This window comes from Acinetobacter sp. UBA3461 (assembly GCF_002381195.1).
In the GTDB taxonomy this organism is placed as follows: Bacteria; Pseudomonadota; Gammaproteobacteria; order Pseudomonadales; family Moraxellaceae; genus Acinetobacter; species Acinetobacter schindleri.
Genome location: NZ_DFRO01000027.1, coordinates 57672 through 115342, shown reverse-complemented (window position 1 = coordinate 115342; position 57671 = coordinate 57672). Strand labels below are relative to the sequence as shown.

The 57671-nt window shown below is 43.5% G+C and carries 51 protein-coding genes and 8 tRNA genes (2 of these 59 cut by a window edge); 21 read left to right on the top strand and 38 right to left on the bottom strand.

Annotated features, from left to right (window positions below):
* The 4 genes from B3D47_RS07930 to B3D47_RS07915 all read left to right on the top strand — a co-directional run.
* Positions 1 to 840: the final stretch of an efflux RND transporter permease subunit gene (locus B3D47_RS07930; RefSeq protein ID WP_163171003.1), read on the top strand. It extends 2340 nt beyond the left edge of the window; only the last 840 of its 3180 coding nucleotides appear in the window; its start codon lies beyond the left edge, outside the window; its stop codon occupies positions 838 to 840.
* Complete coding sequence (gene adeK, locus B3D47_RS07925) at positions 840 to 2300, top strand: multidrug efflux RND transporter AdeIJK outer membrane channel subunit AdeK (RefSeq protein WP_286861580.1); 1461 nt, start codon at positions 840 to 842, stop codon at positions 2298 to 2300. The genes B3D47_RS07930 and adeK overlap by 1 nt, the downstream gene beginning before the upstream one ends.
* Before the next feature lie 110 nt (positions 2301 to 2410).
* Entirely contained in the window at positions 2411 to 2767 is a 357-nt protein-coding gene (locus B3D47_RS07920) for a YbjQ family protein (RefSeq protein ID WP_048882385.1), read from the top strand.
* A gap of 3 nt (positions 2768 to 2770) precedes the next feature.
* Positions 2771 to 3208 carry a YbjQ family protein gene (locus tag B3D47_RS07915; RefSeq protein ID WP_004814845.1) on the top strand — a complete coding sequence of 146 codons (438 nt, stop codon included), beginning with the start codon at positions 2771 to 2773 and terminating at the stop codon, positions 3206 to 3208.
* 9 nt (positions 3209 to 3217) lie between these two features.
* Here the strand turns inward: B3D47_RS07915 and def are convergent, their stop codons facing one another.
* Positions 3218 to 3694, bottom strand: coding sequence for a peptide deformylase (def, locus tag B3D47_RS07910; protein ID WP_004814843.1), 477 nt, complete (start codon positions 3692 to 3694; stop codon positions 3218 to 3220).
* A gap of 335 nt (positions 3695 to 4029) precedes the next feature.
* Between def and B3D47_RS07905 the strand changes: the two genes are divergently transcribed.
* Entirely contained in the window at positions 4030 to 5310 is a 1281-nt protein-coding gene (locus tag B3D47_RS07905) for an MFS transporter (protein ID WP_004814840.1), read from the top strand.
* A 63-nt stretch (positions 5311 to 5373) separates the two neighbouring features.
* On the opposite strand, the gene B3D47_RS07900 is transcribed toward B3D47_RS07905, so the two are convergent.
* The 3 genes from B3D47_RS07900 to B3D47_RS07890 all read right to left on the bottom strand — a co-directional run bounded on the left by B3D47_RS07900 (position 5374) and on the right by B3D47_RS07890 (position 7030).
* Positions 5374 to 5871 carry a DUF2505 family protein gene (locus B3D47_RS07900; RefSeq protein ID WP_004814839.1) on the bottom strand — a complete coding sequence of 166 codons (498 nt, stop codon included), beginning with the start codon at positions 5869 to 5871 and terminating at the stop codon, positions 5374 to 5376.
* 166 nt (positions 5872 to 6037) lie between these two features.
* On the bottom strand, positions 6038 to 6310 hold the full coding sequence (locus tag B3D47_RS07895) for a hypothetical protein (protein WP_108619379.1): 273 nt from the start codon (positions 6308 to 6310) through the stop codon (positions 6038 to 6040).
* Between the two features lie 228 nt (positions 6311 to 6538).
* Complete coding sequence (locus B3D47_RS07890; protein ID WP_180184742.1) at positions 6539 to 7030, bottom strand: hypothetical protein; 492 nt, start codon at positions 7028 to 7030, stop codon at positions 6539 to 6541.
* Positions 7031 to 7438: 408 nt separating this feature from the next.
* Between B3D47_RS07890 and B3D47_RS07885 the strand changes: the two genes are divergently transcribed.
* Positions 7439 to 7906, top strand: a complete 468-nt coding sequence (locus B3D47_RS07885) for a GNAT family N-acetyltransferase (protein ID WP_004891863.1) — start codon at positions 7439 to 7441, stop codon at positions 7904 to 7906.
* On the opposite strand, the gene B3D47_RS07880 is transcribed toward B3D47_RS07885, so the two are convergent.
* The 5 genes from B3D47_RS07880 to B3D47_RS07860 form a co-directional block, all read right to left on the bottom strand.
* Entirely contained in the window at positions 7907 to 9754 is a 1848-nt protein-coding gene (locus tag B3D47_RS07880) for a sensor domain-containing diguanylate cyclase (protein WP_286861191.1), read from the bottom strand.
* A 173-nt stretch (positions 9755 to 9927) separates the two neighbouring features.
* Positions 9928 to 10266: an FKBP-type peptidyl-prolyl cis-trans isomerase gene (locus tag B3D47_RS07875; RefSeq protein WP_004814829.1), complete on the bottom strand. Its 339-nt coding sequence runs from the start codon at positions 10264 to 10266 to the stop codon at positions 9928 to 9930.
* 79 nt (positions 10267 to 10345) lie between these two features.
* Positions 10346 to 10969, bottom strand: a complete 624-nt coding sequence (locus B3D47_RS07870; RefSeq protein ID WP_004814826.1) for an MgtC/SapB family protein — start codon at positions 10967 to 10969, stop codon at positions 10346 to 10348.
* 87 nt (positions 10970 to 11056) lie between these two features.
* Positions 11057 to 11587 (bottom strand): YaeQ family protein, encoded by a 531-nt coding sequence (locus B3D47_RS07865; RefSeq protein ID WP_286861189.1) that lies wholly within the window; start codon positions 11585 to 11587, stop codon positions 11057 to 11059.
* An 81-nt stretch (positions 11588 to 11668) separates the two neighbouring features.
* Positions 11669 to 12691, bottom strand: coding sequence for a CobW family GTP-binding protein (locus B3D47_RS07860; protein ID WP_286861186.1), 1023 nt, complete (start codon positions 12689 to 12691; stop codon positions 11669 to 11671).
* 398 nt (positions 12692 to 13089) lie between these two features.
* On the opposite strand from B3D47_RS07860, the gene B3D47_RS07855 reads away from it, so the two are divergent.
* Positions 13090 to 13326, top strand: coding sequence for a hypothetical protein (locus B3D47_RS07855; protein WP_004891850.1), 237 nt, complete (start codon positions 13090 to 13092; stop codon positions 13324 to 13326).
* Between the two features lie 366 nt (positions 13327 to 13692).
* Positions 13693 to 15297, top strand: coding sequence for a bifunctional 3-(3-hydroxy-phenyl)propionate/3-hydroxycinnamic acid hydroxylase (locus tag B3D47_RS07850; protein WP_163169319.1), 1605 nt, complete (start codon positions 13693 to 13695; stop codon positions 15295 to 15297).
* 73 nt (positions 15298 to 15370) lie between these two features.
* On the opposite strand, the gene B3D47_RS07845 is transcribed toward B3D47_RS07850, so the two are convergent.
* The 7 genes from B3D47_RS07845 to B3D47_RS07815 all read right to left on the bottom strand — a co-directional run bounded on the left by B3D47_RS07845 (position 15371) and on the right by B3D47_RS07815 (position 21277).
* A complete protein-coding gene (locus B3D47_RS07845) occupies positions 15371 to 15988 on the bottom strand; it encodes a glutathione S-transferase family protein (protein WP_286861181.1) in 618 nt (205 codons plus the stop codon).
* A 129-nt stretch (positions 15989 to 16117) separates the two neighbouring features.
* Entirely contained in the window at positions 16118 to 17011 is an 894-nt protein-coding gene (locus tag B3D47_RS07840; RefSeq protein WP_004814813.1) for a LysR substrate-binding domain-containing protein, read from the bottom strand.
* A 13-nt stretch (positions 17012 to 17024) separates the two neighbouring features.
* Positions 17025 to 18212 (bottom strand): MFS transporter, encoded by a 1188-nt coding sequence (locus tag B3D47_RS07835; RefSeq protein WP_163169317.1) that lies wholly within the window; start codon positions 18210 to 18212, stop codon positions 17025 to 17027.
* A gap of 31 nt (positions 18213 to 18243) precedes the next feature.
* On the bottom strand, positions 18244 to 18807 hold the full coding sequence (locus B3D47_RS07830; RefSeq protein ID WP_286861173.1) for a TetR/AcrR family transcriptional regulator: 564 nt from the start codon (positions 18805 to 18807) through the stop codon (positions 18244 to 18246).
* 132 nt (positions 18808 to 18939) lie between these two features.
* Positions 18940 to 19461: an acyl-CoA thioesterase gene (locus tag B3D47_RS07825; protein ID WP_004814807.1), complete on the bottom strand. Its 522-nt coding sequence runs from the start codon at positions 19459 to 19461 to the stop codon at positions 18940 to 18942.
* Between the two features lie 296 nt (positions 19462 to 19757).
* Positions 19758 to 19934 carry a hypothetical protein gene (locus B3D47_RS07820; protein WP_004814805.1) on the bottom strand — a complete coding sequence of 59 codons (177 nt, stop codon included), beginning with the start codon at positions 19932 to 19934 and terminating at the stop codon, positions 19758 to 19760.
* A 344-nt stretch (positions 19935 to 20278) separates the two neighbouring features.
* Positions 20279 to 21277, bottom strand: coding sequence for a patatin-like phospholipase family protein (locus B3D47_RS07815; protein ID WP_163169315.1), 999 nt, complete (start codon positions 21275 to 21277; stop codon positions 20279 to 20281).
* Positions 21278 to 21399: 122 nt separating this feature from the next.
* Between B3D47_RS07815 and chrA the strand changes: the two genes are divergently transcribed.
* The gene (gene chrA, locus B3D47_RS07810; RefSeq protein ID WP_286861166.1) at positions 21400 to 22608 is read left to right on the top strand and encodes a chromate efflux transporter; all 1209 of its coding nucleotides are present in this window, start codon (positions 21400 to 21402) and stop codon (positions 22606 to 22608) included.
* Between the two features lie 51 nt (positions 22609 to 22659).
* On the opposite strand, the gene B3D47_RS07805 is transcribed toward chrA, so the two are convergent.
* A complete protein-coding gene (locus tag B3D47_RS07805; RefSeq protein ID WP_163165254.1) occupies positions 22660 to 24135 on the bottom strand; it encodes an alanine/glycine:cation symporter family protein in 1476 nt (491 codons plus the stop codon).
* Between the two features lie 55 nt (positions 24136 to 24190).
* Entirely contained in the window at positions 24191 to 25429 is a 1239-nt protein-coding gene (gltS, locus tag B3D47_RS07800; protein WP_004814795.1) for a sodium/glutamate symporter, read from the bottom strand.
* An 889-nt stretch (positions 25430 to 26318) separates the two neighbouring features.
* Here gltS and B3D47_RS07795 point away from each other — a divergent pair.
* The gene (locus B3D47_RS07795; RefSeq protein ID WP_286861163.1) at positions 26319 to 27026 is read left to right on the top strand and encodes a nitroreductase; all 708 of its coding nucleotides are present in this window, start codon (positions 26319 to 26321) and stop codon (positions 27024 to 27026) included.
* 48 nt (positions 27027 to 27074) lie between these two features.
* Here the strand turns inward: B3D47_RS07795 and B3D47_RS07790 are convergent, their stop codons facing one another.
* Entirely contained in the window at positions 27075 to 28283 is a 1209-nt protein-coding gene (locus tag B3D47_RS07790; protein ID WP_278363218.1) for a multidrug effflux MFS transporter, read from the bottom strand.
* A 150-nt stretch (positions 28284 to 28433) separates the two neighbouring features.
* On the opposite strand from B3D47_RS07790, the gene yccS reads away from it, so the two are divergent.
* From yccS to B3D47_RS07770, 4 genes are all read left to right on the top strand, one after another.
* Positions 28434 to 30608, top strand: a complete 2175-nt coding sequence (gene yccS, locus B3D47_RS07785) for a YccS family putative transporter (RefSeq protein ID WP_273798578.1) — start codon at positions 28434 to 28436, stop codon at positions 30606 to 30608.
* A gap of 85 nt (positions 30609 to 30693) precedes the next feature.
* A complete protein-coding gene (locus tag B3D47_RS07780) occupies positions 30694 to 31254 on the top strand; it encodes a YcxB family protein (protein ID WP_004814787.1) in 561 nt (186 codons plus the stop codon).
* 167 nt (positions 31255 to 31421) lie between these two features.
* Entirely contained in the window at positions 31422 to 34058 is a 2637-nt protein-coding gene (locus tag B3D47_RS07775; protein WP_286861157.1) for a sulfite reductase flavoprotein subunit alpha, read from the top strand.
* Positions 34059 to 34156: 98 nt separating this feature from the next.
* Positions 34157 to 34939: a YdcF family protein gene (locus B3D47_RS07770; RefSeq protein ID WP_180184756.1), complete on the top strand. Its 783-nt coding sequence runs from the start codon at positions 34157 to 34159 to the stop codon at positions 34937 to 34939.
* A gap of 24 nt (positions 34940 to 34963) precedes the next feature.
* Here B3D47_RS07770 and B3D47_RS07765 read toward each other — a convergent pair whose 3' ends face one another.
* The 11 genes from B3D47_RS07765 to B3D47_RS07715 form a co-directional block, all read right to left on the bottom strand.
* On the bottom strand, positions 34964 to 35425 hold the full coding sequence (locus B3D47_RS07765; protein ID WP_008307522.1) for a DUF2750 domain-containing protein: 462 nt from the start codon (positions 35423 to 35425) through the stop codon (positions 34964 to 34966).
* A gap of 73 nt (positions 35426 to 35498) precedes the next feature.
* Positions 35499 to 35574 (bottom strand) — tRNA-Val (locus B3D47_RS07760).
* Positions 35575 to 35676: 102 nt separating this feature from the next.
* Positions 35677 to 35753 (bottom strand) — tRNA-Asp (locus tag B3D47_RS07755).
* Between the two features lie 23 nt (positions 35754 to 35776).
* A tRNA-Val gene (locus B3D47_RS07750) sits at positions 35777 to 35852 on the bottom strand.
* 31 nt (positions 35853 to 35883) lie between these two features.
* Positions 35884 to 35960, bottom strand: a tRNA-Asp gene (locus B3D47_RS07745).
* A gap of 13 nt (positions 35961 to 35973) precedes the next feature.
* A tRNA-Val gene (locus tag B3D47_RS07740) sits at positions 35974 to 36049 on the bottom strand.
* 21 nt (positions 36050 to 36070) lie between these two features.
* Positions 36071 to 36147: transfer RNA gene (locus tag B3D47_RS07735), tRNA-Asp, on the bottom strand.
* Between the two features lie 49 nt (positions 36148 to 36196).
* Positions 36197 to 36273, bottom strand: a tRNA-Asp gene (locus tag B3D47_RS07730).
* 29 nt (positions 36274 to 36302) lie between these two features.
* Positions 36303 to 36378 (bottom strand) — tRNA-Val (locus tag B3D47_RS07725).
* 542 nt (positions 36379 to 36920) lie between these two features.
* Positions 36921 to 37427, bottom strand: coding sequence for a cell wall-recycling L,D-carboxypeptidase ElsL (elsL, locus tag B3D47_RS07720; RefSeq protein WP_286861152.1), 507 nt, complete (start codon positions 37425 to 37427; stop codon positions 36921 to 36923).
* 4 nt (positions 37428 to 37431) lie between these two features.
* The gene (locus B3D47_RS07715; RefSeq protein WP_008307518.1) at positions 37432 to 37827 is read right to left on the bottom strand and encodes a YbaN family protein; all 396 of its coding nucleotides are present in this window, start codon (positions 37825 to 37827) and stop codon (positions 37432 to 37434) included.
* Between the two features lie 88 nt (positions 37828 to 37915).
* On the opposite strand from B3D47_RS07715, the gene B3D47_RS07710 reads away from it, so the two are divergent.
* From B3D47_RS07710 to dapE, 3 genes are all read left to right on the top strand, one after another.
* Complete coding sequence (locus B3D47_RS07710; RefSeq protein WP_286861150.1) at positions 37916 to 38764, top strand: DUF1853 family protein; 849 nt, start codon at positions 37916 to 37918, stop codon at positions 38762 to 38764.
* 137 nt (positions 38765 to 38901) lie between these two features.
* Positions 38902 to 39051: an entericidin A/B family lipoprotein gene (locus B3D47_RS07705; RefSeq protein ID WP_004891790.1), complete on the top strand. Its 150-nt coding sequence runs from the start codon at positions 38902 to 38904 to the stop codon at positions 39049 to 39051.
* A 124-nt stretch (positions 39052 to 39175) separates the two neighbouring features.
* Positions 39176 to 40312 carry a succinyl-diaminopimelate desuccinylase gene (dapE, locus tag B3D47_RS07700; protein ID WP_286861146.1) on the top strand — a complete coding sequence of 379 codons (1137 nt, stop codon included), beginning with the start codon at positions 39176 to 39178 and terminating at the stop codon, positions 40310 to 40312.
* Positions 40313 to 40385: 73 nt separating this feature from the next.
* On the opposite strand, the gene B3D47_RS07695 is transcribed toward dapE, so the two are convergent.
* From B3D47_RS07695 to pilG, 6 genes are all read right to left on the bottom strand, one after another.
* Positions 40386 to 40847, bottom strand: a complete 462-nt coding sequence (locus B3D47_RS07695; protein ID WP_008307514.1) for a hypothetical protein — start codon at positions 40845 to 40847, stop codon at positions 40386 to 40388.
* 3 nt (positions 40848 to 40850) lie between these two features.
* A complete protein-coding gene (locus B3D47_RS07690) occupies positions 40851 to 45350 on the bottom strand; it encodes an Hpt domain-containing protein (RefSeq protein ID WP_286861143.1) in 4500 nt (1499 codons plus the stop codon).
* A gap of 168 nt (positions 45351 to 45518) precedes the next feature.
* Positions 45519 to 47591: a methyl-accepting chemotaxis protein gene (locus tag B3D47_RS07685; protein ID WP_163165237.1), complete on the bottom strand. Its 2073-nt coding sequence runs from the start codon at positions 47589 to 47591 to the stop codon at positions 45519 to 45521.
* Between the two features lie 44 nt (positions 47592 to 47635).
* A complete protein-coding gene (locus B3D47_RS07680; protein ID WP_004814765.1) occupies positions 47636 to 48172 on the bottom strand; it encodes a chemotaxis protein CheW in 537 nt (178 codons plus the stop codon).
* A gap of 5 nt (positions 48173 to 48177) precedes the next feature.
* On the bottom strand, positions 48178 to 48546 hold the full coding sequence (locus B3D47_RS07675; protein WP_004814764.1) for a response regulator: 369 nt from the start codon (positions 48544 to 48546) through the stop codon (positions 48178 to 48180).
* Between the two features lie 30 nt (positions 48547 to 48576).
* Positions 48577 to 48960 carry a twitching motility response regulator PilG gene (gene pilG / locus B3D47_RS07670; RefSeq protein ID WP_004814763.1) on the bottom strand — a complete coding sequence of 128 codons (384 nt, stop codon included), beginning with the start codon at positions 48958 to 48960 and terminating at the stop codon, positions 48577 to 48579.
* 308 nt (positions 48961 to 49268) lie between these two features.
* Here pilG and B3D47_RS07665 point away from each other — a divergent pair, with 308 nt between their 5' ends.
* The 4 genes from B3D47_RS07665 (at position 49269) to B3D47_RS07650 (ending at position 56058) form a co-directional block, all read left to right on the top strand.
* On the top strand, positions 49269 to 49928 hold the full coding sequence (locus B3D47_RS07665; RefSeq protein ID WP_286861139.1) for a hypothetical protein: 660 nt from the start codon (positions 49269 to 49271) through the stop codon (positions 49926 to 49928).
* 51 nt (positions 49929 to 49979) lie between these two features.
* Positions 49980 to 51113: an efflux RND transporter periplasmic adaptor subunit gene (locus B3D47_RS07660; protein WP_004814761.1), complete on the top strand. Its 1134-nt coding sequence runs from the start codon at positions 49980 to 49982 to the stop codon at positions 51111 to 51113.
* A gap of 21 nt (positions 51114 to 51134) precedes the next feature.
* Complete coding sequence (locus B3D47_RS07655) at positions 51135 to 54242, top strand: efflux RND transporter permease subunit (protein ID WP_004814760.1); 3108 nt, start codon at positions 51135 to 51137, stop codon at positions 54240 to 54242.
* Between the two features lie 97 nt (positions 54243 to 54339).
* Positions 54340 to 56058, top strand: coding sequence for a proline--tRNA ligase (locus B3D47_RS07650; protein ID WP_004814759.1), 1719 nt, complete (start codon positions 54340 to 54342; stop codon positions 56056 to 56058).
* Between the two features lie 55 nt (positions 56059 to 56113).
* Here the strand turns inward: B3D47_RS07650 and B3D47_RS07645 are convergent, their stop codons facing one another.
* Both B3D47_RS07645 and B3D47_RS07640 read right to left on the bottom strand, forming a co-directional pair.
* Positions 56114 to 57517: a hypothetical protein gene (locus B3D47_RS07645; RefSeq protein WP_004814758.1), complete on the bottom strand. Its 1404-nt coding sequence runs from the start codon at positions 57515 to 57517 to the stop codon at positions 56114 to 56116.
* 112 nt (positions 57518 to 57629) lie between these two features.
* Positions 57630 to 57671, bottom strand: the end of a protein-coding gene (locus B3D47_RS07640) for a DUF6160 family protein (RefSeq protein ID WP_004814757.1). It continues 2199 nt past the right edge of the window; 42 of the gene's 2241 nt are visible here — the last part of the coding sequence; the start codon falls outside the window, past its right edge; the stop codon is at positions 57630 to 57632.

The window sequence follows — 57671 nt, the reverse complement described above, 5'->3', positions numbered from 1 at the left end:
TCGCGTATGATGCCGGAAGATCTGGACCAATGGTATGTACGTAATAACCGCGGTGAAATGGTGCCATTCTCAGCATTTGCCACGGGCGAATGGGTGTATGGTTCACCACGTCTTGAACGTTATAACGGCGTATCGTCGATGAACATTCAGGGTACTCCTGCTCCGGGTATCAGCTCGGGTGATGCAATGGTGGCCATGGAAGAGATCATAGCGAAGTTACCAGAAATGGGCTTGCAAGGTTTCGACTTCGAATGGACAGGTCTGTCTTTAGAAGAGCGTGAATCTGGTGCTCAAGCACCGTTCCTGTATGCCCTTTCATTACTGATCGTGTTCCTGTGTCTTGCTGCATTGTATGAAAGCTGGTCTATTCCATTCTCGGTACTTCTGGTGGTGCCATTGGGTATTGTCGGCGCATTGCTCATGACCTATGGAGGAATGGTGCTGCTGCAAAATCCGAACCTGTCGAATAACATTTACTTCCAGGTGGCGATTATTGCCGTGATTGGTCTGGCTGCGAAGAATGCGATCTTGATCGTAGAGTTCGCAAAAGAACTTCAGGAACAAGGTGAAGAGCTGTTTGACGCGACAATGCATGCTGCGAAAATGCGTTTGCGTCCAATCATCATGACAACTCTAGCCTTCGGTTTTGGTGTACTTCCACTGGCTCTGTCTTCAGGTGCAGGTGCAGGTAGCCAGCACTCGGTAGGTTATGGTGTACTCGGTGGTGTAATCAGTTCAACACTGTTGGGTATCTTCTTTATTCCAGTCTTCTATGTCTGGATCCGGACGGTGTTCAAGTACAAACCAAAACAACAAAATAAACAGGAGCAAACCTCGTGATGCATAAAGTATGGTCTGTTTCAGGTCGTGGCATTGCGGTTTCTGCACTTGCGCTTGCTTTGACAGCTTGTCAAAGCATGCGTGGCCCAGAGCCCGTGGCACAAGCCGACATTCCGCAAAGCTATATCGGTTCTGCCTCAGGCACTTCCGTTGCTGAGCAAGGTTATAAAGATTTTTTTGCTGATCAACGCTTGGTTCAAGTTATTGATTTAGCTTTAAACAATAACCGCGATTTACGTACTGCAGCGCTGAATATTCAGCGTGCGCAGCAAGCGTACCAGATCACTGAAAATAATCAGCTTCCAACGATTGGTGCCAGTGGCAGCGTATTGCGTCAGGACACCATGAGTACACAAAGCCGTGGTGCAACGACAACCTATAATGTTGGTCTAGGTGTGACTGCCTACGAACTTGACTTCTGGGGGCGTGTACGCAGTTTGAAAGACAATGCTTTAGATACTTATCTGGCCACTGCGAGTGCGCGTGATGCAACACAAATCTCGCTGATCAGTCAGGTAGCACAGGCATGGTTAAATTATTCATTTGCTAATGCTAACTTGAAGCTTGCCAATCAAACCCTGCAAACCCAGCTTGAGTCTTTTAACCTCAACAAGAAACGTTTTGATGTGGGCATCGACAGTGAAGTTCCTGTTCGTCAGGCACAGATTTCTGTAGAAACTGCACGTAATGATGTAGCGAACTACAAGACTCAGGTAGCACAGGCACAAAACCTGCTAAATCTACTTGTCGGCCAGTCTGTACCAGCAAATTTACTGCCAGCTGATCGAGTGACCCGCATTACCACAGCATCCGCTTTGGGTTCAGGCCTTCCAAGTGATCTGCTGGTAAACCGCCCGGACATTCGTACTGCGGAATATCAACTGTCTGCTGCAGGTGCCAACATTGCTGCTGCACGCGCCCGTTTATTCCCTACCATCAGTCTGACCGGTTCAGCAGGTTATGCTTCAGCTGACTTAAGCGATCTGTTTAAATCAGGAAGTTTCGTCTGGTCGCTGGGTCCTAGTCTGGATATTCCGATCTTCGATTGGGGTACACGTAGAGCAAATATCAGAATTTCAGAAACAGACCAGCAAATCGCGCTGTCTGATTATGAAAGATCGATTCAGTCTGCTTTCCGTGAAGTCAACGATGCACTAGCAGTGCGTCAGAACATTGGCGACCGTTTAGCTGCACAACGTCGTCTGGTGGATGCAACCAATAAGACGTATCGTCTGTCCAATGCCCGCTTCCGTGCCGGAATCGACAGCTATTTAACTGTCTTGGATGCACAGCGTACTTCGTATGCAGCCGAACAAGGCTTGTTATTGCTGGAACAGGCGAACCTGAACAACCAGGTAGAATTGTACAAATCTCTGGGTGGTGGTTTAAAAACCAATACCTCAGATACGATTCAATACCCGCCATCTACAGCTGAACGTAAACAGGCAAATCAGCAGTAAGTCTCGGTTTTCGATCTTATTGAAAAAGCTCACTTCGGTGGGCTTTTTTATTGCTTTTTATCGTGGAGTTTCTTATCTTCAAAGAAACAGAATCAGGTTCTCTATCCCTTATGCTACTCAGTAATCTGGAATCCGTCCCGGGACATGTTATTAGCCGTCAAATCGATGTGGTCTATGGCAGTACGGTACGTAGTAAACACGTTGGCCGTGATTTGCTCGCAGGTTTGAAAAATATTGTTGGCGGTGAGCTGACTGCCTATACTGAACTTCTGGAAGAATCGCGCCAAGAAGCGATGAACCGGATGATTGAAAAAGCTCGTCAGATGGGTGCCAATGCAATTGTCGGCATTCGTTTCTCAACGTCTAACATCGCCCAAGGTGCATCTGAACTGTTTGTATATGGTACAGCGGTGGTAGTGGAGCCGAATGTTCCAAAGCTTCCAGATCCCTTCCCGTCAGCAGGTTAAGCTATGGATAACCTGATTTTTCAGTTTGTCGTTTTTGCCCTGCTGTTTTCGGTAGGTTTTGGCTTTGGTCGTTATTATGAACAAAAACATCTAAAAGAGCTGGCGGAACAGGAAGTACGGCTTGCTCATATTGTGCTGGATACTCACCGTTTTACAACTTCAGAATTTGAAGGTCAGCTGATTAGCTCCAATGTAGTGATTTCCCATGATTATTTTAAATATGTGATTGCCAATATTCAGAACATTTTGGGTGGACGTCTGGTCAGCTATGAAAGTATTGTGGAACGTGCACGCCGGGAAGCTGTTGTTCGCCTGAAGCGTGAAGCCGAGAAAATCGGTGCTACTCAGATCATGGGATTACGCTTGAGTACTACAGAACTGGGCATGCAAGGTGGAATGGTGGAAGTCTTTGCTTATGGCACTGCCATTAAAAAGCCTTAAGTCTTAGATTCAAAGTCGCTCAGTGAATAATATTCCATTCAGATGATCGATTTCATGCTGCACAATCCGTGCAGCAAAGCCACTAAATTCAGCATCAACCTGCACACCTTCCATGGTGTAATAACGCACCCGGATATCTTGTGCCCGAGCAACTTTGCCTCTTTGATCCGGTACACTCAAGCAGCCCTCTTCACCCAGAACTTGTGCTTCAGAAACATGTACAATTTCCGGATTGAGCATTGTCACTGCTTCCATATACGGTGCCTCGGGATAACGCAGGTTTGGACGTGAAGCGACAATAATGATCCGCTTGGAAATATACACTTGCGGGGCAGCAATACCTACCCCCTGACGGTCAATCATGGTATCCATCATGGCTTTATTGAGCTGATACAGCCACTCACTACCGAATTCAGAATCTGCCACAGCAGTTGCAACGAGTCCTAAAATTGCCTCACCTTGCCTGGCCACGGTTAACACAGTCATGTCAAATCTCTCTTTATTTAAGGCAGTTCCTCTACTCTTTATAGACCAGTTTTAGCGCGTTCCAAAGCAGATTTTTTTGTAATCTGTATCACTGAAAACTGTTTAAACGAATAGCCTTATCAGGAAAGAACATCAATACGAACTAAAAAATCAGTCATCTCTATTTTTTAGTTCAGTTCTTTGCTCAATTTTAACTTTTATTATTCCAAAGCATTTTATAAATATCTTTTTTTATAACTTTTAGTTTATTTTGAGCAAAGAAAGATTGATTATTCAATAAAAAATGTTTCTTTTAAAATCAAACAAATACTCAGCAATAGATTAAGGATTTCAGCATGGATGCACCTCCGCGCCTGTCACAAGCAGATAAACGCACTCTTGGACTTTCATCACTGGGTGGCGCGCTCGAGTTTTATGATTTTGTCATCTATGTGTTTTATGCCAAGCTCATTTCAGAGCTATTCTTCCCCAGCACACTCAGTCCTTTCTGGGCCATGTTGAATACCTACGGCATTTTTGCTGCGGGTTATTTCTTCCGTCCATTGGGCGGTGTAGTGATGGCACATTTTGGTGATCTAATTGGACGTAAACGACTGTTTAGCCTGTCAATTCTGTTAATGGCACTCCCTACTCTGATGATCGGGGTCATGCCGACCTTTGAAAGCATTGGTTATGCAGCGCCAATTCTGTTGCTGTTAATGCGTGTGCTACAAGGAATTGCCATTGGTGGTGAAATTCCTGCTGCCTGGACTTTTGTTTCTGAACATGTCCCTGAACGTCGTATTGGGATTGCCAATGGTGTGCTTACCGCAGGCCTGTCACTGGGGATTCTGCTGGGCGCCTTGATGTCACTCTTTATTTCCTTACAGTTCTCTGAAGCAGAAATTAAAGACTGGGCATGGCGTATTCCCTTTATCCTCGGCGGTATTTTTGGTTTTGTAGCGTTATACCTGCGGAGTTACCTGAAAGAAACACCGGTATTTAAAGCCATGCAGGCGAAAAAAGAACTGGCTAAAGAATTGCCGGTGAAACAGGTTCTGGCAAAGCATAAAACCGGTGTCGTGATTGGAATGCTTTTTACCTGGTTCTTGACGGGCTGTGTAGTGGTACTGATTCTGGCGATGCCAAACCTGCTGGTCGGTGCTTTTGGTTTTGAACGTGCCGATGCTTTCAAAATGCAAAGTGCGGCGATTGTGATGCAAATGGTGGGCTGTGTACTGGCAGGTGTATTGGCCGATCGTTTTGGTGCTGGGCGTGTCATTCTGTTTGGTTCTCTTCTAGTTGCGACTATGGCGGGCATTTTCTATAACAGTCTAGGCCATGTTGCACCGTCAACCGTGTTCATGCTGTATATGTTGTTAGGTTTAAGCTCCGGTACAGTCGGGATGGTGTCTTACAGCATGGTAAAAATGTTCCCGGCACAGATCCGCTTTACCGGGATTTCTTTCTCTTACAATCTGGCGTATGCCATTGCCGGCGGAATTACCTTGCCACTCGTACAATGGCTTAGCCTGTATAGCAATATTGGTGCAATGTACTATGTCTGGACTGTATGTCTGGTGACCCTGTTCACTACCCTGATTTACAGAAGTAAATTTGAAAAATCGGTAGTCTGATCAATAAAATATTGTGATAAAAAAGAGCCCAAATATGGGCTCTTTCTTTGACCTTCTTGCCATTTAGGCAGTCAGGCTTTTACGGATTTCATCTTCAATGATACTGATTTCAATCTGGCTAAATTTGCGGATTTCGCCTTCCGCATGTTTTTCCAGCATGCCGCCGACCAATGGCACCTTTACTTTTACGGTCCAGTCCAGTTGAAACTCAATCTGACGTTCATCACCTTTTACTGCGCGTTGGCAAGTCGCTTCGATTGGCAGGTTCGCACCAAGTTCCACTGTAGAAGTTAAATGTTCCAGATTACTGATGTCGGTACGTTGCAGACGAAAAGCATCACGTAACAGTTTTTTTGCGATATCTGGAATATTCACGTCCAAGTTATATGCACGTTTCAAGGTATAGATTTCACCCTGTTTCTCAGAAACCAGAATCTCCATGTTCTGCGCCGGAATACGACGACAGACCGCTTCGTGCATGCTGATATCACTGACCAGACGTTTAAATTCATCAATAGAAACACCATTGATGTTTGCCTTTACAGTAAATTGATGTGCCATGTGGTTTTCCTTTTTATTTTTTAAATTGTGGATGTGGCTTGTATTGGGGAAGCTTATTATAAAGCCAAATTCAGAATCAGATAACTTTGCTGTATATCGACAGTATTAAACTGAATTTCTGATCCAGAGTCATTATGCAGTGTTTAGGTAAATTAAGGCACATAAGTCAATCATCCACCTTTAACCACACTTGAGTTTTCACGCCACTACTGATGATCAGCTTGGCTCCGGGATAGTAAATGACAGCTTCAAACTCATCTGCACCATCATCCAGCCCAGAGGTATACCAGGTCGTACCTTTCGGAAAATCATTCAGCCAGGTAGCCTTATAAAAATCTGATACCGAATCAAACTGGAGATACTGCTGCGGCTGTGCCTGAATTTTCCATGCCAATTCGATAAAAAGACCCAGTTGGGCCTGCCGGAAGTCAATCAGCATTGTCGTGCGCCTGACAAAAGCAGATTTTAACATGCTGACTGCTTACGAATAACAGACAGGGATATTTGCAAAGTGACATATGGCTGAGGACCTTGATCCTATAGAATATATGCACTGGCTTCATCAATAGACAAAAAACAAGAATGAGGGCTATTAATGGTTAAGAAAATTATAGACCAAACAGATTGCATCAACCTGAACAGTTATCCGTATTCATTCAAAACTTTATTAGGCACAATGTGCATGGTCTGACTCAAAACGATGTTCATATCGATGTTCTTCTCCATGCCGGTCCACATGCGTATAGAAAACTCCATAACGTCCCACATAATACTCGATAGATTGACCATAAAAATTCCAGTAAATAGACCACTCTCCCAAGTCCATTTTTCGGATCACACTATTGGTCTGCAACGGCATTCGATTCAACCATTTCTGCTGCAAACCTTCAGCCTGAGTACGCTCGGTAATAATCGCGGGCTGCTTGAATAACATTTTAGCGATATCATCGAACAGTTCTAGCTCATAAGCATCTACCGTCATAGCCAGTTCATGTGGCTTTTGTGCGCTAGAAATAGACGTTTGATCTTGGGAAGACGGCGGCACTGCTTCAGGCTTTAAGCGCTGACCATGATAGCGGGCTTTATAGATTTTGAAGGCGATTATCCAGGCAACATACATCACCAACACACTACAGATAACAAGCATTACTTTGACCATAAGCTAAGTCTCTTATTCATTTTTCTTATGTTCAATCTGTAACCACAGATCTACTCAATTACCGTTCATTTACAAACCATAACATATTGATTGAAAAATACCCAACTTTAGTCATTTCAAGATATTTCAAAAACTTTATATTTCCCACTCCAGTATGATTTCTTTAATTACCTCTAAAATATTTTTATACTGACTAAAGAATTTAGCTCTAATGGAAATGCGAATAAAAATCAATACACACTGTCTGACAATTTAAACAAGCCACACAAATGCGCCACAGAAACGCTGCATAAAGGGTTTTTTTGCCGGAAAATTCCCTAAAAATATAACAATCCTAGGCTTTCATTCATACTTTAGATACTGCTAAATGAAACACTCGTTATTATTTAGTTTAGTTAAATTTGCCTTATGATTCGTGAAGGAAAGGTTCAGGATATTCCTCAAATTGTACATGTTGTTCATGACAGTATTCGCTCCTGTGTCATGGATCATCAACGTGAGGAAACCCGTATACAAACCTGGCTTGAAGCATTTACCCATTCCACCCTGATTGTGGAAATGCTGTATAACGATTGCTGGGTGTATACTGTACATGACAGAGTGGTCGGTTTTCTGATGGTGAGTGATCAGGGAGAAATCCGCATGCATTATGTAAGTAGCGGTATGCAGCGTATGGGATATGGAACACAGTTATTTTATTACATGCTGGATTTTATGACGCCTAAAAAAATTGACCGTCTAGAAATTGAAACCACACGAACTGCATTGCCCTACTATACTAAACTTGGTTTTCAGAATACTTCTCCCCACATGCAGGATGAACCTGCGTTGCACCTGTTCAAAGCTTTATCTTCCAGCACCTATCCTCAGTTCTGATCAGGCTGCAACAGCCTTGCTTTTGATTTGGTCTCTACCTGCAAGTTTGGCTTCATACAGATGCTGGTCTGCTGTTTTCATTAGTGTATGAATATCTGCATAAGGATGATGAGCATCCATATAGGCAACCCCTATACTCACAGTGACATAATCTTTATCATCCCCGCGGTTATCATGCTCTAACTGCTCTGCCCGCACTGCAAGCAGGACAATTTCAAGAATTTCCCGGGCTTCCGCAATCGGCATATCATGTAACAGAATTGCGAATTCTTCCCCTCCGTAACGCGCTAGATATCCCTGTTTAGGCAGAACCTGCTGAATCACCTGAACCAGCCGTTGCAATACTTCATCACCTTTTAAGTGACCATAGTAATCATTATATTTTTTAAAGTAGTCCACATCGATCATGGCAAAGGACAAGGTCTGTTCAGGATGTTGAATGGTCTGATTAAACAGGCGCTGGATTTCTTCATTTAAGGCACGCCGGTTATAGGCGCCAGTCAAGGCATCGACATTAATCTGATATTGCAGTTTAGTATTCAGTTCATGTAGCTGTGCTGTTCTTTCTCGAACCTTCTGATCCAGTGAACTGTTCAAGACCATTAATTTATTATTCAGTCGCTCGGTATAGTAGGTTTGATGGGCATAATTACGAGATTGTTGAAACATAATGATCAAGGCATACAGACTGGTCGAAATAAATGACAGATGTACGCTCTCAATTACATTCAGTAATACCAGATAATCATTAAGAAAAGTCACACACAGAAAGATGATGGCAAACAGGTTAGTGGACGAATATTCATCCCCTTGAGAAAGTGTCACATAAAACCCGTAAATAAAATTACCCAGTATCACCAGACCATAGATAACACTATACAAAGCCAGACGCTCAAAAACTTCCGGTGTGCTGAACAATGTTACTGCGATATTAAAAATCAGTAATCCCGCACCTACGTAATAAATTGAACGTCGGATATAACGCGGCTTAAACAGGTACATGTAGCTCAGGAAGAATAAGATTGCCAGAAAAGTAAACAGATATTCTAGACGAGCGCCCCATAACCAACTGATTTTACTCACAATGGCATATGGATGCGGCGCAGAAAACAGATTATGCAGTGCCAAAAAAATAATAAATAAGCCAAAAATAAATACACTGCGGCTATTTCGCTCCACAGATCCACGAAACAGGGAAAATAAAATGGTAAATAGCCCTACACCCAGCACTGTGCCACAGACCACGGCGATACTCATCATTTGCAGCATAAACTGTCGGTTAATGGTCGCAGAGGGGCCAATTTTCAGAGGCTTTTCTAGTCCGCCATGCAAATTAGTATAGTTGGAAACCTGAATACTTAAGGTGAAATATTCATTCTGTGGCACAAAAGATGCGATCTTAGGTGCCTTTTCAGTCACCTGCCCGGTCGGGGTTTTACTGATTTTACCAAGACGCAGCAAGATATCCCCATTTAAATAAATGCTATAAGCACCATACTGACTCGGAATCTGAATCGCTAAACGTTGTCCGATAAATTTTTTGGGAATTTTAAAATGGCTAATAAAAGTGCCATAGGTGGCATTAGTTCCGGTAAGACTCTTGAATGAAGCTGGAAGTTCAACTACTTGTGATTCGAGTTCAGGATCTGGTTGCTCAATGAACTGACGTGGATAGAACTGCCATTTGCCTTGCAACAAGGTGGTACTATCTTCATCAAATTTTAGTTCGGTGACCTCTTTTTGATGAGCAAGGAAATAAGATTCTGGAGCAGCATCATATTGAGCCCACACGATCCGTGTAGTCCCCATCAAAAATATCAGCATCAACCACGATGCCAATATCAGCATAATCCCCCTAAACCTGAGCAAAAAGACCATCCTGTAGCTACTGTTATTAATTCTAATGTACGTGGAATGTTGGATATTGCCAATGATTTTTCATATAAAAAAGCAGGATAACCGACGAGCTATCCTGCTGCTGAATTCCTGACATATTGTACTGTTTAGAAAGTCACATAATATCAGTCACGTGTTTTAACGTCATACAGTTCGATTTCAAAAATCAGGTTGGAATTTGCCGGGATAATGTTCCCCATTTTACGTTCACCATAAGCCAGATGAGCAGGTACGATCAGCTTACGTTTGCCCCCCACTTTCATACCGATGATGCCTTGATCCCACCCTTTAATCACACGACCAGTGCCGATGACCGTCTCAAAATAGTTGCCACGATCCAGCGATGAATCAAACTTGGTTCCATCTTCCAGCCAGCCAGTGTAATGCGTGGTAATCAGTGCACCTTTTACCGCTTCTTTACCTTCACCCACCACCAGGTCAATAATTTCTAGTTCTTTGGTCATCGCCAATATCCTTCATTTTGCAAATAGCCCTAGTATAAACACGATTGAGCCAAATTCCTCAGCCTTTAATTCCAATGGATCAAAAGCTGAGTTCCTGAATCTTCTTATCCTGTAATAAATACTGGGTTAATTTCTGGTGATTTTTAGCCGAACCCATCAGGATCCAGCGGCCTGTGATCCGCCGGTCGATTTTTTGCTGGCTGGAATGAATGACTTTTAATTTGTATTGTTTAAACAGTTTTTCATAATGATCCGGCTCATGCTGCTCAAAAGGACAGACAATTTCGTAGTTACGTTCTTGATTCAGATGCTCAATCCCACGTTGTACATAGACCAGTAGAACCAGTACGATCAGCACGATCACCGTTGCCCAGACACTTAACAGTTCATAGCCAGCACCAACTGCCATGCCCAGTGCAGCTGTCATCCAGATTGTGGTTGCAGTGGTAATACCAGAAATCCGGTTATCATCTTTTAAAATCACTCCGGCTCCCAGAAAACCCAGGCCAGTTAAGACATTGGCTGCCAGACGGTCGGGGTTGGCGACGCCGATTTTCAAGGAAATGATAGTAAATAGACAGGAACTCAGACTGACCATGATCATGGTGCGCAGTCCGGCAGATTTACTATGATATTCCCGTTCTGCTCCAATAACCGCACCAATCACGACTGCTAACAGCAAATCATAAAGTTCATGATACATGCTTCGTCCCTGGAACTTATTATTCTTTCCAGATATACGAAATATTGGGGCGAGGACACAAGTCGAAACTTGCATCCTTGTGAGTTGTTATTGTAACTGTTCCCACTCAATCACAGCCTGTGCCTGATCGCCAATCAAAGTCCATTCACTATCCATGATGTTTAGCTGCAACTGCATAGTGCGTTCACACAGTTGTTGTACCGCTTCGGTACTGGCCGGAGACAGCTTCCACACTTCCACATTGGATAGGGCCTTCAGTTTAGAACTGCGCTTGTACCATTCATCAACAGAAGTACCATAAGCCACGACTGCAACTTTCTTGCAACGGGCACTTGCCTTTTTGACCTTATCTTCATCGGGCAAGCCGACTTCGATCCACTGTATCAGTTGACCGGTCAGGTCTTTCTCCCAGAGAGCAGGTTCATCAGTTTCAAACAGGTCTTTAGTAAATTCAAGCGCTTCACCAGCAAAACGTGCATAAGCCAAAACACGCACCATTAGACGTTCAATGGTTTCCGAAGGATGCAATGCCATCGTTAACTGATAGTCTTCATAACGATGGTTATCCATATCGGCAATATTCAGGTCAGCCTTGTAAATCGTTGCTTTAAGCGCCATAACACAATCCTCAAATTTGGCGCCTAGCATATAAGATTTATATCGATTTTGCTGAACAGATTTATCGCCATTCCAGAAAATTTAGCCAGCAGAATGTCCTGCTTCCGCATCAATCCGGCATTGCATCAGCGCAGTTTCAAAATTCAGCCAGTCACGTTCAGTCTGGTAAATAATCTCGACCCGGTTATCAATACCCTCTTCTGCTGACTGATAGTTAAACTGCTCCGGATTAAAGTTAAAGCTTTTCCAGCCCTGATTGGTATTAAAAATCCCTTTGATACGTAGCCAGTCCTGCTGTTCACAGAGCAAATCAAGCAGATCATAAAAATCAAACTGCCAGCGTTTTGGCAACTTCCAGCCAGCCACTGCATAACCTTGTGCGGATTCCACATAATGATAAGGTAGCTGCTGGATTTTCACTGCAACCACATCTGCGCCAAGGGAACGCTGCTGTTTTAACAAGGGCTGAATCTGACGAACAGAACCGATATAGTCCTGCTTGAGCTGTTCAATATCAATCTGGCCATTTGCACTAAATAACCAGACCTGGTTATAAGCCTGGTACTCCTGCTGTAGCTGTTTCAAACTTTCCTGATCTTCTGCAGTCATTAAATCGGTATGCGACACAATGACAATATGGGCAGCCTTGAGCTGATCGGCATACAGGTTCTGGGTTGTCCAGGACTGATCATGCAAACGCGAACCATCGACGACAGTCATTAATGCCTGCATCTTCAGATGAGTCTGCCAGTGCGGTTCTGTGAGCTGTTCCAATAACTGCGCTGGATGCCCCAACCCGGTCGGCTCAATAAACAGTCGATCTGGCTTGGATTCGGATAATAATCGCGACAATGCCACCTGCATTGGCAACTGACTGCTACAGCATAAACAGCCACCCAATAGTTCTTTGACTGCGTAGCCTTCATCTTGTGGTAATAAGGCTTGATCCACGCCAATCTGACCAAACTCATTCATCAATACTGCCCAGACTTCATTTTCCGGCTTTTGACTGAGCAAATGCTTCAGTAGTGTGGTTTTTCCTGCCCCTAAAAAACCGGAAATAATATGCACGGGCACTGCAGATGAAGGAGAAAGGAGTTTCAAGGCGAGCTCACATAGCAATGAAAATGAGGAAATTGATACATTATAACAATGCCATTTGGCTTGCAGGGAGTTAATTTACTGACGTAACTAGTAAGTTCCTCAAAACTTCAATTCTGTCAGTTTTTACCAATTTTCAGCGTAGGCAACCACTGACATAAGATTAAAATTTAGTCAATTATGAAATGTTTTAAAACATTTTAATTGATTTTTTGGGGTTAAATTTAACAAAAATAAAACATAACCCTGAGTTTTGTATACCGGACGTACACATTGTTCTACAGCTTCTGTTAAATCAATTGCGGTACGAATTTTCAGCCCCTAGCATAAGTCCCTGTTGTGTTGATGTGATGGTCAACACAATAAATGACTTGTGAATAAAACCTATAAGGATGCCAAACATGAACTATGCTCAAATTCTACTTGCAACTACACTAAGCGCAGCAGCGGCAACTAGCTTCGCAGCAACTAAAACCACAGATAGCAAAACAACATCTGAAGAAGAAAAAGTTGTCGTGAGCACTCAGGAGCTTCCTGAAACTCAAGCTGCAACTGCTCCGGCGACTGCAGAACAACCAGCTTCAGAAGCAGCTGCAGAACCTGCAACTAAAACACCAAAAGCATCATCTGCTCAATAAGGCAATTTTGCTTTTACCGATAATGAGTAGCCGTTCATTCGGGTACTCATAGCTCCTGTTGGGTAACTCTCCAGTGGATTTATACTCCATACTCTACAGGAACTTTAAATGGCTGATTGCAGACCTCTGCATTCAGCCATTTTTCTAAGCTCTTTTTACTTTCTATCATAATAAATGATGATTATTAAATCACTCCAGACTATGAGATATATTAATAAATTTTGTTATTTATCAATAATATGAATATTAAAATTGTTTTTTAACCATGCATTATAACTATGTAGCACCGACTATGGCATAGCTTGTTTAGACTTTGGATTTAGCCCTTAATCCACTTCATTGTGGACAGATTTAAGGAACCTTGCGATGAGCAATGTAAATTACACAACTGAAGTAGCCATTTTGGGTGCAGGTCCGGTAGGTCTGACGATTGCTAACTACCTGAGTAAACAGGGCGTACAGGTCACTGTAGTTGAACAGCTGGACAGCCTGATTGATTACCCTCGTGCAATTGGCATTGATGATGAATCATTGCGTACGATTCAATCATTAGGTCTGGTGGATCAGGTTCTTCCACATACCACACCCAACCATGCGATGCGTTTCCTGACTCCGAAAGGTCGCTGTTTTGCGGATATTCAACCACTGACACGTGAGTTTGGCTTCTCTCGCCGTAATGCATTTATTCAGCCACAAGTAGACAATGTTCTACTGCAAGGTCTAAAAAAGTATAAGAAAACTGAAGTACTGTTCTCTCGTCACCTGACTCATTTCAGCCAGGATGCTGACGGCGTAACACTAAATGTTCAGAGCAAAGATGGTGGCTCAGAAGTTGTACGTGCGCAATACCTGATCGCATGCGATGGCGGTAACTCTTATGTGCGTCGTACTTTAAATATTCCATTTGAGGGTGAAACTGCACCAAACCAGTGGATTGTGATCGATATCGACAATGACCCATTGGCAACCCCGCATATTTACCTGTGCTGTGACCCGGTGCGTCCTTATGTATCTGCTGCCCTGCCTCACGGTATCCGTCGTTTCGAATTCATGGTCATGCCAGGTGAAACGCAGGAAGAATTGAGCAAGCCAGAAAATATTGCCAAACTCTTGTCTAAAGTCCTGCCAAATACTGATGGTATTGAAGTGATCCGTCAGCGTGTTTATACCCATAATGCGCGTATTGCGGACAAATTCCGTGCCGACCGTATTCTGCTTGCCGGTGATGCTGCGCACATTATGCCTGTATGGCAAGGTCAAGGCTATAACAGCGGTATGCGTGATGCCTTTAACCTGGCCTGGAAAGTAGCACTAGTGGTACAAGGCAAAGCAGGCCCAGACTTACTGGACTCTTACCAGGTAGAACGTAAGGACCATGCCAAAGCGATGATCGATCTTTCGGTCATGGCAGGCCATGTGCTTGCGCCACCGAAAAAATGGCAAGGTTTTGTACGTGACGGTATTGCCTATGCATTGAACTATATTAAGCCAATCAAACAGTACCTGCTGGAAATGCGCTTTAAACCAATGCCGAAATATCATGATGGTGCGTTACTGGCAAATACTCAGAAAGATTCTCCAGTTGGCAAAATGTTCATTCAGCCACAGGTCAAACTGGAATCTGGTGAAACTGTATTACTGGATGAAGTCATTGGCAATGACTTTGCCATCATTGCCTGGGGTGTAGATCCGAAATGGGGCTTAAGCAAGGAATCAATGCAGCAATGGAAAAAACTTGGTGTGAAGTTCATTCAGGTTATTCCTGCGGTTCAGCTGTCTAATCAACAGCGTAAGCAATATGAAGATGTTATTACCATTGGTGATATCGGCACTGATATCCGTACATGGTTTGGCAAGACCCAAGATTCTATCGTCATCCTGCGTCCAGACCGCTTCGTAGCAGCTCTTGCCATTCCTCAATCTATGGAAAGCACAAGCAAGGCGCTGTTCAACAAGCTCCATGTTAAATAATAATTGACCTGACTTAAAAAACCACGCTACGGCGTGGTTTTTTATTTATGGATGACACTAAATAAGGTTTCAGCTAAGTACGGTATCGCTGAAACCATGGAATATCTTTGAGTGAATCACGGTACGCCATCTGCTGTAGAAAAGGCTTGAACTCATCAAAAGGTGGTAATATTTCGGAGGAAATAGCAAAGATTAAACAATAAGCCACATATAAATCTGCAGCCGAACATTCTTCACCAAGTAAATACGGATTCGCTTTCTGTATTCCCTGCTTAAGGAAATTAAACACAGAATCTTCGTGACCAAAGCTCAGGCTTCTACGATTCTTTTCGATCTCTGTCTGAAGTACCTTGAGGTTTTTGATATCAATATATTCAGTCAAAGGACCATGGCAGAAGAACATCCATTTCAGATAAGCCCCGCGTTTAGGATCATCTAGTGCAGACGCCAGACCTTTCTCCCGATATTTATCTGCCAGATAGACATAAATTGCTGCCATTTCTGAAATGACAATACCGTTATCCACCAGATATGGAACCTTACCCATGGGATTAATCTGCTCATAAGCTGGCTGGTGCATCTCAGTATAAGGAATTTCAATCTGCTCAAGCTGATTCTCAATTTCCAGCTCTTTCAGCAAGGGCAGCAAAGTCAGGCCGCGAGACTGCGGATTATTATATAAGGTCATCATAATCGTGAACCTATGCTTTATTTTATTTCCTGACTATAGCGTTATTTTAGAGCGTAATGAGTGAGGATATGCTACTAATCATTTCATCCTCATCTGTGTCGGTTTCCCTAGCCGATCTTTCTCCCTAAATTAAAATAAATCCAGGCAGAATTTTTCTTTTAACACTTTCAGGATCAGGTTAATCACTTCATGTTTCTGGTCCTTGCGATAAGTCGCATACAAACCAATCATCGGGAGCGGCTCGATGGTCTTTTTCACCATAATATTTTCACCTAACAACGGAATGACATAAGCCGGTACTAAACTCCAGCCTACTCCCATACCAACCAGATTCACATTCAGCAAAATATTGGTGGAATGCTGTACCACATTGACCTTAATACCGGACTTGTTCAAAAATTCATGGATGATATTAAACAGCTGAGGTGAAGCCTGTTCATCACTGATCACGAAGTTACGTCCTGCAAAATTCTTGATACTTAAGGCAGGTATATCTCTTACATCGGAGTCGCGCGGTACGATCAAGGTTAATGGCTCATCAAAAATCTTGATCGATTCAAATTCTGCTGAAGGATCTGGATAGCGGGTAAAAGCAATATCAATCGTCCCCTGACGGAGCCATGAAAACTGTTCAGCATCGGTCAGGCTATGAAACTGGGCTTTTAAATCCGGAAAATGCGCACGGATATTCGGCATGATGTAAGGGAAAATTTTCATTTCCGCCACAGGTACAAAGCCAATATCCAGATGCTCTTTTTCCACTTCTGCGACTTGGCGAGCCAATTGGATCGCCCGTTCAGCATGTTCCAGACTCTGCAAAGCTTCTTTGAGAAATACCTCTCCTGCTTCGGTCAGCTCAACTTTACGGTTAGAACGTTCTAATAGCTTGACCCCAACTTCCTGTTCCAGATCTTTGATCTGCTGGCTAAGAGAAGGCTGCACTGTATTTAGCTTTTCCGCAGCACGAGTAAAGTTGAGTTCGCGTGCAACCATACAAAAATAACGTAAATGTCTAAGTTCCATGTTCTTATTCCTGTTATATCGCTACTTTTGTTCGTTTTTTGGATATGGTGTATCGATAGACCAGCAGAGTCAATATCACGATCATCGCACATAACATATATGTGGTTTCATACCCCCAATGCGCTATAAAAATACCCATCATTACAGACCCGACTGCCAAACCAAGATCGAACAAGGTAAAGAAGGTTGAGATGGCATGCCCCATACGTTGTTTCTCCACAGCCTGAATCGCCAGAGTTTGCAGGCATGGGAAAAGTGAACCATAGCCAATCCCAATAAAAACAGCAGAGAGCCACAACATCCATTGATTATTGACTAAAGTCACCAGCACCAGACCTAAGGCAAAAAAGATTAATGATGGATAGATCACGGCGTCCGGACCTTTATTGTCATAAAACTTACCGACCCAAGGACGTACCAGCAACATGGAGAACGCGAAGACAATAAAGAACAGGCTGACATAGGCCAGCAGTTGCTTGGTTTCTGCAAAGACCGTAATAAAGCTGGTAATACTGGAATAAGCAAATGCAGTAAGTAGCGCTACAAAACTCACAGCCAGGACTTTCGTTTCGATAATATCCTGCAAGCTTAATCGCGATTTTTCTGCAGTTTTTACTTTCGCTTGAGGCAGCTCTCGAATATTCAAGATTAAACTGAAGATCAATCCCAGACTGATCAGGACGGCGAGAATGCCAAACAGCATCTGAAAGCTGGTGAACTGAATCGTAGTTAAGGCAATCAGCGGACCAAATACTACGCCCAGATTGGTCGACATGACGAAATAGCCCATACCTTCCCCTTTACGCTGATCCGGAATAAAGTCATTGGCTACCGGTACGGTCACCGTAGTCAAAATACTGAACCAGATGCCATGCAGAAAACGCACGATCAGTAGTGAACTCATGCTATCAATCAGCAGATAACTAAAGGCAAACAGCGCAAATAGGAGTCCTGCCCCACGCATCGCCAGTTTCTTGCCCAATTTCTCAATAATCAAACCTGAAAAAGGGCGAATGGCAATAGAAGATACCAAAAATAAGGTCAGTGCCAAGCCCGCTTCTTTGACCGTTCCCCCCAGATCTGTGGTGATATAGATCGGTAAAATCGCGATCAGGGCAAAATAATAGGTAAACAGAAATAAATTATTCAGTACGCACAAAATAAATGAGCGATTCCATAAGGGAGCTGTCGTGCTAGACATAAAAACCAACTATATACAGAAAATTCTAAAATCAGGCCTGAGGTCTTGCAGGCTGTAGGTTCAGTGCAACCAGCGCGCGGATATAGTTTTCATCCGGCATTTTGTTAAAAAAGATAATCTGGTAGTGAATCGGCCCGTACAAACAGTCCAGCATCAATTCAAAATTATAGTCCGCACAGATTTCTCCACGCTCAATCGCTTGCTGGATCAAGCCGCGCATTTGTTCTCGACGCGGTAGCAGATACTGGGTGAAAAATTCCCCTGCAAGTTCACGATGATTAGCCATCACCACCAGTAATGCCCGTCCTACCGGATGATCCAGTGCCTGAGATAACCGTATTAATTGCTGTACCAAGTTATCTTCCAAAGACCTGGAAAAATCCAGATCAAAAATAGACGCGGTATGTGCTCTGAAGGTATCCAGAACCAGTTCAGACTTATGTTTCCACCAGCGGTAAATGGTGGACTTACCCACCCCCGCCCGTGCAGCGACATCCTCAATGGTGAGCTGATGATATTCATATTCAGTCAGTGCTTCTGCCACCGCCTGCAAAATACATTTCTGGCGACGTGAGCTTTTTTCTTCCAGTGTCATATAATCTGTCAAAAAACGAAACGATACGTATCGTTTCATATTAGATGATTCATAAGGTTATGACCAGTCCGTATGAAAAGCACAGGCCAAAAAAAGACCTCTAATTTGAGGTCTTTTTTCACTTTATAGAAATTAGCTGTGGGCTGTTTTCTTATAAATACTGCAAGAAGGATGATGATTTTCTTGCAGTCTAGCAATCTTACGCTGTTCAGCTGCTTCAAAACGGCAACGTTTCCAGTCATTATCCAGATTCAGTGGTGGAATATGTTGCGGTTTACCATTTTCATCGACTGCCACCATAGTAAAGTAGCAGCTGTTGGTATGACGCACAGTACGTTTCTGGATATTCTGCGCCTCTACACGGATCCCGATTTCCATCGAAGTACGGCCCACATGGTTCACACTCGCCAGGAAAGTCACCAATTCACCCACGTGAATAGGTTCTTTAAAATTCACTTTATCCACGGACAGCGTAACCACATAACTGCCTGAATAGCGGCTCGCACAGGCATAAGCAACCTGATCCAGCAATTTCAGAATGGTACCACCGTGGACATTTCCTGAAAAATTCGCCATGTCTGGCGTCATAAGAACAGTCATTGTTAATTCTGACTGATCGTCTGAAGCTGGTGCAATTTGATCTAATGGGGCCATCGCTTTCTTTGAACTCTTTGAATGACAATGATATAAGCACATTATTATATCGTTTTTACTACTAATTAAATGTTCTATTCGGCAAAAAATCCATCATTATTATTTATATGAAAAATGATTTCATACAGAAATAAATATAATAGAAGCCGCTTGAATGATATTCCATCGAACCTGTATTTCAGAAAATCATTATTCATTTATTATTTTCATGATGAATAATCTGTATATAGATTGAATTAAGAATTTATCCAGACTGTTTTCATAACCTCTCATAGATAAATTCTTCTACTCATCCTTTAGTCAGCACTGAGTCTTAACATTTCCTGAGCGACATTTTGATAACTCAATACTTGCTGACCGTCGAGCTGTGTTTCTACGGTATAAGTGCCATCCTGATGTGTAGCAGTTACTTTAAAGATGTATTGCTCAAACTGAGCCAGTTTGACCTGCTGCCCGACTTCAAGATTATTCATATGTCATCCTAGATTTGATCTTATCTGTTTTCATCAATTGCATTCTGACATGACTGATTGAATTTTCAAACAATTGATAAACTTAAGTATATAAATGACCATATAAAATTCTAAAAATATATACTTTAATAATATATTAATTCTAGTAATTTATTTAAATTTCAGCAGCTTATATTTTTAAGGCTGATTGTTTTTTATTAATATATACTTAATAACACTTAGCTCATATTTTCTATAGATTGATATTTTCTTATAAGTAATTCTTATTATTTTTTTGAATATATGAATTAAAAAACCCTCATTTATTACAAATAAGGGTTTTAATTGAATAGCTGCTTTAGAGATTATTTTTCACGGGCCAGTAACTGTGGAATCTGATGTCCCTTTGCATAATCATATTTCTGATATACCTGTTCAATTTCAAGCAATTTCCCCCGTGCCGCTTCAATACCCGCTTCCATAGTCATGGTTCTGCCACGCACATCAAAAATATGTCCTTTCTCACGCAAGTCTGGCTGGATCACTACATCCGCATGTTTTAATTCTTCAAAGGCAAGCCGCTTCTGCATGATGTTGATGTTCTGATTAAACAAGCCCCAGACATTGGTCGTTTCGGTATGAATCGGCTGCGCCAGAATATCGATGGCGATGACAATATCTGCACCCAGTTCACGAGCGACATCTACGGGTACGGGACTAACCAAACCACCATCCACATATTCCTTTTCTTCAATCATGGTGGGAATGAACATACTTGGAATCGCGACCGATGCACGTACCGCCTGACCGGTATTACCATAATTAAATACGACTTTCTTGCCTTCTTTCAGGTCTGTCGCCACCACAAACATGGGGATCTTCAGGTCCTGTAAAGGAACATTATCTACCTGCAAGTTGACATAGTCTTCGACTTTTTTGCCATCAAAGAAGCCTTTTAGATCGATTCTGAAATCACGAACATCATTGGCTTTCATGCTCAGCGCAATATTGCGCAGCTCAATCGCAGGTTTGCCACTGGCATAAATAGAACCAACAATACTGCCAGCACTGGTTCCCACAATCATGTCCGGCTGAATGCCTGCCTGCTCCAGTACCTCAATCGCGCCAATATGCGCATAACCACGAGCACCACCACTGCCTAAAACCAGCGCAACCACAGGACGCTGCTCGGTCGTTTTAATCTTCAGAAAATCGATTTGATTCGGACGTGCTTGTGCTGTGCTGTACTGCATTTGCTTGGATTGAATACCTGTCTTCACTGCCATCACTCGCTGATCAGGCATGCTCTGACAGCCGTTCAAAAACAGCCCCAGCATGATGAAGCTCAACCCATAGTTCCGCATACAGCACTTATCCTCATTTTAATAGCTGCATAGTGTATAAACACCATGTTAAATTAACTGTTGAATTTCGTAAATTTGTCATACAGTTTGAATAACTTATAGCTATTTAAACCTGTATTACCATGCAGTCACCTACCCTTTATCAGATTTTCCTGACTTTCTTCAAGCTTGGATGTACCGCATTTGGCGGACCTGCTGCACATCTGGTATTTTTTCACCATAAGATGGTCGGTCAATTGAACTGGTTGAATGATGCCCAATATCAACAACTGGTGGCATTGGCCCAATTACTGCCAGGACCCAGTAGCAGTCAGGTCGGCATCGGCATCGGCTATATGCAACGAGGTTATAGCGGTGCCTTAATGGCCTGGCTAGGTTTTACTTTGCCATCTGCACTGTTAATGACTTTAGTTGCCCTGCTCGGACAACGCTACTTTCATATTTTAAACTCACATAGCTTTCATGTGATCCAGCTTATTGTGTTTGCAGTGGTCAGCTGGGCATTCTGGCAAATGTTGCGTAGCTTCTGTAAATCCTGGTGGCAATATAGTCTAATGATCGCTGCCACAATCTTTCTGGCTGTCGTCCCACTCAGCTTTAACCAGATCCTGGTGATTCTACTGGCTGGCTTGATCAGTATTGCGATGAGCAAGTTTCAAAGTCAAGCACTGTTACAATCGACACCAGTGAAAAATGCCACTATAGACACCCCCTATATTCAGAAAAATCATGCAATTTACTGGTTTATCGCCTTTTTACTGTCCTTTATAAGTATCCCCTTTCTGGTTCAGTACCTGCACTGGTCTGAACTCGGTTTCTTTGCCGATTTCTATCGAACAGGTTCTTTGGTCTTTGGTGGTGGACATGTCATTTTGCCCCTGCTTCATCAGGACTTTGTCAGCACCCAGCTGGTCAGTGCACAGGCTTTTGACCTAGGTTATGCTTTTGCCCAGTTGATGCCTGGTCCGCTGTTCAGTTTTGCTAGTTATCTTGGTGCTTTATTGGACTGGACGGATCAGCTCTGGCTCAATGCCCTACTGGCGACTATTGCTATCTTCCTGCCCTCATTCTTGCTGATTTTTGCAAGCTTACCTTACTGGTCCTGGCTGATGCAGCAAGCTGTGATCCGTCATGCAGTGGCAGGGATTAATGCAGCAGTGGTCGGACTGTTACTTTATCTGGTCCTGCAACTTGGACAAAGTTACCTGAAAGACTGGGAAGATGTGGTATTTGTAATCGTGATGATTTACCTGCTACGGTCAAAACTTCCACTCTGGTTCAGCCTGATCGCAGGCTTCGCAGTCTATTATAGCTATCTCAGTTTTTTATAAACTGGAGCCATAAAAAAGCCCCGAATGATTCGGGGCTTTTTCAACAGGGTTTTACCAGATATCGGATTTGACCTTGTCTTTAAACTTCGGATGTTGATCCAGTTTAAACACTGGCTCTTTCACCCCACGCTTTAACTGACCGGTATAGTCTTTCAGAAGCATCAGGATAAATGGCATCAATAATAGAATCGCAATCAGGTTAATACTTGCCATCACGCCCATGAACAGATCTGCCATGTTCCAGATCAGTGGTACGCTCGCAATCGAACCGAAATACACCATGAATAGCACCAGAATACGGAAGATCATCATCACACCTGGATTGTTATTGATGAACTGTACATTCCCTTCTGCATAGGCATAGTTCCCGATAATGGAGGAGTATGCAAACAGGAATAGAATCAATGCCAGGAAGTCATCCCCCCAGGCACCGATCTGGCTTTCTAGTGCCATCTGGGTCAGGGTTACGCCTTCAAATCCGGCATTTTCATACAGTCCAGACACCAGAATAATGATCGCAGTACATGAACACACCACAAAGGTATCTACAAATACACCGAGCATCTGTACCAGGCCCTGATTCACCGGATGTTTTACATCCGATGCAGCAGCAGCATTCGGCGCAGAACCCATCCCTGCTTCATTGGAAAACAGGCCACGCTTGATACCCATCATCATCGCCATAGAAATCATGGCCCCGAAGAAACCGCCTGCAGCAGCTTCAAACTCAAACGCTTTAGTGAAGATCAGCTGGAAGATAGATGGCAGCATATCGTAATTGATCACAGCAATATAAAGCGCCACAATCAGATAGAGAAGTGCCATAAATGGCACAAAGCTTTCAGCAACTTTTGCAATCCGCTTGATGCCACCGAAAATGATCACCGCAGTAATCAAGACCAGAAATAGACCTAACCATGAAACCTCAAGCTCAAAACCACCCAATGGTAAGTTCAGATTCGCCTGATCCCAGCCCCAGGCATGTGAAGTTGCCCCAATAATTGCATTGGCCTGCACCGCATTAAAGACAAAGCCGTACGTCAAAATCAGCGCGATAGCAAAGAGGATACCCAGCCATTTCTGTTTCAGACCTTGCGTAATGTAATACGCTGGTCCACCACGGAACTGCTTGTTCTGAGTATCACGAATCTTGAACAGCTGTGCCAATGAAGATTCAACAAATGCCGAACTCATCCCCAGAAAAGCGGTAAACCACATCCAGAACACGGCACCTGGACCACCAATGGCAATGGCAATCGCAACACCAGCAACGTTACCTACACCTACACGACTGGCCAAACCCGTTACAAAAGCCTGAAATGGTGTGATCCCATGCTCATCCTTGGTTTCATTCCGGCTGCGTTTCATGACTTTCATACTGTGCCAGAACAGACGAATCTGTACGGCCCCAGTCATGATGGTATACAGAATACCCACTGCCACTAGGAAGACGACCAGAAAATCCCAAAGTGGACCATTTAGGGCATTGACCCAACCCAGCAGGGTTTCATTGAGCTGTTCATTCATATTCAATCCTTTCTATCCGTCTTAGATTTATTGTTATGACTCTGCATATCTATCCTTATACAAAGAATTTCAGAATTACCTGAATCACAGTGGCATTGATCAAGTCTACGAAGAACGCACCACAGAGCGGTACAATCAGGAAAGCTTTATGTGATGCGCCGTACATATTGGTAATGGCCTGCATGTTTGCAACCGCCGTCGGTGTTGCCCCCATACCGAAACCACAGTGACCCGCAGCCAGGACAGCCGCATCATAGTTTTTACCCATAACACGGAAGGTTATGAATGCTGCGTACAGTGCCATGGTAATAGTCTGTGCACCGAGGATCACCATCAGTGGGCCCGCAAGGTCGGCTAATTGCCATAATTTCAGAGATAACAATGCCATCGCCAGGTAAAGTGATAATGAAGCATTACCAAATACATCAATCGCGCGGTCAAAGACCTTAACCTTAAACACACCTTCAAGCACGTTACGCAGGATCACACCACCTGCCAGTGCCCAAACGAAGGTTGGCAGTTCAAATGCAGTACCTTTACTGAAACCGGTCATAAATTCTGCAAATGCCAGACAGCCTGCAAACAGACCCAGTGTAGTAATTGCATTATCTGCGGTAATCAGGCGTACGCGGTGTGGATATTCAAATGGAATATATTCAGTTGAATTCACATCTAGCGGAGTATTATCACGTTTTTCAACCTGAGCCGCAGTACGAGGCGTGGCTAATTCATAGCGGTTAATCAGCATTTTCGCCAAAGGACCACCGATGATACCGCCAATGATCAGACCAAAAGTTGCACTGGCCATACCAATCACCAGGGCACCCTGGATACCATGTTGCGTTTCCAGAATCTCGCCCCATGCACCTGCCGTACCGTGACCGCCAGTGAGTGTAATTGAGCCTGCAATCAGACCGATCAGTGGATCAATACCCAACAGGCTAGCCAATGTCATACCGACAGTGTTCTGTACTATGATGAACACTGAAACTGCGATCAGGAAGATCACCAGACCAATACCACCTTCACGCAGCTTGGCAAAGTTTGCACTCAAACCAATCGATGCGAAGAAGATCAGCATAAAACTGGTCTGCAATTCTGCGCTTGTGGTAATACTGTAACCCCACAAGCTATGGATGATCAGGGAGATAATCGCTGCAACTAGACCACCTGCAACAGGTTCTGGAATGTTATAGCGCTTTAAAAAATCGATTTTATTGACCAGGAAACGACCGAGCAATAAGACAATCACTGCAGCAATCAAGGTATAAAATGCGTTAAAAGTAAAATCCATAATTATTTGCCCAAGATGATTCTGAATTTTTGTTGTTCTAAAAGTAATCTTTTGACCTAAGTTTAGTGGATGATATCCACCTCCCTACCCTATATCAGTCAACACGGACAGTAATCTCTTTTAGAAAAACAAAACAATTCAGCACCTGATTCAAATTCGTTAATGCAATCTGGCAGATTACATATAACCCTAAGACCATCTTAAAAATACAATGTGCGAAATCTTGAGGCTGTTAAACAGTCGGTTCTGCATCGGAAGATGAGATAAAAGCTTCATCATCCTGCAGGATCTCGAAGCACAATATTTTTAAATTCATTCCAAACCCACAGATACGCTACAGAAATACCGCGATAACCACAGTTTTTATATTTACGATCCGTTCAGAATGTTTAGAATGAACCTTCAGATGAAAAGTCGGACATTATGCGGTGTCTTAATGCACTGTATTATTGTTTTTTATTAACAATAGTTTGACTTTTCATAAAAATAATTCATAAATAGATAATTTTTTGATCTATCTTTCCTTATTTTAAAGTTTTAACAATTCATTATAAATACCGCATATTTAATGGAGATTCATTGAAGCTTCGATCTATTTTATTAGGATTATTGTAGTCTATATTGCTTATACAACATTTTTATGAAAGTTTTATTTATCTTAATCACAAGATATTTAAGAAAAAATTAATTTATAGATAGCTAATATTGGATTTAGCCGAGAATAAGAGGTGCAGCTGCATGTTTTAGAGATATGAAGTATTGATCAATTCCTAAAAACCAATATTTTTAGTTTAGCCTTTGTTCATAGATGAACTTACTTCATCGCATCAGTTAATATCATTTGTTTAGTTTATAGTCAGAACTTATCATCAAGGAAATAACAATTCATATGGATCAAACAATCGTCAATGCTGTGGATCAAACCATCACTTCCCGCCATTCAGTTCGTGCTTTTCTGAATACGCCTGTAGATCAAAATACCTTGAAAGATATTTTAACGGTTGCCAGCCGCGCACCTTCCGGTACCAATACCCAGCCCTGGAAAGTCTATGTACTTACAGGTAAAAAACGCGATGAACTGGTCGAGAAAGTATGTCAGGCACAAATGAAAATTTATCAGAATCCAAAACTGGCTGAGCAATACAAAGAAACTTTCTCTTATTATCCTGAACAATGGCTTTCACCTTTTATTGACCGTCGCCGTGAAAATGGCTGGGGACTGTATGGCTTGCTGAATATTCAGAAAGGCGAAAAAGAGAAAATGGCACGCCAGCAGTTGCGTAATTTCCAACTGTTTGATGCTCCAGTGGGTTTATTTTTTACTGTACACAAATCATTAGGCATTGGCTCGAAAATGGATATTTCCATGATGATCCAGAATGTGATGCTGGCAGCTAAAGCACGTGGATTAGATACTTGCCCGCAGGCAGCCTGGAACCATTTTCATCCTATTGTGCTAGACGTGGTGGGCGCCCCCGAAGATGAAGAACTGGTCTGCGGCATGGCACTCGGCTATGCAGATCCGGACGATATTGTAAATACTTTTATTACGCCACGTGTGCCAATTGAGGACTTTGCTGTCTTTTTAAATGACTAATCGCCTGAACTTGTAAGCTTATCTTGGGCAGTTATGCCGTCCCTACGTTTAATCCCCTTTAGGTGACGGCAGTTGCAGACGGTAAATGGTCGCTGCCGCAATCCCAACAAAGATCGCCATTACCAGCGCCATATTAAATAAAGCATTCCACCACATAAAGTTCAGCAGAATCCCGCCAAGCAGACCACAGAAAAACTGCATACTGCCCATAATGGCACTGGCAGTTCCGGCACGTGCACCTTGCTCAGACATCGCAATCGCCATGGCATTTGGTCCAGTAAAACCAATGGATGCCACCACCATAAACATAGCAATAATGACCAGAATTAGAGATTCAGTCTCAATTATTCCCAACACCAACAAAGCAATTACGCCACCAAGTTGTAAGGTCGTTCCAATTCTTAAACGACTTAAAATCCCAAACCGATGTGCCAGCTTTTTATTCAAGGTGGAAAACAGCATAATCCCGACCGCATTACCACCAAAGACATAAGCAAACTGCTGCTCACTTAAATGAAAATGATCCATCAGAATCGCTGAAGATGAGGTGATATAACAGAACAGGACTGCACTGGAAAAACAACCAGCAAACATTGGCTTCCTAAAACTTTCATCCTGAAAAATTGCCTGATACAGGCTCATGACCTGGGTAAAATTCAGTTGTAAACGGCGTTCTGGCTCCAGGGTTTCTTTAAAGAAAAAATGTACGCATGCCAGAATCACCAGACCAAACAGCATCAGCAATACAAAAATCATATTCCATTCAAATACCAGCAATACCCAGGCTCCCATACTCGGCGCTAGAATTGGAGCAATCGTACTGACAATCATCATGCTGGCAAAAGCCTGAGCTGCTGAATGCATATCCAGGCGATCACGGATCGCAGCGCGGGCAATTACCACACCGACACATCCCCCTAGGGCTTGCAGCACCCGTGCGGCAATTAGACTCCATTCATTCTGGGCAAATACACAGAGCAGACTTGCCACTACATATAAGGCTAAACCAAAGTACAATGGTGGTTTACGTCCGATACGGTCACTAACCGGACCATAGACCAGCTGCCCGATCGCCAGACCCAGAAAATAGGCGGGCAAACTGTTTGCCACCTGTTGGGTAGTGACACCAAAATCATCAGCCATTTGTGGCAATGCCGACAGATACATATCAATAGAAAGCGGGCCAAGTGCCGTGAGGGATGCCAGTAATATGATCCAGGACATGGCATAGTTTTTATTGGTCGTTGTTGTCGACATAATGATATTTAGAATTTAAATGTGCGCTGTGCAGACAAGTTTACACAGGGCATAGTATGATTTGTGAAGCAAATTTACTTATTTTTATTGCTAAATTTTCACACACTTATTAAGTCTTTATCTAAAGACAGTGGTATAGAAGGACAAACCTTGAAATCCTGGCTCACTCGTTTCAAGCAAACCACCGGCAATACGACCTTTATGTATAATCTGCGGATGATCATTGCCTTTGCAGGAACTGCCTTTGTGCCTTATCTGATGGGTCAGCAGTTAATGACCATTCCACTGACCTTGGGCGTGGTGGCAGCAGGTTTAAGCGATATTGACGACCGCTTCTCGGTCCGGATTCTGAATCTCCTCTATACCTATATTGGCTTCTTTATTACAGCCTCTGCCGTTTATCTGTTATTTCCGTACCCGATCCTGTTTGCCTTGGCACTCATCGTGTCCTGTATTGGCTTAATTCTGCTCGGCTCGCTGGGACGGCGTTATGCTACGATTTCATATGGCTGTCTAGTGATCTCAGTCTATTCCATGCTCGGGGTGGAACTGTTTGATAACTGGTACACCCAGGCAGGTCTGCTGGTTATCGGTGCCATGTGGTATGGCCTGTTATCTACAATCAGTTTCCTGCTGTTCCCTGCCCGTCTGGCACAAGACAATCTGGCCAAGTGCTATTCGTCGCTCGGTAACTTTCTTTATGCCAAATCGAATCTATTTGATGTTGATATGACATCGAGTAGTTATCAGCAAAGCATGATTGAACTTTCACTTGAAAATGGCAAATTAATTGCGATTTTTAATGATATGAAAGCTGCTTTACTGACCCGACTCAAGGGAGATCGAGGACAGAAAGACACCCGTCGCAGCCTGCAATATTATTTTATTGCCCAAGACATTCATGAGCGGGCGGACTCAGCGCATATTGATTATCAGAAACTGGCAAAGATTTTTGAGCATAGTGATATTCTGTTCCGCTTTCAGCGCATTTTGTCGATTCAGGGCAAAGCCTGTAAGGACCTGAGCGAAAGTATCCTTCAGCGCAAAACCTACCAGCATAATTCGCGTTTTAAACATGCCTTTAAGAACCTGCGCTATTCGCTGGATAAGTTACGTCAGGAACAGCAGTATGATGAAGTCTGGATCAATGCACTGTTTTCCCTGTATCAAAACTTAAAGTCGATTGATGCTCAGTTACGTAATCTGGAAACCGAACGCAATATTAAGTTTGAGCGTGCCAAACATATTGAAAACCAGCTCAAAGATGACGACTTAAAAGGCTGGGAAGATATCCGGATCCGGATCAAACAGCATCTGACCCCGGAATCCGTGCTGTTTCGTCATGCGGTGCGTTTGTCGATTGTACTGCTGATTTCTTATATCTTTGTACAGCTGACCAATATCGAATATGGATACTGGATTCTGCTGACTGCCCTGTTCGTGAGTCAGCCCAACTTTAACGCCACCAAGCGCCGCTTACGTCTGCGGATAGTCGGCACACTGATTGGGATTAGCCTGGGCTTTGCCGTTCTGTATTTTGTCCCTTCAATCGAAGGTCAATTACTGCTTCTGATTCTGAGTGGCGTGCTGTTCTTTGAATTACGCAGTAAGCAGTATGCGCAAGCTACAGCCTTCATCACCATTCTGGCTTTGATCAACTTTAACCTGGATGGTATGGGTTTTTCCGCAGCATTGCCGCGGATGATTGATACCCTCATTGGCTGTGCGATTGCCTGGTTCGGGGTGAGCTTTATCTTCCCGGACTGGAAGTTCCGCCGTCTGCCGCGTTCAATCAAACGTTCTTTAAATGCTGAGGTCGATTATCTTAGTGAAGTGATTGAACAGTATAAAACTGGGCGTAACAATGGTCTGCGTTACCGGATCGTGCGTCGCGCTGCACATAATACCGATGCTGAAGTTGCCTCCCTGATCTCGACCTTGGCGACTGAGCCCGATTTTGATCCTTTGCAAAAGAGTCAGGCTTTCGAATTCCTGTGTCTGAATCATACCCTGATCAGCTATATTGCTGCGCTGGGTGCGCATCGTGAGAAAATCGAAGATCAGGAAATTTTGAGCCTGCTAGATCAAGCACTTGAAGACATTCGTGGTGCATTGCTGGCCGATGAAGTGCCCGATCTCAGTGCACAGAATATGATCCACAATATTCGTCAACGCCTGTCACACCAGCAGGATGAAGACCAGAAATCCCTGATCATTTTGCAGCAACTGTCCTTAATGTTCAGTATCTTGAATCAACTCAGTCAGTTAAAGCAAAGTTTAAGCCATGAACGTGATGAACAGGCAACCGAATTAGCCTCATTATAATTTGACTGATTTTGGAACAATATACTCACTGAATTGGTACAAATAATGCTAAACTTTTTGCAGTTTTAAATTTGTAAATTTCACTATGACCGCGAAAAATTTATACGCCTATACCCTACAGCCTGTGAACTATGAAGTGACAGAACAGGAACAACGTCATGCTCAGCTAATGATCTGGCGCAGTACCAATAAAATTGGTATGAAAGCCTGGCTGATCATGGGTGCAGTTGTGGCACTTTCTATTCTGGGCATTATCATGCTCAAGAACTATTCTACGATTTTTTGCTGGGTGGCACTGGTGTGTGTCGTGCTGTACTACCTGATCCGTACTTTTGGTCTGGAATGGTATGTAAAGCGCAAGATGAACGAATTTCCAGTTCAGGAAATTAAAGGTATTCGTCTGGGTGTACAACCTCACGGGATCGTGATGCGTCAGAAAATGGGTCTACAAGAAGGTGTAGGTGCGATTGGCTGGAAAGACATCTATGAATGGTACAATACACCTGAATTCATGCTGGTTAATTTCAAAGTTAAAGGTCAGCAAGGTGCTTATATCCTGCCAAAACGCCTGGATAGCAAAAATTTCTCGTTCGAAACCATTCGCAAGCATTTACGTGAAGAAGTAGGCGAACCGAAAGAAATCTAATACGAATTTTCATTAAAAAAACCTCCTACCTGGGTACGGAGGTTTTTTTGTATTCATAACTGTAAACGATAATGAGAATAAATATTATCCGCAAAATCCATCATTCCATTGCGATATTCCTTTATAATCAGACCATTTTCTAATATTCGTATTTTCATCCAACGACCATGTTTAAAAAAACCTTTTTCCAGATCCACTGGTTTCTTGGAATTACTGCCGGTCTGGTCCTGTCAATTATGGGCGTTACCGGGGCGATATATTCCTATGAACAACAAATCCTGAAATGGATCAATACGGACAGTTATACCGTACAGGCACAATCCGGACCGAAACTCAGCCCGGCTGAGCTGTATCAGCATTTTAAGCAGCAAAATCCTGAAATGCAGATTAACAGCGTGAGTCTAGATGCCAGTCCAACAGGCTCCAGTACGGTTAATATTGCCAAAGAAGGTGCTCGTCGTGGCTACAACATGATGGTCAACCCATATACGGCTGAAGTACTACCTGAAATCAAAGGCCACGAGTTCTTCCAGTTCATACAGCAGTTACACCGTTATTTAACTATGGGTCCTGTCGGCAAGCAGATCACAGGTGCGTGTGCCCTGATGCTGATTTTCTTTGTCTTGTCGGGTCTTTACCTACGCTGGCCAAAACGCCATTCAGTGAAGCAGTGGCTAGCTGTGAAGCCGCAACTGAAAGGTCGTAACTTTATCTGGGATCTGCACGCGGTTGTTGGAACCTGGGTCGTGATTTTTTACCTGATCCTGGCGTGTACCGGACTGTACTGGTCTTATGACTGGTGGCGCAACGGTATGTTTAAGGTGCTGGGTGTAGAACGTCCACAACCTGAAATGCAGCAAGGTCAAGGCGGCCGTGGTGGTGCAGAACAAGGTCGTAGTGCTGGCGAATCACGTGGTGAAGGTGCAGGCGAACGTGGTCCACGAAGCGAAGGTCAGCGCGAAAATCGCGGTGAAGGTCGCGAGAGAGGTGTTGATGATACCCTTCTACTTACTGCATTGAACAAGAGCTGGGCAGGTTTCCAGAATGAATTCAATGACAAATATTCAACGGTTACTTTTAATATTCCTAAAAAAGCCGATGGTGAACTGAAACTCAGCTTTACCGATGTTGAAGTTCAGCATGAGCGTGCCCGTAATAATGCTACTTATAATTATCAGGATGCAGCTTTTACATTGGTAGAAATGTATGAAGACAAAAAGCTGAATGAGAAGATCATGAGCAGTATGTTACCGGTGCACCGTGGCAGCTTCTTTGGTCCGATCTACCAGTTCTTTGCTATGGTCGCGTCACTGCTCATGCCACTTTTCTTTATAACCGGCTGGATGCTGTATCTGAAGCGTCGTAAACAGAAGAAATTAACCCTTGCCGCACGTCAAGGCGCTACAGCCATCGATATTGACCCAAATGCCAAGCCTTGGCTGATTGCTTATGCCACACAAACCGGTGTTTCTGAACAGCTGGCATGGCGTACCGCAACTGCCTTGCAACAAGCACATCAACCAGCAACGGTAAAATCCGTACAACAGCTGACGCTGGCTGATCTGCAACAGGCTGAACAGGTGCTCTTTATTGCAAGTACTTATGGTACCGGTGAAGCACCAGACCTGGCTTCGTCATTTGAGAAGAAAATTATGTCCGGTCAGGCTGACCTGAGTCATCTTCATTATGCTGTACTGGCGCTGGGTTCTAAAGAATATCCAGATACTTTCTGTAGTTTTGGTCACCGTATTGATCAATGGCTGAAAAATAATGGTGCTCAGCAATTATTTGCCACTATTGAAGTCGACAATGCCAGTAACGAGCATATCCAGCAATGGAATGCCGCACTCGCTCAGTCAACTCAGCTAGAACTTCAGGCCATGGATATTGATAAAACCTTTGACCATTGGAACCTTGTAAAACGTGAGGTGTTGAATCCAGGCAGTCTGGGAGCTCCAGCCTTTAACCTGGAATTTAAACCTGAACATGAAGCACAATGGCAAGCGGGTGATATTGCAGAAATCCAGCCAGGGAACAGCGCTGAACGCATTGCGCAATTCCTGGCAGCACACCAAATTCCCGCAGGTACTGTAGTTGCCTCTATGCAGCAACGTATAGAAGACATCCTCTGGAACCGTGATCTGACTCAGCCAATTTTCCCATTTATTTCTTCAGAAGAATTACTGAATCAGTTACCCGTGTTACCAACACGTGAATATTCTATTGCCAGTATTCCAAGCCAACAGATCTTACGTCTGGTGGTTCGTCAGCAAAAGGATACCTCTGGTGAACTTGGTCTAGGTTCAGGCTGGTTAACACAATATGCTGCACTCAATGCACCTATTGCCTTGCGTATTCGCAGCAATGATTCCTTCCATCTGGTGGATGATAACCGCCCAATTATCTGTATTGGTAATGGTACCGGGATCGCTGGCCTGATGAGTTTACTGCATACTCGTAACCGTCAGGACTATAATGAAAACTGGCTGATCTTCGGTGAACGTCAGCGTGCACACGATTTCTTCTATCAGGAAACCCTGGAAGCCTGGTTGACTGTAGGTACATTAAAACGTCTGGATCTGGCATTCTCACGTGATCAAGCTGAAAAAGTGTATGTACATCACAAGCTCCGTGAACAGGCGGATGAGCTGAAAACCTGGGTGAACAATGGTGCTGTGATTTATGTCTGCGGTAGCATTGATGGCATGGCCAGTGATGTCGATCAGGCACTGATTGATATTCTAGGTGAATCAACTGTTGATCAGTTACGTCAGGACGGTCGTTATCGCCGTGATGTGTATTAATCAGTAAGTGATGAAAAAACCGGGTCATGTTGCCCGGTTTTTTCTTGCCTATGGAACTGAAATACCTACAATAAAATATGAAAATTACAGGATTATTCATGTCAGATTTTTATAAACGCCTGATCAGTAGTATTGCAGGGATTTTACTGAGCGCAGACAGTCTCTGGTTACTCTTACAGGACAAGATTCATCTGGGAATCTTGCTACCACTATTGATTGGCATGTTACTGATTATTTACGCCCTGTTCTTTTCCTATTTCCAGCAATGGCACCAGCACTCCAGGTTTCGTTCCAGTGTATGGAAATGGATGTGGATTGGATTTTTTACCTGGGTTGCCAGTGTTCTGATCTTCTTTGGCTATATTCAAAGCAATATCAATAGTGATAATACCCAATTGCCAACCAAGGCAATCCTGGTTTTAGGTAGTGGTATAGAAAACAACCGACCCTCGCCAACCTTGCAAAAACGTCTCGACACTGCAGCTGACTATGCACAATTCTATCCAGAAGCATTGATCATTATGACGGGCGGCTTGAGTTTTCAGGAGAAATATACTGAAGCCGAAGTGATGCAGGCTTACCTTAAACAGTCATATCCTGCTGTTCGTAATCCAGTTGTAATGGAAGATCAAAGTACCAGCACCGAACTCAATCTGATCAACTCCAAAAAGATTTTAAACCGTCATCAGATTACTTTGAATGATCCAATTACCATTGTCACCAGTGACTTTCATAGCATTCGTACTCGTGCCATAGCCAGACATCAGGGGTATACACAGGTCATCAGTATTAGCGCAGAAACACCACTATATATTCGCTATAACTCGTGGCTACGCGAGTATTTTGCTTTTCTTAGCGGCTGGTTGCTGAATGAATATTAAAAAGAGTGATTTAAAAGACGAAAATCAATGCAATCGGATCTGGCGTGGCAATGGAATATGACCACTTTTAAATATTTCTGGCTTCTGCACATAAATCTGATACAGATAATTCTTGATATCCAGCAGCATTTTTTCTGGTGCAACCAGAATATTTTGCCCTTCAGGCGTCAGATCTAGAGATAAAGCGGTATGCTCTTCACGCAGGAAAGGAATCACTTTTTCAATAAAGTCTTTAAAGCTGATTTCCTGAATTTCGTATTTTTCCCAGTTATCTTTGATGAGCAGTTTTGCCAAGCCTTTACTCTGCCAGGTTGCAAAAGCCTTTTGCCCTGTTGGCGTTGCACAGAGTGCCCAGCCATCTTGGTATAAGGCGTAAATGCAGCCTTGTACCACAATTGTTTCGATGAACTGTTTATAAACTTGTAGAGGATCGTAAGGAGTATTTTGAGCTTTAGCCGCGGCCTTGCGCTGATATGGATTTCTCATAGCCATGAAATCTTATAAATTATTATAGACTTAGGATTCTAAGAAAAATTGAGATTTTAAGCAAGAGAGAATATGGTGGGCGCTGACGGGATCGAACCGCCGACATTCTGCTTGTAAGGCAGACGCTCTACCAACTGAGCTAAGCGCCCTGAAGAATAAAAAATAACATCGTTATTTTTTATGATGCAAGACAAGCGAAGCGCGTAGTCTTGGACTTTGATAACACATTTTTCACATCAGGAAATGAAAAATGGCGCAGCGGACGGGACTCGAACCCGCGACCCCCGGCGTGACAGGCCGGTATTCTAACCAACTGAACTACCGCTGCGTGTCGTATATCTATAAAAGATATGGTGGGCGCTGACGGGATCGAACCGCCGACATTCTGCTTGTAAGGCAGACGCTCTACCAACTGAGCTAAGCGCCCTTAAAGGGTCAAACTGTTTCGATTCTAAGGATGGCGCAGCGGACGGGACTCGAACCCGCGACCCCCGGCGTGACAGGCCGGTATTCTAACCAACTGAACTACCGCTGCATCACAAAAAATCTGGTGGGCGCTGACGGGATCGAACCGCCGACATTCTGCTTGTAAGGCAGACGCTCTACCAACTGAGCTAAGCGCCCTCAAAAGGTCTATCATGTAAATGGCGCAGCGGACGGGACTCGAACCCGCGACCCCCGGCGTGACAGGCCGGTATTCTAACCAACTGAACTACCGCTGCACTTACACAATGTCGCTATTGTGGCAAACGATTCATCAAGAACTTAAAGTGGCGCAGCGGACGGGACTCGAACCCGCGACCCCCGGCGTGACAGGCCGGTATTCTAACCAACTGAACTACCGCTGCACTAAAAGATCTTAACTTTGAAAGAAACTTGGTGGGCGCTGACGGGATCGAACCGCCGACATTCTGCTTGTAAGGCAGACGCTCTACCAACTGAGCTAAGCGCCCTTTCAAATCGACTTCATCGCTTGATGAGGTGCATTATAGAGAATCTTCACAGCGTGTCAAACGCTTTTCCGAATGTTTTCCACTTTTTAGGCTCGAGTGATTAAAAAATAGGTTGATCGCCAAAAAAAACAACACTTTTTGTTTATTTTTTAAGTCCATACCGAAATTTATTGAATCTCGAACTCAGATAAGGCGGTATTCATTGCTTGCGGGATCGTTCCTTTTATACACCATACGGTCCAAAAGCTGCTATTTAGCCGAAATAGTATACAAAGCTTTATCTAAGGACACGTTGTGATCATGTAAAAACCTATCTGCAATTATTTTTAATCAGAAATAAGTCGGGATTTCTGCCATATTTTCCGACTCAGGAGGAAATTCAGCTTATTTCAAAGGCAAACGATGCTTTTCATCATGCTCTAAAAGCTGCCTGGTCACTCATATTTAAATGTGAATAGTGAGATAAAATCCTTTTACGCTCTCTACCCTATCTCACTCTCTGTAGAGATTTAAAATAGGAGCCATGAAAACATCGGAAGAGGCTATTTTTCTAAAGAATGTTCTGAGATATAAACCAGAGCCTGTTCATTAACCAGATCAAACAGCTCGATCAGGTCGGTATTGCGTATACGGATACAGCCATGTGACATCGGTATTCCCATCGGTTCTGTGTCTGGCGTACCATGAATGTAGATATAACGGCGGTAAGTATCACAACCTTCCCCACAGTTAAAACCGTCTTCCAAACCACTCAGCCATAAAATCCGGGTCAGAATCCAGTCCCGATTGGGAAATTCTGCTGCCAGTGATTCAGAATAAATCTCTCCTGTAGCCTGACGGGCAATAAATACACTATTCAATGGTATATCAGCCCCGATTTTTTGCGCAACTTTATGCCAGCCTCGAGGTGTTTTGCCACTATTTTCCATTTCTCCGATACCATTTTTACCGCTTGAAATTGAATAACTCTTGGCAAAACGAGGTAGATACAGCTTTTGTGCAGCCAAATCAATCTGAATATCGGCTTGTTCTATAGTCCATTGCTGCATACATTTATTCCCTTTCAGACGGTATATGCTTTTCAGAGATTGGCTTGGGTTCCGGGCGGCACCATAACCAGATTGCTACGATCAACATGGTCAAATCAGTAAAGATTTTGACAGCCAGCGGTGCATTGGTAAATAACATGATAATCCCGCTAACCAGCATCATGATACTGGCAAACCATTTGGCTTTACGCGGCACGGTCCGATTGGCACGCCAGTCGCGTAAAGTCTGTCCATATTTAGGGTGATTCAGCAGCCATTCATCCATCTGCGGCCAGCCTTTAGAGGCAGCCCATGTGGCCAGAATCAAGAAAACCGTTGTTGGCATGCCAGGCAAAACAGCACCTATAAAGCCCAATGTCACAAAAATGACCACCAGACTTCGCCAAAACAACACTTTCATACAGCAACCCTAACCACGGAATTGGGGTAGTATAAGGTGTTTTTGATTCTTATCCGTTGTATTTCTGCATATTTAGCTAGGACTCTTCATGCTTGTACCCTGCCTGACTCAGGATTTTATTGAACCGTGGCAACAGTATCAACATCCACTGGTACGTCAGCTGGCATTCGGTGTTGGCAGTCCAAATATCCTTTCTCAGGTGCCTGATAAACTTGAACTAGAGCATGCCTTTGACTTGCATTCAGATCAAATGTGGCAACAGCATCTGGAAAATTATCATCCACGACTTTTAGAACTGGATCAAAATCCACAGGCTTTGGAAAACTTTGTTGCACAACTCAAAAGTACCCGTCTTGGACTGCGTTTTGAAATGCTGATCTGGTTCTGGCTGCTGGATAAGGGTTATCATCCCTATACCCTGCTTGGACATAGTATTCAGAAGATTGATGGACCCAAAACCTTAGGTGAACTTGATTTTCTGTTGTTCAATAAACTCACCGGAAAAATCGAACACTGGGAAATTGCTTTAAAATATTATCTGGCTGAAGCAGACTTTAGCTTGCCGCATTGGTATGGATTAAACCGAAGCGATACCTTGAATCGCAAGCTGAAACATTTCACTCAAAAGCAGTTCCGGTTTCAGGATGCGCTGGATTACCCAATTGATCAGCGTTTCTGTGTATTGAAAGGTCAACTTTATTTACCGATTCACCATATCGCGCCTATTCCAGACTGGGTCAATACCGGACGGCGTTTGGGTCGCTGGGGCTATCAGATTCCCACCCAGGAGAAATACTTTTATCGCCTGCAACGGCATGAATGGATCTATCCGAACCTGCATATGAGCAGTGACTATCCACAGTGGTGGACCAATGGTTTATATAAATCGGCACTGAGCGAAGAATTTTATATGTTTCGGATTCCAACCTTGCTCTAACTGATTACTAGAAAATTTGATAAATATTACATTAATTTACTCAAGCACTATGAAAACCATATATTTTTTCTTTCGTATATTTTCTAATCTAAGTTCCACATCATAATAATTTTATTATTGATAATACGGAGATGATGATGAAAAAAATTTTAGCTACGACTTTAGTAATGGCATTTGTATTAACAGGCTGTAACACCTTTAAGGGTTTCGGTAAAGATGTATCTAAAGCTGGTGATGCAGTAACAGGTACAGCAGAAAAAACTTCTGAAGAAATCCGTCGCAATTAATTCGACTGCGCCAATAAAAAAACCCTGTCATTGCCAGGGTTTTTTTATGCCTGAGATTCCCAAATTACTATTTCTTCGCCTATCATAGTGCACACAATATTCTTGATTTATGAATGAATCTCATATGACATCTTCCGCAACTCTCGATTTAAGCCTGCAACTGTTACGTCAGCCTTCCGTTACTCCAGTCGATCATGATTGCCAGAACATCATGGCAGAACGCCTGAAAAAGGTAGGCTTCAACATCGAAAACATGCGTTTTGAAGATGTCGATAATATTTGGGCGCGCAAAGGGACGGAAGGCCCGGTGTTCTGTTTTGCAGGTCATACAGATGTAGTGCCAACCGGCAATCTGGATGCCTGGAACTCTGACCCGTTCCTGCCAGAAATCCGTGATGGTAAACTTTATGGTCGCGGCAGTGCAGATATGAAAACTGCATTGGCAGCCATGGTCGTTGCTACTGAGCGCTTTGTAGAGAGATATCCAGATCATAAAGGTTCAATTGCTTACCTGATCACTTCTGATGAAGAAGGTCCATCAATCAATGGTACAGTAAAAGTCATTCAGGCCTTAGAAGCGCGTAATGAGAAAATTACCTGGTGTCTGGTAGGTGAACCATCTAGTACCAATAAACTTGGTGATATTGTTAAAAACGGCCGTCGTGGCTCATTGAATGCCAACCTGACTGTCAAAGGTAAACAAGGTCATGTGGCCTATCCGCATCTTGCTGTGAATCCAATTCATACTGCATCTAAAGCCATCGCTGAACTCTGTGAAACTGTTTGGGATAATGGCAATGAATACTTCCCGGCAACCTCTTTCCAGATTTCCAATATCAATGCTGGCACAGGTGCAACCAACGTTGTTCCAGGCACAATGAATTTGCTGTGCAACTGGCGTTATTCAACTGAAGTGACTGCTGACGAATTAAAAGCACGCACTTTAGAAGTTCTGGATCGTCATGGTGTGGAATATGACATTCAGTGGACTTTATCTGGCCTGCCATTCCTGACACCAGTCGGTGAACTGGTGAATGCTGCAAAAGATGCGATTCGTGATGTCACTGGTACTGAAACCGAACTGTCAACTTCTGGAGGTACTTCAGATGGCCGTTTCATTGCCCCTACCGGTGCTCAAGTCCTTGAGCTAGGCGTATTAAATGCCACCATCCACCAGATCAATGAGCATGTCGATATCGCCGATCTGGAACCACTAGCTGAAATTTACGAAAAAATCCTGATCAATCTGTTAGCAAACTAAGCCAGATTGAAAAGCTCCAAATAAAAAAGGAACTCCGTTGAGTTCCTTTTTTATATTCTTAGATCTATATAGCTTAATGGCCGACCAAGGACTGAATATGTGCCATCTGCGGAATATGGTACATCGCCTCGCCCATACGTACATACTGAAAAATCGTCGGATCTGTCACTTCGCGTTCATCATCGACAATTTCCGAAATACGTAAACGGATGGTCTTGGGCATTTCATTGCACATCAGAGCAAAACGCTGATTCGCTTCATCCCCTTCAATAACTAATGCTACACCATTCTTACGGTCTGGATCATTCACTGCATAAACCGGAAGTTGTGCATCATGCCACTCTACAGTTTTTACCTGTGTAGCACTATCCAGCGCTGACAGAACAATGTTCTGCGGCAGCAACATCGGATCCTTGCCATGACAGTCGATGATATACGCATCAATAAATCCCGTAGATACGGTAATGAGATGCTGTAGCTCCTGTTGGCTGATTTTATCGGCCGACACTGCGTTCACATTAGTCTGACTATTCATTCATTACCCCTGTTGAGCAGCAATTAATTCTTGAACATTGGCAAGCAGCTCCGCTTCCTGGAACGGTTTACCCATATAGTGTGTTACACCCAGACTGAAGGCACGCTCACGATGCTTCTCCCCAGTACGTGAGGTGATCATGATAATTGGCAAGTTGCGGTGAATATCATGATGGCGAACCAGGTTAGTTACTTCGAAACCATCCATACGTGGCATTTCAATATCCAGCAACATCAGGTCTGGACGGACATTTTCCAGCTGTTCAATCGCGTCGACACCATCTTTGGCAGTGACAATATCATAACCCTGACGCTCTAACAGACGTGACGTTACCTTACGTACAGTTACCGAGTCATCGACAATCATGACCAGACGACGTGCATTACCACGACGTGACAGATCCTGCTGATCAGATAACTGTTTGATACGCTGAGTCGCCTGAACCTGACGAGCAATATTCTGACCATCCAGAATCAGACAGACCTGACCATCACCAAGAATGGTTGCCCCTGCAATCACACCCACACTGGCAAACTGCTGTCCAATCGGTTTCACTACGATCTGTGCACGTGAGCCAACTAATTGATCCACCAGCAAAGCGATACTTTGACCACCATTACCCTTGATGAGGAGTACTGGTAATGAATGTGCGACATTATTCAAACGTGGAATTGGCTGATTAGAGACAAACTCAGACAGATAGCGCAGCTTGTAGTTCACACCATCAATCTTGAAGTAATCATCCTTACTGTTGAAGTAAGTTTCCAGTGTTGCTGGTGCAATACGGACAATACGGTCAATCTGTGCCAGGGAAATAGCAAATTGCTGGTCACCCGCTTTCACCATCAAGGCATCACTGACTGCTACAGTGGTCGGTACGCGAATCGTAAAGGTCGTGCCTTTACCTAGTTCAGAATTTACCGAAACGTGACCGCCCAGCGTTTTGATTTCGCTTTGTACCACGTCCAGACCAACACCTCGACCAGAAATCTGGGTGACTGCTTTAGCTGTACTGAAACCTGGATGGAAGATGAATTGCAGCAATTCTTCCTGATCCACCTGCTGTTCCGCTTTGATCAAGCCCAGACTGATGGCTTTAGCACGAATACTCTCCGCATCAATCCCCTTACCATCATCACTAAAGGAAATAATGACGTCGGTACCCTGACGGCTAATGTTCAGGACAATTGAACCGACTTCTGGCTTATTCAGCGTAAGCCGTTCTGCAGTATCTTCCAGACCATGGTCAATCGCATTACGCAGCATGTGCTCAAATGGGTTTACCAGACGTTCCAGAATGGTACGGTCGAGTTCACCTTCAGTATTCTGAACAATCAGCTCTGCCGGACGGTTCAGTGTAGTCGAAGTTTGACGCACAATACGTTGTAAACGTGGCAACATACGGTCAAATGGTACCAGACGGGTACGCATCAGACTTTCCTGAATCTCAGCCTGGATACGCGACTGTTGCAATAGCAAACCTTCGGTATCACGGATTTTTTCCGCGAGCGTGGTCTTAAAGTCGACCAAGTCCGATGCAGATTCAGCAAGAGATTTAGATAACTGGTTCAGAGATGAATATTGGTCCATCTCCAACGGATCGAAGTCAGCATAGCGTGAGTTTTCTGAGCCATGTTTGGCAATAATCTGAGATTCCAGCTCGCCTTCCATACGGCGCAGCTGATCAGCCAGACGTTTGATCGCCAGTTCCATCTCATTTAAGGTATTGCCGAGCTGTCCCAGATCCATCTCGATACGCGAACGGTTAATTGCATTTTCACCTGACAGGTCAATCATCTTCTCGACCAGTTCGGCTGAAATACGGATCATCTCGTTACTGCTATCGCTTGAGGTGTTCTCAGCCCACTCACCCATCATATTTGGTGGTTCAGTACCATCACCTTGAACAAACTCGAAGCCAGTTGTAACTTCCAGACTTTCAGTTTTGGTCAGACGTTCAGGTAGCTGTGCAGTGACATCTACAAACTCAATCGCATCCAGCGCTGCTTTGATTTGCTCAAAACCATTGTAATCATGATCAAAAATGGCTTGACCCAGCCATTTCAGGGTCTTTTGCAGCAGACTGTCATAGGCATTGGAGTTAAAATGATGAACAGCAAACTGTTCAAATGCACTTTCCAGACCATAAGCAATACTTGCGATGCTTTCATTGCTGATCATGCGGGCGCCACCCTTAATACTGTGGGCAGCACGCTGAAGTTGCAGCAATAAGCTACGGTCACTTCGCTGATCGAACCATTGGTTCAGTAATTTTTCTGCATTTTCCAGAATCTCTTGCGATTCTTCCAGGAAGGTTTCTTCAACAATCGATTGCAGATCATCTTCATCAGCAAGCATAGATTCAGCTGACTCAGCCGTAAGTGTTTCGCCTGACTGATCTTCCTGAATTTGCTCATCTGATGCAGGAACAGATTCAGTTTCAAAGCTGTCTACTCGCTCAAGCGCTTGTGATTCCACAACGATCTCAGCAGATTCCGATGCATCGTCAATAACTTCTAGTTCTACAGAAGTCTCTGCTTCTACCGTCTCAACAGCAGCTACCGGAGTTGCAGTAGCTGTTCCAGCCACAAGTGCCTGGATATTTTGCAGCATATGAATAGCTTCAGGTGCCGGATAATCAATCTTATCATCACGAATACTCTGGATACGGTCTGACACGTTATCCTGTACCAGGCGGATAATCTGGATCAATGCAGGTGTTACGGTAATCTGCTGACGGATCACGCGCTCATAAATACTTTCCAGCTCATGTGCAATCGAACCGATATGCGTGGCAGCAATCATGTTTGCACCCCCCTTCAGGGTATGCAAATAACGCATCAGATTGTTCAATGAGTGGGTATTTTCAGGTTCTTTGGACCAGGTATTCAGGTCTTCATCAATGCCTGCCAGCAACTCATCTGCTTCTTCCAGGAAGATATCCAGCAAGTCTTCATCGAAATCACGGTTGGCATCTTCAGCGTCCTGCTGCTGACGATCAGCTACAATACGCTGGCTGAGCCCAGTAAAATCAACTGCTGTGGATATATCCGACTCTACTGGCGCAGGTACCTCAGTTTCAACAACTTTGTCTGTAGCGAATACTTCGATGTCTTGCTGTACAAAGGCAGACAGATCCGCCAGAAGTTTTTCAACTTCGGCATTCAAAATCACCCGCTGTCCTGCCGCGAGCGTATCGAACAGGTGAATAAATTCCTGGTGTGCCTGTGCAAACAGTTCGAAGGCATAATCACTTTCAAGCAAGACCGGTCTCGCCAGCAAAGCATCATAAGCTGCTTTTAATTGGGATGCGAATTCATGAATACCGATCGATGCACGATTATCCGTATGTACCATCAGCTCTGCGGCTTGCTGGCTTAAAGCTTCAATATAATCTGGATATTCTTCAAGTACCCGCTTATCAAACTCAAATTCGGCATCCAGTAACTGATCAATATTCAGTTCAACCAGACGTGTAACCATACCTTGAGATTGATCAGCATCCTGCTCTTCAGTCACAGTAAAGCCATAGGCATCCCAGGCATCCTCAAAAGTAGCAGAAATTCCTGCCAGCTTTTCAGTGTTACCTTGTTTCAATAGATGTAAATAATCACCGATAAATTCTGAATATTGCTGTAATAGTGCTGTTTCTTTGGAAGTTGAGGCAATTTCATCCTGAACCAGCGTTTTAAATAAATTCTCTACTTTAACGCTGGCCTCACAGATATCATCAATCTGTGCCATAGAAGAGCTGCCACGCAGGGTATGCAATGCACGAATCAGGCCATTATAGTCTTGCTTAGCACTATTTTCGTGTTTCAGGAAATCATGGATTGTCGCAAGATGTTCCTCGGCTTCTTCAACAAAGATTGCCACCGTTTCTTCAAGGTCGGTACGTTCTTCAGCAACTTCTACTCGTTCTGCGGTAGCAGTTTCAGCAATCTCTACTCCTGATGAATCTGCTTCTGCAGTATCCGCAAGTTCAAGACCTGTTAGCTGACCTTCAGCAGTCAGATTGTCCGCAAGTAGCAATAATTCTTCAAGTGCCGGTTCTGGACTCAATTGCTGTTGTAATTGTTGTCCTAAAAGTACGACTGGACGTAAATCCACGGTTAATGGCTGTACCTGCTTAAAGCATGGATACAATATATATTGATAGATATTTAAAGTTGCTTGCGCGAACTTCTGAATGACTGGCGTTAATTTGATTGAACCGGAAAGTACGCGGTTCAAAGTATCTTCAACTGCCCAGGCAATTTCACCCGCCTGCTTCGCACCGACCATACGACCCGAACCTTTCAGCGTATGGAAATGGCGGCGAATGGTGGTTAATGTTTCTTGATGATCTGGTGTGGCAAACCACTGTGGCAATAAAGCATTTAACTCGACAAAGATTTCTTCAATCTCTTCGACAAATATCTCTAAAATTTCAGCATCTTGATCAAGATAACTATCTTCAGGAAGCGCTGTTGTTTCAACTAGATCTTTTAATATTTCTTTCATAGCTAAGGCTTCTTACGTTCTGCCGCCAAGAAGGGCGCTCAAACTTGATTGTGACCGTCACGCGAGACCTAACGTTTGAAGTTAAGTACATCTTGTCGAGGCTTGATCTGTATGTGGAGGTGTCCTAACCGGGATTAAGACACGCTCCTTCCCCCAAATTTGTCTGACTTATTCTGGAAGTTTAAAGTCAGATACAGATTCACGTAATGCATCGGCCATATTGGCAAGTTCAGATACCGAACGTGCCGTATCGAAGGTTGCAGTCGTTGTTTGTGAAGTAATTTCCTGTACAACGTTCATCGTCGTTGCAATATGACCCGCAGATGCAGCCTGAAGTTTTGCTGCATCGGAAATGTTCGCAATCAGTTTTGCAAGGTTATTCGATACGGTTTGAATCTCGTCTAGTGCCACACCGGCATCTTTAGACAGGTTCGCACCACGCACAACTTCGGCAGTAGTCTGTTCCATCGAAATTACAGCTTCGTTGGTATCGGTCTGAATAGTTTTTACCAGACCTTCAATCTGCTTGGTCGCAGATGCAGAACGTTCTGCCAGACGCTGTACTTCATCGGCAACCACGGCGAAACCACGGCCTGCTTCACCCGCCATAGACGCCTGAATTGCAGCGTTCAATGCCAGGATGTTGGTCTGATCGGCAATATCGTTAATCAGTGCGACGATGTTACCAATCTCTTGAGAAGACTCACCCAAACGTTTAATACGTTTAGAGGTTTCCTGGATCTGTTCACGAATCGTATCCATACCCTCAATAGAACGATGTACAACGTCTGCACCATTTGCTGCAATTTGTACTGAACGTTCCGCAACGACAGCAGACTCTTCGGCGTTGGCAGATACCTGGTCAATCGACAGTGCCATTTCGTTAATCGCTGCAGATGCCCCAGCAATCTCTTGTGCCTGGTGTTCAGATGCTTCGGCTAACTGGTTGGTAATGCTCTGAGTAGTTGCAGTATATTGTGCAACTTCCTGAGATGTTTCAGTAATACGCGATACCAGGTCACGTAATTGATCGATTGCGAAGTTAATCGAGTCAGCAATCGCACCGGTAAAATCTTCAGATACCGTTGCATATGAACGTAAGTCACCATCTGCAAGGTCGGCAATTTCGTCAAGTAAACGAAGAATCGCATTCTGGTTACGGTCATATTCTTCTTGTAGGCGAGTTACACGCTGTTTATCCGATGCACCACGTAATGAAAGTAAACGGAATACGCAAACAATGAAGCCAGCCAGGAAGGTAAGTAACAATATTGCCGGAATAACTGTTTTTAAGGTTGAACCACCTGATAGTTTGTTCAGGTTATCTAATAGTTGGTCAGATTGAGAAAAAATAGATGCAGATGCCTGACGTACTTTTACAATCTGCGCTGAGTTTTTCAAAATTGTAGATGCAGCTGACTGTAATACATCATCATATTCAGCTTTAATACCTTCTAATGACTCACGTAAGTTCGGATCATCAATACGTTGTACACCCAGTTGTGCTGAACCATCTAACTGTGCATTTAAGTAAGCACCGAATGTTTCAGTATCCGAACTGAAGTCATCTGCAGACTCACGTGAACCATCTGTACCCGTTAACACCAAGCTGATCGAACGCAAGATACGTTCTGCAATGAATACCTGGTTTTTGGCAATAACTACCTGGTTCGACGGCATGTCCTGACGTGCCATCTGATCGACCATCAGGTTATATTCTGCCTGAATCCCTGGAATTGCTTCACCAATCGCGATGTTAGTATCGTAAAGTTGGTTAATGATTTTTTGTTGTGAAGAAATCAGGTCAATACTTGAAGATACTTCAGTCCATTGCTTGTCTACCGCTTGCAGGGCTTCATTATTCGAATGGATACTTTTTACTGTTTCCAGATTTTCAGCAAATGACTGCTGTGATTCGGTCAGATTCTTCATCGCCTCAGGCGTACCGGAAGCAGTCGCTTCAGTTGCTTGACGCGAAATGGTTTGTGAAAGTAGACGCAATTCACCCAAACTTTGTGTAAGTTCGTTGGCACGAGGAACGCTATAGAAAAGGTATAACAGCGTGATAGTTGCAGCTACGAGACAGCCAATTGCTCCGTAAATGAGTGGCTTAGACTTTTCACTATCCCCAAATACACGTGATAGCTGATCTGCTTGTGATTGAATCTTGGCTAAAAAAGCATTACCGCCGCTGCGGCTGTTACTCTCGCCTGTATTTTTCTTCTTAAGCTTAAAGCCCATAAAGCTTCTCCCCGAATTTACGCCCTTTTACTTTCGTGCGACAATTAATTTATAAATTTTATAGATGCATTCATGTATTTTGGATTTTGCAACAAACGACTGAATAAAAAGACATGCCACTGCTGATTATGCTGGTGGAAATACCCCTGACAATATTCCTGTAAATTTTTGTCTAATTCAGTTGTTTTAGAAAAGAAACTTTTCTTATTAAAGTGTTGAATCCCCAAAACCTGATCTACAACCAGGCCGACATACTGATCATTATGGTTAATGCATAATACTTTTTGAGTAGGTGAATACTGGCTTCTATGTCCAGACATGTATTGAGCCAGATCCGAGACTGAAAGCAGTCTGCCCCGAATATTTGCCAGTCCCACTACCCACGGCTGAGTATTGGGAACAGGTGTATATTTTGGCGGATAGATAACTTCCGATACTTCCCCGAGCGGAGCAACAAAATATTGCCCCATCATTTCAAAAGCAATGCCTGACCATCGGTTGACTTCGTTGTCATTGGAAACGTAGTTTTTGTTACCCCGTTTCGCAATCCGAAGCAGTTCGATAAATCCATTCGCTGCCATAGCGCTTATCCTGCATTGAGGTGTTGCTTAATCACATCAATTAACTGATTTTCATCTACAGGTTTGGTCAGATAATCTGCTGCACCCTGACGCTTACCCCATACACGGTCAGTTGCCTGATCCTTGGTACTTACAATGACAATTGGAATATGTTTGGTTGTTGCCCCACGAGCGATCTGACGTGTCGCTTGAAAACCGTTTACCCCTGGCATGACGACATCCATTAACACCAGATCAGGCAATTCTGCCTGCGCCATGGTCACCCCATCAGCCCCATTTGCTGCTTCAATCACGTCAAAGCCGTGCTTGGATAGAATTTCGCGGAAACGAAAAGTTTCGGTCGGTGAATCATCTACGATTAGAATACGTGGCATGCCAATTTCCCCAAGAAAAAATCAAATAAATTAAGCACTGATATGGTTGCGGATTGCGGTAAGCAACTCATCTTTGCTAAATGGCTTGGTGAGATATTCATCTGAACCTACCACACGGCCTTTGGCCTGATCGAACAAACCATCTTTACTCGATAGCATAATAACAGGAATGTTCTGATAACTTTGCGAGTTTTTAATTAAGGCACAAGTCTGATAACCATCAAGGCGAGGCATCATGATGTCTACAAAAACGATGTCGGGATTTGCCTCTGCAATTTTTGACAATGCTTCAAAACCGTCTACTGCGGTAATGACTTCACAACCTTCACGCTGAAGAAGAGTTTCTGCTGTACGACGAATGGTTTTTGAATCATCAATGACCATCACTTTTAGATTTTGGAATTTATCGTCCATTTCTTACCCCTTCCCATTCAGAAACCATAAGCGACCACAGGCTTATAGCGGAATTTTATATAAGTGTCGATTATTTTTAACATACCTGTCCAGAGATTATCAACGAGCATTTTCTACACAAGTAGTCAAAAAATTATAATTTCAATAACGACTTCACACTTTCCCTGTTTCAATGATTTTTTTTTGAGTGGTAATAGTTTTTTATTGTCGGAATTAGGAATAATATACCAATATTATTACTTCTAATTAAGTAATTTAGTCAACTTTAAAAGAACTTTATTAGTAAACTTTTTTTCGCGGAGCCGATAATGCGCCAGTTTGGGGAAAAACCTGCTTATATGGGTCAAAGAAAATCCATAATCAGGCAGACTGCTGTTTTAATGGTACTTATGCTGCAAACCATATTGACTATTAGCCATACATCCGCAACAAATAACGTACCTCAAAAGGCAAAATGGTATCGTTATTATGATCATAAGGGGGTAGCAAATATTAGCAGCAACGTGACCCCTAATCATATTCGTTATGGCTATGAAGCCTTAGATCAAAATATGCAGGTGATTCAGCGCGCCAAACCTTATAATGTTGAAGCAGATATTCGTCAGGCACCTCAACGCGCAGCACATGCCAGACAACAGGCAGAAGACCAGAAATTAAAACGTGCCTATAATAATAGTCAGATTGCATTACAAAAAAAGAATGAAGTACTCTCTCAGTTGAAAAAACAAATGGCTTTCCAACAAGAGCAACTCAAGCAGCTACAAAAAGATCGGATTATGTTTGTACGTCAGGAACGTGAATTTCTGCGTAAAGGTAAAAATGTGCCTGAGCACCTTAAAAAAACCTTAGTTATCAATGAAAAAAACCTGACTGCACAAAAAGAAAATATTCAATCTTTACAAAGTCGCTATCGAAATCAGGAAGCAGAATACGACAGAATTATCCAGCGTTTAAAAGCGCTTGAATAATCTTTTATTCCTGATGCTGCTTCTGTGGTCAGCGCTATAAAAAGGACTCCTATGCACCCTGCACAGCATACTTATTTTTCGAAAAATAATACCAGTCGCTCTACTTTTGTCATGAGTCTACTCTGTATGAGTCTACTCTTAACTGCATGTAATAAACAAGAAACAGCTGATTCAACACCATCAAAAAATCAAAACACTGTAGAACTGATTGCTCAAGACCTGATTGAGGTAAAGACAGGCAATGCCGTGCAAAAAACAGCATTTACCGGGACTATCCGTGCGGTAAATCAAAGTAGCATTCAGGCTCAGGTGACCGCTACAGCGACCAGTGTCAATGCTCAAGTCGGGCAACGCGTTCAGAAAGGTCAGGTGCTGGTTCGCCTGAATAATCAGGATAATGCTGCGCGTCTTGCACAGGCCCAGGCCAATCGTGCATCGGCTCAAGCACAGGCGAATCAGGCACGCCTCATGATGGAACGTAAGCAGCGCCTACTCAATCAAGGTTTTATTTCCAAAGCTGAATATGAACAAAGCCGTGTCGACTATCAAACACAATTAGAAAATGTTCGTGCACAACAGGCAAATGTCGATATTGCACAAAAGGCAGATCGGGATGGCATCATTAGCAGCCCGATTAGTGGGGTAATTACCCAACGTCAGGTTGAGCCAGGTCAGACTGTCGCTCCCGGTCAAACCATTTTTGAAATTGTCGATCCAGATCAACTGGAAATTCAGGCTAAAGTGCCAAGCGACATGCAGGCTGACCTGAAAACTGGCAGTAAAATTGAATACCGTATTCAGGGCAATCCAAACCTGCTTACTGCCAATATCAGCCGGATTTCGCCTATTGCAGATCAGGCCAGTCGTCAGATTGAATTCTTTGCTCGTCCAAATGAAACCATTACTTCTTTAAGTATCGGCTCCTTTGTGGATGGCGAGATTCTCAGTGCTCGCCAGATTTCAGGACAGCTGATTCCTCTGGATACTATTCGGGATATTCAGAATAAGCCTTATGTCTGGGCTATTCGCCAGAATAAGATCATCAAAGTAAATGTGGATGTACTAGAACAACGTTATAACGATAATCTTGCCGTCGTTCGCGGACTTGAAAGTAGTGATCGGATCAGTCGAATCAGCTTCACGGATGCCGATATTAATAAAACCGTCACCCTTGGCCAGAACTAAAATCATAAAAGGATTATCAAGATGTGGTTGACGCGTATTAGTGTGAAGTTTCCTGTATTTACCATCATGATGATGTTCTGTTTGATGGTACTGGGCCTCGCTTCCTGGCAACGTATGGGTGTGGAAGAGTTTCCAGATGTGGATTTTCCCTTTGTGGTGGTCTATACCAACTATCCGGGTGCTTCTCCTGAAACGGTTGAATCTGAGATCACCAAAAAACTGGAAGACCAGATCAATACCATTTCTGGCCTTAAGCAAGTGATTTCACAATCCAGTGAAGGCCTGTCGATGATTACGGCAGAATTTAACCTGGATGTACCATCAACCACTGCTGCACAGGATGTGCGAGATAAAATTGCGTCTGTTACTGCCGATTTTCGTGATGAAATTCAGGAACCCGTGGTTGAGCGTTATGACCCATCTGCCAATGCAGTCATGTCGATTGTATTTGAATCCGACAAAATGGATCTCAAATCATTAAGTTCTTATCTTGATCAACGTATTGTGCCGCAGCTACGTACTGTTCCCGGTGTGGGTACAGTCAACCTGCTCGGTGATGCCCAGCGTCAGATCCGTATTCAGGTTGAACCACAAAAATTACAAGCTTTTGGGATTGGTGTAGACAGTGTTATTAACACACTGAAATCTGAAAATGTTGAAGTTCCTGGTGGTACGCTGAAATCTGGCAATTCTGAGCTGGTGATTGAAATCAACTCTAAAGTGCTGCATCCACAAGCCTTTGGGGACCTGGTCATTGCTAATAAAAATGGTGCGCCTATTTTCCTGAAACAGGTTGCCAAGATTGAGGATAGTCAGGCCGAACTGGAAACAGGTGCTTTCCTGGATGGCAAGGCAGCAGTGGCTATCGATATTCTGCGTAGTTCTGACTCTAATGTTATTGAAGTTGTCGATGAAACTTATAAAACTTTAGAAAGCATTAAAGCCCAGCTCCCGCAAGGTACGACCTTGCAAGTGGTGGTCGATTCCTCCAAAAGCATTCGTGGAACGATTGGCGATGTGGCACGAACCATCATTGAAGGGGCTGTGCTTGCAGTACTGATCGTATTGCTATTTTTAGGTTCTTTCCGTTCTACTGTCATTACTGGCCTTACTCTACCGATTGCCCTGCTTGGTACCTTAACCTTTATCTGGGCCTTTGGTTTCACCATCAATATGATGACGCTGCTGGCACTTTCGCTCAGTATTGGTCTGTTGATTGATGATGCCATTGTGGTCCGGGAAAATATTGTACGTCACAGTGATATGGGCAAAGACCATGTCACTGCCGCTCTGGATGGCACCAAAGAAATTGGTCTGGCTGTTCTCGCCACAACTCTGACCATTGTTGCGGTATTTTTACCCGTTGCTTTTATGGGCGGTATTATTGGTCGTTTCTTCTTCCAATTTGGCGTTGCGGTAAGTACCGCTGTGCTGATTTCCATGTTTGTCAGCTTTACCCTGGATCCAATGCTGTCTGCGCATTGGGCAGAGCGTAAAAAGGACTCAAATAAAAAACCCAACGCAGTAAAACGGTTTTTTACCTGGATTTCCAATAAGCTCGATGGCTTAAGCGATGTCTACGAGAAATTACTCAAACTGGCACTGCGTTTTAGATTGATCACAATTCTGATTGCGGTTGCTTCTCTATTCGGTGCTCTCGGACTTTCCAAATTGATTGGTACCGAATTTGTACCTGTGCCAGACAAAGGTGAAATCCGGATTAAATTCGAAACTCCGGTTGATTCATCTCTGGAGTATTCTCAAGCCAAACTCCAGCAGGTTGATCAGATCATCCGTAAACATCCGGATGTACGTGCGACTTATGGTGTCATTAATGGGGTTACCGATCGGGGCAAAAACCATGTCAGTCTGCGCGTTACCGTGACACCACGGACTGAACGTGAAAAAACCCTGAACGACCTTAACAATGAATTTCGTGAGCGCTTGCAATCTGTAGGCGGGATTACCATTACTTCAGTCGCCTCTGCAGACGAAACTGTTTCTGGTGGGCAAAAGCCCATCATGATCTCTATTAAAGGGCCAGATCTGGATGAATTACAAAAAATTTCTGACCGCTTTATGGCAGAGATTAGCAAAGTAGAGGGTGTGGTTGACCTTGAGAGTTCATTGAAAGAACCCAAGCCTACTCTGAGTGTACAGGTCAATCGATTACTGGCAAGTGATCTTGGTCTTTCAGTCAATCAGATTGCCAATGTCATACGTCCGTTAATTGCTGGTGATGATGTCACCTCCTGGCAAGATGAAAAAGGTGAAACTTATGATGTGAATCTACGCCTGACTGAAGATAAACGTACTCTACCAAGTGACTTACAGAATATGTATCTCACATCAAATAAGACTGATGCGAATGGTCAACCAATCATGGTTCCCCTCTCAAGTGTGACAAAATTTGAGGAAAAACTTGGAGCATCCCAGATTAACCGTCGTGATCTGGCACGTGAAGTCTTGGTAGAAGCCAATACTGCTGGTCGTCCTGCAGGCGATATCGGTACGGACATTAGCAAAGTACAGGCTGATTTTGACTTACCACCGGGCTATAGCTTTGACACTCAAGGCGCCAATGCTGATATGGCCGAATCCGCAGGCTATGCCCTAACAGCGATAACTCTATCGATCGTGTTCATTTATATTGTACTCGGTTCACAGTTCAACAGCTTTATTCACCCAGCTGCGATCATGGCTTCATTGCCCTTATCCTTGATTGGTGTATTCCTAGCCCTGTTCCTGTTTAACTCGACCATGAACCTATTCTCGATCATCGGGATCATTATGTTGATGGGTCTAGTGACCAAAAATGCTATCCTGCTGATTGACTTCATCAAGAAAGCCATGGATCGTGGCGAAGATCGCTATGAAGCCATTATCGCTTCCGGTAAAACCCGTTTACGTCCAATCCTGATGACAACGAGTGCCATGGTCATGGGTATGGTTCCTCTGGCACTTGGACTCGGTGAAGGTGGTGAACAAAGTGCACCTATGGCACATGCGGTGATTGGCGGGGTGATCACCTCTACCCTACTGACCTTAGTCGTTGTTCCAGTCATCTTTACTTATTTAGATGACTTTAAAAATTTTATGCTGCGCCATACACGTAAAATCATGTCATAATTTATTGCATAACAGTGGGGTGACATTCTGAAATGTTCACCTCATTTTTTATTGTATAATCTCTGCTTTAACGCTTAATTTTTTTAGGACAGTTTCCATGCGCGCGAGTCGCTTTTTATTTGCAACGTTGAGAGAAACCCCGAACGATGCTGAAGTTATTTCACATCAGCTAATGCTTCGTGCCGGTATGATTCGTAAGTTGGCCTCAGGTTTATATACCTGGCTGCCGATGGGCGTTCGCGTATTAAATAAAGTTGAAGCGATCGTTCGCGAAGAGATGGATCGTGCTGGTTCATTACAGGTGTTGATGCCGGTAACTCAGCCTGCTTCACTTTGGGAAGAATCTGGCCGTTATGTTCAATATGGTCCTGAACTGCTTCGTTTCAAAGACCGTCATACCAATGATTTCGTACTTGGTCCTACACACGAAGAAGTCATTACTGATCTTGCGCGCAATGAGTTAAAAAGCTACAAGCAATTGCCTGCCAATTTCTATCAAGTACAGACTAAATTCAGGGACGAAATTCGTCCACGTTTTGGTGTAATGCGCTCACGTGAATTCATCATGAAAGATGCATATTCTTTCCATGCGGATCAGGAATCACTACAAGAAACTTACGACAAGATGTATGATGCGTACTGCAAGATCTTTACTCGTTTAGGTTTAAATTTCCGTCCAGTACAGGCGGATACCGGTTCAATCGGTGGTTCAGGTTCTCACGAATTCCACGTCCTAGCTTCAAGCGGCGAAGATGACATCGCATTCTCGACTGAATCGGATTATGCAGCCAACATCGAAATGGCTGAAGCAGTTCTGGTTGGTGAACGCGCTGCACCTGCTCAAGAATTAAAAGTTGTTGACACGCCAAATCAAAAAACCATTGCTGATGTATCTCACTTCCTGGGCACTGATCCTGCACATTCAGTGAAAGCTCTCCTCGTTCAAGGCGTTGCAAAAGAAGCTGGTCAACCTGCTCCAGTCGTTGCTTTGTTCCTTCGTGGTGACCATGAACTGAATGAAATTAAAGCTGAAAAGCATCCACAAATTGCTGCTCCTTTAGCGTTTGCAACTGAAGCTCAACTTGCTGAACTTGGCTTAACGGCAGGTTTTGTAGGTCCACAAGGTCTGGTAGAAAAAGGGATTACGGTCATTGCTGACCGGGCTGCTTCTGTACTGTCGGACTTTGTTGCAGGTGCAAACGAAGCTGACAAGCATGCGACTGGTGTAAACTGGGACCGTGACGCACAATTTACTGAGGTTTATGACCTGCGTAATGTAGTTGAAGGTGATCCATCTCCAGATGGTAAAGGCACCCTTCAAATCAAGCGTGGTATCGAAGTCGGTCATATCTTCCAGTTAGGCAAAAAATACTCAGAAGCGTTAGGCTGTAAAGTCCTTGGTGAAGATGGTAAGCCATTTACTGTAACGATGGGTTGTTACGGTATCGGTGTGACTCGTGTGGTTGCGTCTGCAATTGAGCAAAACTATGATGAGAAAGGCATCATCTGGCCAGCTGCAATTGCACCATTTGAAGTTGCCATTGTGCCGATGAATGCACACAAATCACCGCGTACTTTAGAAGCTGCTGAAGCGCTTTATGCAGAGCTTCAAGCTGCAGGTTATGACGTACTGCTAGATGACCGTAATGAACGCCCAGGCGTAAAATTCTCTGACCTTGAGCTAACTGGTATTCCACACCGTATCGTGATTGGTGAAAAAGGTCTGGATGCAGGCACTTTTGAATACAAAGGTCGCCGTGATGCAGAGTCAGTCAACCTTTCTAAAGAAGAATTATTAGTAAAAATTGCAAAATAATTTTTTCCCGGAAATAAAAAATCCCGCTAAGTGCGGGATTTTTTTATGTTTGAAATTAACAGAACTTGTGCCCGCCGAAACAGTTAGATGTAACCGACTGGTTCTGCAAGACCTGATTTTGTAAGGTTAATCGCGCAGGCTGTCCAGTATAATATCCTGTATAGGCGCCAACATTGATATTCATTTTTCGTTCAATTGGGGTGCCTGCTAAAGAACCCAGCGCTTCAATCACTGATACATCTACATTATGATAACTTGCCATCAGCTCAGTAGTCAGTGCTTTAGCAACTTGTGGCAATACAGCAGACACATCTACCAAATCTTTTGTTTCTAAGTATCCCAAGTCAATGGGATCTTTAAACGACATCCACCACCCGGCTTTTGCTATATCTTTATCGTCAGCGCCCAACCACTGCACATCACGGCTTTGCAAAGACAGATATCCACCTGTACCGGATAATGGAATGTTATGAATCATATTTAAGGCTTGAACAAAGGTAATATCCATATTCAAGTTTTCTAAGGTTGATCCTTTTGCCATTTTAAAGAATGAGTGATCTCCGACCTCAATACTCCCTAATGAAATTAGAGCAGGAAACGTGACATATAGCTGGTCTTTAGAAAAGTCTGGTGTACCATTTACGTCAGGCCCATAAGAACCACTCTCTGATGCAGCAAGTGGAATAGATGTTAAAGTAGAACGAATACCAGAAACAACTGCTGAGTTAAGACGCTTACCTGTTACGACTGTTTCTGGCATCACAAAATCTGCACGCATCGAAGGTACAGTAATTCCAGTATGGCCTTCAGCACCAGGTTTACTGGTATAAGTACGGTCTTGTCCTAAAGCGGTTAATGTACCACTAATTTTCTGATCTGATGCATTACCAAAGGTTGCAGCCTTAGTATAGGAGTGACCTTCAGTTTGAGCCATTTTCATATAACCACTGAAGCTTTTAATTCCATCTTTTGGATCTGGAATATTGTCCGTACCCAAGGTCAGTAAGCCTAAAATTTCTTCTGCACCTAGACGAAAACCCACAACTTCACGTGTAGCTGTCTGATTACCACTGATTGCAAACTCAATAAATGGATTGGTAATTTGAGCACTGGTTGTAGCACGCTCACCTGTAAAACTTGGAGAGCCATCGGTCTTTTGCCCTGTTGCTGGACCACTTAATGATATATTGGAAATATCAATATCACAGGCATTTGCACCATTCATCCCACCACAGCCCAATTGGAGACTTTTAATATTAACATTAAGTTCCATTAATGCTTCTAGGCCTAGTTTATGAAACTTGATACCTTGCCCTGAATCATAATTAGTCTGCATATTTAAAAGAGCTTGGCCTTCTACTGCTGCCAGTTCCTGATCCGCTAAAGCAGTTAGAGCAATCCCTTGCTGTGATGTTGCTAGTATTGCAAATGCAAGACTGCTCATTATTATTTTTTTCATCTTATAATCCCATGAAGTATCAGTTACTCAATTTAGAACAATAATTCATTAACATTTCATTATTTACTTACCAGTATGTGACACAGCACACTTCTGTAAGAAGATGACCCTTTTAACGTGGCGTTATTCCTAAAGTACTACGCATCGTTCCACC

Excerpts from the sequence above, each read along its gene's own strand:
- adeK (WP_286861580.1), top strand. The coding sequence starts at position 840 with ATGCATAAAGTATGGTCTGTTTCAGGTCGTGGCATTGCGGTTTCTGCA.
- B3D47_RS07920 (WP_048882385.1), top strand. The coding sequence starts at position 2,411 with ATGCTACTCAGTAATCTGGAATCCGTCCCGGGACATGTTATTAGCCGT.
- B3D47_RS07915 (WP_004814845.1), top strand. The coding sequence starts at position 2,771 with ATGGATAACCTGATTTTTCAGTTTGTCGTTTTTGCCCTGCTGTTTTCG.
- def (WP_004814843.1), bottom strand. The coding sequence starts at position 3,694 with ATGACTGTGTTAACCGTGGCCAGGCAAGGTGAGGCAATTTTAGGACTC.
- B3D47_RS07905 (WP_004814840.1), top strand. The coding sequence starts at position 4,030 with ATGGATGCACCTCCGCGCCTGTCACAAGCAGATAAACGCACTCTTGGA.
- B3D47_RS07900 (WP_004814839.1), bottom strand. The coding sequence starts at position 5,871 with ATGGCACATCAATTTACTGTAAAGGCAAACATCAATGGTGTTTCTATT.
- B3D47_RS07895 (WP_108619379.1), bottom strand. The coding sequence starts at position 6,310 with ATGCTGATTGACTTCCGGCAGGCCCAACTGGGTCTTTTTATCGAATTG.
- B3D47_RS07890 (WP_180184742.1), bottom strand. The coding sequence starts at position 7,030 with ATGGTCAAAGTAATGCTTGTTATCTGTAGTGTGTTGGTGATGTATGTT.
- B3D47_RS07885 (WP_004891863.1), top strand. The coding sequence starts at position 7,439 with ATGATTCGTGAAGGAAAGGTTCAGGATATTCCTCAAATTGTACATGTT.
- B3D47_RS07880 (WP_286861191.1), bottom strand. The coding sequence starts at position 9,754 with ATGCTGATATTGGCATCGTGGTTGATGCTGATATTTTTGATGGGGACT.
- B3D47_RS07875 (WP_004814829.1), bottom strand. The coding sequence starts at position 10,266 with ATGACCAAAGAACTAGAAATTATTGACCTGGTGGTGGGTGAAGGTAAA.
- B3D47_RS07870 (WP_004814826.1), bottom strand. The coding sequence starts at position 10,969 with ATGTATCATGAACTTTATGATTTGCTGTTAGCAGTCGTGATTGGTGCG.
- B3D47_RS07865 (WP_286861189.1), bottom strand. The coding sequence starts at position 11,587 with ATGGCGCTTAAAGCAACGATTTACAAGGCTGACCTGAATATTGCCGAT.
- B3D47_RS07855 (WP_004891850.1), top strand. The coding sequence starts at position 13,090 with ATGAACTATGCTCAAATTCTACTTGCAACTACACTAAGCGCAGCAGCG.
- B3D47_RS07850 (WP_163169319.1), top strand. The coding sequence starts at position 13,693 with ATGAGCAATGTAAATTACACAACTGAAGTAGCCATTTTGGGTGCAGGT.
- B3D47_RS07845 (WP_286861181.1), bottom strand. The coding sequence starts at position 15,988 with ATGATGACCTTATATAATAATCCGCAGTCTCGCGGCCTGACTTTGCTG.
- B3D47_RS07840 (WP_004814813.1), bottom strand. The coding sequence starts at position 17,011 with ATGGAACTTAGACATTTACGTTATTTTTGTATGGTTGCACGCGAACTC.
- B3D47_RS07835 (WP_163169317.1), bottom strand. The coding sequence starts at position 18,212 with ATGTCTAGCACGACAGCTCCCTTATGGAATCGCTCATTTATTTTGTGC.
- B3D47_RS07830 (WP_286861173.1), bottom strand. The coding sequence starts at position 18,807 with ATGACACTGGAAGAAAAAAGCTCACGTCGCCAGAAATGTATTTTGCAG.
- B3D47_RS07825 (WP_004814807.1), bottom strand. The coding sequence starts at position 19,461 with ATGGCCCCATTAGATCAAATTGCACCAGCTTCAGACGATCAGTCAGAA.
- B3D47_RS07820 (WP_004814805.1), bottom strand. The coding sequence starts at position 19,934 with ATGAATAATCTTGAAGTCGGGCAGCAGGTCAAACTGGCTCAGTTTGAG.
- B3D47_RS07815 (WP_163169315.1), bottom strand. The coding sequence starts at position 21,277 with ATGCGGAACTATGGGTTGAGCTTCATCATGCTGGGGCTGTTTTTGAAC.
- chrA (WP_286861166.1), top strand. The coding sequence starts at position 21,400 with ATGCAGTCACCTACCCTTTATCAGATTTTCCTGACTTTCTTCAAGCTT.
- B3D47_RS07805 (WP_163165254.1), bottom strand. The coding sequence starts at position 24,135 with ATGAATGAACAGCTCAATGAAACCCTGCTGGGTTGGGTCAATGCCCTA.
- gltS (WP_004814795.1), bottom strand. The coding sequence starts at position 25,429 with ATGGATTTTACTTTTAACGCATTTTATACCTTGATTGCTGCAGTGATT.
- B3D47_RS07795 (WP_286861163.1), top strand. The coding sequence starts at position 26,319 with ATGGATCAAACAATCGTCAATGCTGTGGATCAAACCATCACTTCCCGC.
- B3D47_RS07790 (WP_278363218.1), bottom strand. The coding sequence starts at position 28,283 with ATGTCGACAACAACGACCAATAAAAACTATGCCATGTCCTGGATCATA.
- B3D47_RS07780 (WP_004814787.1), top strand. The coding sequence starts at position 30,694 with ATGACCGCGAAAAATTTATACGCCTATACCCTACAGCCTGTGAACTAT.
- B3D47_RS07775 (WP_286861157.1), top strand. The coding sequence starts at position 31,422 with ATGTTTAAAAAAACCTTTTTCCAGATCCACTGGTTTCTTGGAATTACT.
- B3D47_RS07770 (WP_180184756.1), top strand. The coding sequence starts at position 34,157 with ATGTCAGATTTTTATAAACGCCTGATCAGTAGTATTGCAGGGATTTTA.
- B3D47_RS07765 (WP_008307522.1), bottom strand. The coding sequence starts at position 35,425 with ATGAGAAATCCATATCAGCGCAAGGCCGCGGCTAAAGCTCAAAATACT.
- elsL (WP_286861152.1), bottom strand. The coding sequence starts at position 37,427 with ATGCAGCAATGGACTATAGAACAAGCCGATATTCAGATTGATTTGGCT.
- B3D47_RS07715 (WP_008307518.1), bottom strand. The coding sequence starts at position 37,827 with ATGAAAGTGTTGTTTTGGCGAAGTCTGGTGGTCATTTTTGTGACATTG.
- B3D47_RS07710 (WP_286861150.1), top strand. The coding sequence starts at position 37,916 with ATGCTTGTACCCTGCCTGACTCAGGATTTTATTGAACCGTGGCAACAG.
- B3D47_RS07705 (WP_004891790.1), top strand. The coding sequence starts at position 38,902 with ATGAAAAAAATTTTAGCTACGACTTTAGTAATGGCATTTGTATTAACA.
- dapE (WP_286861146.1), top strand. The coding sequence starts at position 39,176 with ATGACATCTTCCGCAACTCTCGATTTAAGCCTGCAACTGTTACGTCAG.
- B3D47_RS07695 (WP_008307514.1), bottom strand. The coding sequence starts at position 40,847 with ATGAATAGTCAGACTAATGTGAACGCAGTGTCGGCCGATAAAATCAGC.
- B3D47_RS07690 (WP_286861143.1), bottom strand. The coding sequence starts at position 45,350 with ATGAAAGAAATATTAAAAGATCTAGTTGAAACAACAGCGCTTCCTGAA.
- B3D47_RS07685 (WP_163165237.1), bottom strand. The coding sequence starts at position 47,591 with ATGGGCTTTAAGCTTAAGAAGAAAAATACAGGCGAGAGTAACAGCCGC.
- B3D47_RS07680 (WP_004814765.1), bottom strand. The coding sequence starts at position 48,172 with ATGGCAGCGAATGGATTTATCGAACTGCTTCGGATTGCGAAACGGGGT.
- B3D47_RS07675 (WP_004814764.1), bottom strand. The coding sequence starts at position 48,546 with ATGCCACGTATTCTAATCGTAGATGATTCACCGACCGAAACTTTTCGT.
- pilG (WP_004814763.1), bottom strand. The coding sequence starts at position 48,960 with ATGGACGATAAATTCCAAAATCTAAAAGTGATGGTCATTGATGATTCA.
- B3D47_RS07665 (WP_286861139.1), top strand. The coding sequence starts at position 49,269 with ATGCGCCAGTTTGGGGAAAAACCTGCTTATATGGGTCAAAGAAAATCC.
- B3D47_RS07660 (WP_004814761.1), top strand. The coding sequence starts at position 49,980 with ATGCACCCTGCACAGCATACTTATTTTTCGAAAAATAATACCAGTCGC.
- B3D47_RS07655 (WP_004814760.1), top strand. The coding sequence starts at position 51,135 with ATGTGGTTGACGCGTATTAGTGTGAAGTTTCCTGTATTTACCATCATG.
- B3D47_RS07650 (WP_004814759.1), top strand. The coding sequence starts at position 54,340 with ATGCGCGCGAGTCGCTTTTTATTTGCAACGTTGAGAGAAACCCCGAAC.
- B3D47_RS07645 (WP_004814758.1), bottom strand. The coding sequence starts at position 57,517 with ATGAAAAAAATAATAATGAGCAGTCTTGCATTTGCAATACTAGCAACA.